Source organism: Halomonas daqiaonensis, assembly GCF_900109725.1.
Classification (GTDB): domain Bacteria; phylum Pseudomonadota; class Gammaproteobacteria; order Pseudomonadales; family Halomonadaceae; genus Halomonas; species Halomonas daqiaonensis.
The window spans coordinates 1-55,808 of record NZ_FOBC01000015.1; the positions used below are offsets into that span (position 1 = coordinate 1).

The 55,808-nt window shown below is 62.4% G+C and carries 59 protein-coding genes (1 of these 59 running past the window's edge); 29 read left to right on the top strand and 30 right to left on the bottom strand.

Going from position 1 to position 55,808, the window contains the following annotated elements; all coding sequences use genetic code 11:
* The 5 genes from BMY30_RS12245 to frdA all read right to left on the bottom strand — a co-directional run.
* The coding region (locus tag BMY30_RS12245; protein ID WP_280140895.1) for a serine dehydratase beta chain at positions 1-248 on the bottom strand (248 nt) is incomplete at its 3' end.
* Positions 249-378: 130 nt separating this feature from the next.
* Positions 379-756, bottom strand: coding sequence for a fumarate reductase subunit FrdD (gene frdD / locus BMY30_RS12250; RefSeq protein ID WP_089714107.1), 378 nt, complete (start codon positions 754-756; stop codon positions 379-381).
* Entirely contained in the window at positions 756-1,151 is a 396-nt protein-coding gene (locus BMY30_RS12255) for a succinate dehydrogenase/fumarate reductase transmembrane subunit (protein ID WP_089714110.1), read from the bottom strand. The genes frdD and BMY30_RS12255 overlap by 1 nt, the downstream gene beginning before the upstream one ends.
* A gap of 11 nt (positions 1,152-1,162) precedes the next feature.
* A complete protein-coding gene (locus BMY30_RS12260; protein WP_089714112.1) occupies positions 1,163-1,900 on the bottom strand; it encodes a succinate dehydrogenase/fumarate reductase iron-sulfur subunit in 738 nt (245 codons plus the stop codon).
* Positions 1,897-3,681: a fumarate reductase (quinol) flavoprotein subunit gene (frdA, locus tag BMY30_RS12265; protein ID WP_089714270.1), complete on the bottom strand. Its 1,785-nt coding sequence runs from the start codon at positions 3,679-3,681 to the stop codon at positions 1,897-1,899. Before frdA ends, BMY30_RS12260 begins: the two co-directional genes overlap by 4 nt.
* A 211-nt stretch (positions 3,682-3,892) precedes the next feature.
* Between frdA and BMY30_RS12270 the strand changes: the two genes are divergently transcribed.
* Positions 3,893-5,332 carry an anion permease gene (locus tag BMY30_RS12270; RefSeq protein WP_280140896.1) on the top strand — a complete coding sequence of 480 codons (1,440 nt, stop codon included), beginning with the start codon at positions 3,893-3,895 and terminating at the stop codon, positions 5,330-5,332.
* Positions 5,333-5,467: 135 nt separating this feature from the next.
* Here the strand turns inward: BMY30_RS12270 and putA are convergent, their stop codons facing one another.
* Positions 5,468-9,133 carry a bifunctional proline dehydrogenase/L-glutamate gamma-semialdehyde dehydrogenase PutA gene (gene putA / locus BMY30_RS12275; protein WP_089714117.1) on the bottom strand — a complete coding sequence of 1,222 codons (3,666 nt, stop codon included), beginning with the start codon at positions 9,131-9,133 and terminating at the stop codon, positions 5,468-5,470.
* Positions 9,134-9,456: 323 nt separating this feature from the next.
* Positions 9,457-10,074 (bottom strand): hypothetical protein, encoded by a 618-nt coding sequence (locus tag BMY30_RS12280; protein ID WP_089714119.1) that lies wholly within the window; start codon positions 10,072-10,074, stop codon positions 9,457-9,459.
* Between the two features lie 348 nt (positions 10,075-10,422).
* On the opposite strand from BMY30_RS12280, the gene BMY30_RS12285 reads away from it, so the two are divergent.
* Entirely contained in the window at positions 10,423-12,156 is a 1,734-nt protein-coding gene (locus tag BMY30_RS12285; protein WP_089714121.1) for a PilZ domain-containing protein, read from the top strand.
* A 26-nt stretch (positions 12,157-12,182) separates the two neighbouring features.
* Here the strand turns inward: BMY30_RS12285 and BMY30_RS12290 are convergent, their stop codons facing one another.
* On the bottom strand, positions 12,183-12,410 hold the full coding sequence (locus BMY30_RS12290) for a DUF2835 domain-containing protein (RefSeq protein WP_089714123.1): 228 nt from the start codon (positions 12,408-12,410) through the stop codon (positions 12,183-12,185).
* An 86-nt stretch (positions 12,411-12,496) separates the two neighbouring features.
* Between BMY30_RS12290 and BMY30_RS12295 the strand changes: the two genes are divergently transcribed.
* Positions 12,497-13,240 (top strand): putative metalloprotease CJM1_0395 family protein, encoded by a 744-nt coding sequence (locus BMY30_RS12295; RefSeq protein ID WP_089714125.1) that lies wholly within the window; start codon positions 12,497-12,499, stop codon positions 13,238-13,240.
* A 129-nt stretch (positions 13,241-13,369) separates the two neighbouring features.
* On the opposite strand, the gene BMY30_RS12300 is transcribed toward BMY30_RS12295, so the two are convergent.
* From BMY30_RS12300 to fliD, 8 genes are all read right to left on the bottom strand, one after another.
* Entirely contained in the window at positions 13,370-14,368 is a 999-nt protein-coding gene (locus tag BMY30_RS12300) for an OmpA/MotB family protein (RefSeq protein WP_089714127.1), read from the bottom strand.
* 15 nt (positions 14,369-14,383) lie between these two features.
* Positions 14,384-14,806: a type II toxin-antitoxin system VapC family toxin gene (locus BMY30_RS12305; RefSeq protein WP_089714129.1), complete on the bottom strand. Its 423-nt coding sequence runs from the start codon at positions 14,804-14,806 to the stop codon at positions 14,384-14,386.
* Positions 14,803-15,045: a FitA-like ribbon-helix-helix domain-containing protein gene (locus tag BMY30_RS12310; RefSeq protein ID WP_089714131.1), complete on the bottom strand. Its 243-nt coding sequence runs from the start codon at positions 15,043-15,045 to the stop codon at positions 14,803-14,805. Before BMY30_RS12310 ends, BMY30_RS12305 begins: the two co-directional genes overlap by 4 nt.
* 262 nt (positions 15,046-15,307) lie before the next feature.
* The gene (locus BMY30_RS12315) at positions 15,308-15,679 is read right to left on the bottom strand and encodes a helix-turn-helix domain-containing protein (RefSeq protein ID WP_089714133.1); all 372 of its coding nucleotides are present in this window, start codon (positions 15,677-15,679) and stop codon (positions 15,308-15,310) included.
* Between the two features lie 372 nt (positions 15,680-16,051).
* A complete protein-coding gene (locus BMY30_RS12325; RefSeq protein ID WP_089714135.1) occupies positions 16,052-17,344 on the bottom strand; it encodes a DUF7840 domain-containing protein in 1,293 nt (430 codons plus the stop codon).
* Positions 17,345-17,950: 606 nt separating this feature from the next.
* Positions 17,951-18,145: a hypothetical protein gene (locus BMY30_RS12330; RefSeq protein WP_089714137.1), complete on the bottom strand. Its 195-nt coding sequence runs from the start codon at positions 18,143-18,145 to the stop codon at positions 17,951-17,953.
* 103 nt (positions 18,146-18,248) lie between these two features.
* A complete protein-coding gene (locus BMY30_RS12335) occupies positions 18,249-19,439 on the bottom strand; it encodes a FliC/FljB family flagellin (protein ID WP_089714139.1) in 1,191 nt (396 codons plus the stop codon).
* Between the two features lie 270 nt (positions 19,440-19,709).
* Positions 19,710-21,068, bottom strand: coding sequence for a flagellar filament capping protein FliD (fliD, locus tag BMY30_RS12340; RefSeq protein ID WP_089714142.1), 1,359 nt, complete (start codon positions 21,066-21,068; stop codon positions 19,710-19,712).
* A gap of 176 nt (positions 21,069-21,244) precedes the next feature.
* On the opposite strand from fliD, the gene BMY30_RS12345 reads away from it, so the two are divergent.
* Entirely contained in the window at positions 21,245-21,586 is a 342-nt protein-coding gene (locus BMY30_RS12345) for a hypothetical protein (RefSeq protein WP_089714145.1), read from the top strand.
* Positions 21,587-21,674: 88 nt separating this feature from the next.
* On the opposite strand, the gene BMY30_RS12350 is transcribed toward BMY30_RS12345, so the two are convergent.
* On the bottom strand, positions 21,675-22,154 hold the full coding sequence (locus BMY30_RS12350) for a hypothetical protein (RefSeq protein WP_089714147.1): 480 nt from the start codon (positions 22,152-22,154) through the stop codon (positions 21,675-21,677).
* 133 nt (positions 22,155-22,287) lie between these two features.
* The gene (fliE, locus tag BMY30_RS12355) at positions 22,288-22,617 is read right to left on the bottom strand and encodes a flagellar hook-basal body complex protein FliE (protein WP_089714149.1); all 330 of its coding nucleotides are present in this window, start codon (positions 22,615-22,617) and stop codon (positions 22,288-22,290) included.
* 252 nt (positions 22,618-22,869) lie between these two features.
* On the opposite strand from fliE, the gene fliF reads away from it, so the two are divergent.
* The 13 genes from fliF to fliR all read left to right on the top strand — a co-directional run bounded on the left by fliF (position 22,870) and on the right by fliR (position 34,139).
* A complete protein-coding gene (gene fliF / locus BMY30_RS12360) occupies positions 22,870-24,612 on the top strand; it encodes a flagellar basal-body MS-ring/collar protein FliF (protein WP_089714151.1) in 1,743 nt (580 codons plus the stop codon).
* Positions 24,605-25,609: a flagellar motor switch protein FliG gene (fliG, locus tag BMY30_RS12365; RefSeq protein WP_089714153.1), complete on the top strand. Its 1,005-nt coding sequence runs from the start codon at positions 24,605-24,607 to the stop codon at positions 25,607-25,609. Before fliF ends, fliG begins: the two co-directional genes overlap by 8 nt.
* Positions 25,610-25,643: 34 nt before the next feature.
* Positions 25,644-26,390, top strand: coding sequence for a flagellar assembly protein FliH (locus BMY30_RS12370; protein ID WP_089714155.1), 747 nt, complete (start codon positions 25,644-25,646; stop codon positions 26,388-26,390).
* Positions 26,390-27,781: a flagellar protein export ATPase FliI gene (gene fliI, locus BMY30_RS12375; RefSeq protein WP_280140897.1), complete on the top strand. Its 1,392-nt coding sequence runs from the start codon at positions 26,390-26,392 to the stop codon at positions 27,779-27,781. The genes BMY30_RS12370 and fliI overlap by 1 nt, the downstream gene beginning before the upstream one ends.
* Positions 27,778-28,239 (top strand): flagellar export protein FliJ, encoded by a 462-nt coding sequence (gene fliJ, locus BMY30_RS12380; protein WP_089714157.1) that lies wholly within the window; start codon positions 27,778-27,780, stop codon positions 28,237-28,239. Before fliI ends, fliJ begins: the two co-directional genes overlap by 4 nt.
* 19 nt (positions 28,240-28,258) lie before the next feature.
* Positions 28,259-29,593 (top strand): flagellar hook-length control protein FliK, encoded by a 1,335-nt coding sequence (locus BMY30_RS12385; RefSeq protein ID WP_170840136.1) that lies wholly within the window; start codon positions 28,259-28,261, stop codon positions 29,591-29,593.
* 132 nt (positions 29,594-29,725) lie between these two features.
* On the top strand, positions 29,726-30,205 hold the full coding sequence (gene fliL, locus BMY30_RS12390; protein ID WP_089714163.1) for a flagellar basal body-associated protein FliL: 480 nt from the start codon (positions 29,726-29,728) through the stop codon (positions 30,203-30,205).
* Between the two features lie 21 nt (positions 30,206-30,226).
* Positions 30,227-31,270: a flagellar motor switch protein FliM gene (gene fliM / locus BMY30_RS12395; protein ID WP_089714165.1), complete on the top strand. Its 1,044-nt coding sequence runs from the start codon at positions 30,227-30,229 to the stop codon at positions 31,268-31,270.
* The gene (fliN, locus tag BMY30_RS12400) at positions 31,263-31,838 is read left to right on the top strand and encodes a flagellar motor switch protein FliN (protein WP_089714167.1); all 576 of its coding nucleotides are present in this window, start codon (positions 31,263-31,265) and stop codon (positions 31,836-31,838) included. Before fliM ends, fliN begins: the two co-directional genes overlap by 8 nt.
* Complete coding sequence (gene fliO, locus BMY30_RS12405; protein ID WP_089714169.1) at positions 31,835-32,275, top strand: flagellar biosynthetic protein FliO; 441 nt, start codon at positions 31,835-31,837, stop codon at positions 32,273-32,275. The genes fliN and fliO overlap by 4 nt, the downstream gene beginning before the upstream one ends.
* A 71-nt stretch (positions 32,276-32,346) precedes the next feature.
* On the top strand, positions 32,347-33,030 hold the full coding sequence (gene fliP / locus BMY30_RS12410; protein WP_089714273.1) for a flagellar type III secretion system pore protein FliP: 684 nt from the start codon (positions 32,347-32,349) through the stop codon (positions 33,028-33,030).
* Positions 33,031-33,052: 22 nt separating this feature from the next.
* Positions 33,053-33,322 carry a flagellar biosynthesis protein FliQ gene (gene fliQ, locus BMY30_RS12415; protein ID WP_089714171.1) on the top strand — a complete coding sequence of 90 codons (270 nt, stop codon included), beginning with the start codon at positions 33,053-33,055 and terminating at the stop codon, positions 33,320-33,322.
* A 16-nt stretch (positions 33,323-33,338) separates the two neighbouring features.
* Positions 33,339-34,139, top strand: coding sequence for a flagellar biosynthetic protein FliR (fliR, locus tag BMY30_RS12420; RefSeq protein ID WP_089714173.1), 801 nt, complete (start codon positions 33,339-33,341; stop codon positions 34,137-34,139).
* Positions 34,140-34,239: 100 nt separating this feature from the next.
* On the opposite strand, the gene flgL is transcribed toward fliR, so the two are convergent.
* From flgL to flgB, 11 genes are all read right to left on the bottom strand, one after another.
* The gene (flgL, locus tag BMY30_RS12425) at positions 34,240-35,466 is read right to left on the bottom strand and encodes a flagellar hook-associated protein FlgL (RefSeq protein WP_089714175.1); all 1,227 of its coding nucleotides are present in this window, start codon (positions 35,464-35,466) and stop codon (positions 34,240-34,242) included.
* Between the two features lie 18 nt (positions 35,467-35,484).
* Positions 35,485-37,389: a flagellar hook-associated protein FlgK gene (gene flgK, locus BMY30_RS12430; protein WP_089714177.1), complete on the bottom strand. Its 1,905-nt coding sequence runs from the start codon at positions 37,387-37,389 to the stop codon at positions 35,485-35,487.
* Positions 37,390-37,467: 78 nt separating this feature from the next.
* Entirely contained in the window at positions 37,468-38,511 is a 1,044-nt protein-coding gene (flgJ, locus tag BMY30_RS12435; RefSeq protein ID WP_089714179.1) for a flagellar assembly peptidoglycan hydrolase FlgJ, read from the bottom strand.
* On the bottom strand, positions 38,511-39,635 hold the full coding sequence (locus BMY30_RS12440; protein ID WP_089714275.1) for a flagellar basal body P-ring protein FlgI: 1,125 nt from the start codon (positions 39,633-39,635) through the stop codon (positions 38,511-38,513). The genes flgJ and BMY30_RS12440 overlap by 1 nt, the downstream gene beginning before the upstream one ends.
* A gap of 11 nt (positions 39,636-39,646) precedes the next feature.
* Positions 39,647-40,345, bottom strand: a complete 699-nt coding sequence (locus BMY30_RS12445; RefSeq protein WP_170840137.1) for a flagellar basal body L-ring protein FlgH — start codon at positions 40,343-40,345, stop codon at positions 39,647-39,649.
* Positions 40,346-40,375: 30 nt separating this feature from the next.
* On the bottom strand, positions 40,376-41,158 hold the full coding sequence (gene flgG, locus BMY30_RS12450) for a flagellar basal-body rod protein FlgG (protein ID WP_089714181.1): 783 nt from the start codon (positions 41,156-41,158) through the stop codon (positions 40,376-40,378).
* A gap of 38 nt (positions 41,159-41,196) precedes the next feature.
* Entirely contained in the window at positions 41,197-41,955 is a 759-nt protein-coding gene (gene flgF, locus BMY30_RS12455; RefSeq protein ID WP_089714183.1) for a flagellar basal-body rod protein FlgF, read from the bottom strand.
* 22 nt (positions 41,956-41,977) lie between these two features.
* Positions 41,978-43,198, bottom strand: a complete 1,221-nt coding sequence (gene flgE, locus BMY30_RS12460) for a flagellar hook protein FlgE (RefSeq protein WP_089714185.1) — start codon at positions 43,196-43,198, stop codon at positions 41,978-41,980.
* A gap of 53 nt (positions 43,199-43,251) precedes the next feature.
* Positions 43,252-43,947 carry a flagellar hook assembly protein FlgD gene (flgD, locus tag BMY30_RS12465; protein ID WP_089714187.1) on the bottom strand — a complete coding sequence of 232 codons (696 nt, stop codon included), beginning with the start codon at positions 43,945-43,947 and terminating at the stop codon, positions 43,252-43,254.
* A 4-nt stretch (positions 43,948-43,951) separates the two neighbouring features.
* Positions 43,952-44,359, bottom strand: coding sequence for a flagellar basal body rod protein FlgC (gene flgC, locus BMY30_RS12470; RefSeq protein WP_089714189.1), 408 nt, complete (start codon positions 44,357-44,359; stop codon positions 43,952-43,954).
* A 15-nt stretch (positions 44,360-44,374) separates the two neighbouring features.
* Positions 44,375-44,785, bottom strand: a complete 411-nt coding sequence (gene flgB / locus BMY30_RS12475) for a flagellar basal body rod protein FlgB (protein WP_089714192.1) — start codon at positions 44,783-44,785, stop codon at positions 44,375-44,377.
* Positions 44,786-45,049: 264 nt separating this feature from the next.
* On the opposite strand from flgB, the gene flgA reads away from it, so the two are divergent.
* From flgA to BMY30_RS12490, 3 genes are all read left to right on the top strand, one after another.
* Entirely contained in the window at positions 45,050-45,655 is a 606-nt protein-coding gene (gene flgA, locus BMY30_RS12480; RefSeq protein ID WP_244516200.1) for a flagellar basal body P-ring formation chaperone FlgA, read from the top strand.
* Positions 45,656-45,759: 104 nt separating this feature from the next.
* On the top strand, positions 45,760-46,053 hold the full coding sequence (flgM, locus tag BMY30_RS12485) for a flagellar biosynthesis anti-sigma factor FlgM (protein WP_089714196.1): 294 nt from the start codon (positions 45,760-45,762) through the stop codon (positions 46,051-46,053).
* A complete protein-coding gene (locus BMY30_RS12490; protein ID WP_089714198.1) occupies positions 46,050-46,499 on the top strand; it encodes a flagella synthesis protein FlgN in 450 nt (149 codons plus the stop codon). Before flgM ends, BMY30_RS12490 begins: the two co-directional genes overlap by 4 nt.
* Positions 46,500-46,598: 99 nt before the next feature.
* Here the strand turns inward: BMY30_RS12490 and BMY30_RS12495 are convergent, their stop codons facing one another.
* The gene (locus tag BMY30_RS12495; protein WP_089714200.1) at positions 46,599-48,359 is read right to left on the bottom strand and encodes an EAL domain-containing protein; all 1,761 of its coding nucleotides are present in this window, start codon (positions 48,357-48,359) and stop codon (positions 46,599-46,601) included.
* A gap of 273 nt (positions 48,360-48,632) precedes the next feature.
* Here BMY30_RS12495 and BMY30_RS12500 point away from each other — a divergent pair, with 273 nt between their 5' ends.
* The 9 genes from BMY30_RS12500 to motB all read left to right on the top strand — a co-directional run.
* Positions 48,633-50,318, top strand: coding sequence for an HD domain-containing phosphohydrolase (locus tag BMY30_RS12500; protein ID WP_089714202.1), 1,686 nt, complete (start codon positions 48,633-48,635; stop codon positions 50,316-50,318).
* 155 nt (positions 50,319-50,473) lie between these two features.
* The gene (gene fliS, locus BMY30_RS12505) at positions 50,474-50,893 is read left to right on the top strand and encodes a flagellar export chaperone FliS (RefSeq protein ID WP_089714204.1); all 420 of its coding nucleotides are present in this window, start codon (positions 50,474-50,476) and stop codon (positions 50,891-50,893) included.
* Between the two features lie 2 nt (positions 50,894-50,895).
* Entirely contained in the window at positions 50,896-51,294 is a 399-nt protein-coding gene (gene fliT / locus BMY30_RS12510) for a flagellar protein FliT (RefSeq protein WP_089714205.1), read from the top strand.
* Positions 51,291-52,502, top strand: a complete 1,212-nt coding sequence (gene fliK / locus BMY30_RS12515) for a flagellar hook-length control protein FliK (protein WP_089714207.1) — start codon at positions 51,291-51,293, stop codon at positions 52,500-52,502. The genes fliT and fliK overlap by 4 nt, the downstream gene beginning before the upstream one ends.
* Positions 52,499-52,792 carry an EscU/YscU/HrcU family type III secretion system export apparatus switch protein gene (locus tag BMY30_RS12520; protein WP_089714209.1) on the top strand — a complete coding sequence of 98 codons (294 nt, stop codon included), beginning with the start codon at positions 52,499-52,501 and terminating at the stop codon, positions 52,790-52,792. The genes fliK and BMY30_RS12520 overlap by 4 nt, the downstream gene beginning before the upstream one ends.
* A 305-nt stretch (positions 52,793-53,097) precedes the next feature.
* On the top strand, positions 53,098-53,424 hold the full coding sequence (flhD, locus tag BMY30_RS12525; RefSeq protein WP_089714278.1) for a flagellar transcriptional regulator FlhD: 327 nt from the start codon (positions 53,098-53,100) through the stop codon (positions 53,422-53,424).
* Positions 53,425-53,426: 2 nt separating this feature from the next.
* Positions 53,427-54,002: a flagellar transcriptional regulator FlhC gene (flhC, locus tag BMY30_RS12530; RefSeq protein ID WP_089714211.1), complete on the top strand. Its 576-nt coding sequence runs from the start codon at positions 53,427-53,429 to the stop codon at positions 54,000-54,002.
* 176 nt (positions 54,003-54,178) lie between these two features.
* Entirely contained in the window at positions 54,179-55,051 is an 873-nt protein-coding gene (motA, locus tag BMY30_RS12535; protein ID WP_089714214.1) for a flagellar motor stator protein MotA, read from the top strand.
* A protein-coding gene (motB, locus tag BMY30_RS12540) for a flagellar motor protein MotB (protein WP_089714217.1) crosses the window boundary here: on the top strand, positions 55,048-55,808 show its 5' portion. The gene runs 196 nt beyond the window's last position; 761 of the gene's 957 nt are visible here — the first part of the coding sequence; it begins with the start codon at positions 55,048-55,050; the stop codon falls past the right edge of the window. Before motA ends, motB begins: the two co-directional genes overlap by 4 nt.

The following is a 55,808-nucleotide window of genomic DNA, read 5'->3' on the forward strand; positions in this document are numbered from 1 at the left end:
ATGTCGGGGTCGATATGGTTGGGCCGCTCGCCCATCAGGCCCATGATCACCGCACGATCGGTGCCGTGGCCGATACCGGTGGCCGAGAGCGAGCCGTAAAGCTGCACCTCGACGCGGGCAACTCGCTGGAGCAGCGAGCGCTCCTGCAACTCGCGGACGAAGTCGAAGGCCGCCTGCATAGGACCTACCGTGTGCGAGCTCGACGGCCCGACGCCGATCTTGAACAGATCAAAGACGCTGATCGGCATACTGTGTCACCTTGTTGTTAGCGATCGAAGTCCACCAATCAGTACCAGCACTCCAAGCTCGTGTCACCGTGATGGTCAACGTGAGCATCTTTACGTTGGCATCGGACTCAAGCCGGGGCGGCGTGCATCGCTACATGATCCCGATAACGAACCCGACGAGTGCCAGGGCACTGAGCAGGGCGGCACTGCCATAAGTGACGATCTTGTTCAGTTGTTCCTTTCCCAGCTTCAGGTCATGCAAGCCATGGCGAATACGATGGGCCGCATGGAACAGCGGTAGGCAGACCACCACACCGATGAAGATCAGCCCTGGCAGGCTGAATATCATAGACTCGGCACGCTCGAAACTCAGTGCTTCAGGCGCCATGATACCGGCCGGGATGAGCAGGGCGATGAACAGGATCGCCGCCGGAACAAACACCGCGAAGCAGACACCGCCGGCGCTGAACAGGCCCCACCAGATAGGCTCATCGCTTCTTTTGATGTTGTCAGATGTGCTCTTTCTCATCACAGCCCCCCCATTAATATCCAGGCCGCAAGGACCATCACGACTAGCACGCCAAGCCATTGGCCCAACACCATGAGGTGGGGTGGCACGGTGCGACCACCGGCACGTAATGGCATGACGCGCGGGAACAGTTGGAAGAACGTCCAGGCGTGGAACAGGCTGGCCATAAAAGCCAGCAAATTCAGCGCGATGACCAGGGGGTTCTGCATGAACTGCAGCCAGCCTTGCCAGCCTTGCGCTCCCTGCAGCAGGCTGAACAACCCGGCGAGCAGGCAGACCAGAAAGAACACCAGTGGCAGCACGGTGGCTTCCCGCGCCATGTATTTCTTGAAGTAGGGGTGTTTCAACCACCAATCACGTTTCAGCTCGGGAAAGTAACTCGTTTGCTTAGCCATGACGCCGCCTCCTAACCTTTGAATATCCCGATCAGCATGTCTTTCGCCGACTCGACCTTGCCCTGGTTCACCGCGGCTGCCGGGTCGACATTCTTCGGGCAGACCTCTGAGCAGAAGCCCACGAAGGTGCAGCTCCAGACGCCTTCCTCGCGGTTCATTTGCGGCATGCGTTGCTTCTTGCCCTGGTCACGGCTATCGAGGTTATAGCGATGGGCAAGTGTCAGCGCGGCGGGCCCCAGGAATTCAGGGTTCAAGCCAAACTGGGGGCAGGCCGAGTAGCACAGGCCGCAATTGATGCAGCCGGCAAACTGCTTGTACTTTTCCATCTGCTCTGGGGTCTGCTTGAAGGTTTCCTCGCTTTCTCCGCTGCCATTGATGAGCCCGCTGTCATTGATGAGATACGGCTGCACCGCGGCGAGGTGATCGAGAAACGGCTCCATATCGATGATCAGATCCTTCTCCACCGGGAAGTGGGCAAGCGGCGCAATCTTCACCGGCCCTTCGTACTCACGAAGAAAGCTCTTGCAGCCCAGCTTGGGCGTATTGTTCACCATCACACCGCAGGAGCCGCAGATCGCCATACGGCAGGACCAGCGGTAGCTCAGGCTGCCGTCCAGCTCTTCCTTGACGTAGTTCAGCGCGTCGAGGATGGAGGTGCTGTCGTCGAAGGGAATGTCGAAATCCTGCCAGTAAGGGGCGCTGCCCTGTTCGGGCAGATAGCGCTGGATACTGAGCTGTTTAGTGGTCATTGCTTGATTCCTTTGCCGGCATCGCCATAGGCGCGTTCAGCGGGGGCAGACAGATGGGTATCCACGTCCTGCCAGCGCAACTCGGCTGGCCCGTCAGCGTTGAAGAAGACCTGGCTGTGCTTCAGGTAATTGATATCGTCACGTTGCTGGAGGCCTTCCTCGAGTCGCTTGTGAGCGCCACGTGATTCCTTGCGTTCTAGCGCCCCCAGGCAAGTTGCCTCGGCAATGTCCAGGCCGTAGCCCAGTTCAAGGCACTGCATCAGCTCAGTGTTATAGGCCCGGCTTTTATCCTGCAGTCGAATGTTCCGATAGCGCGCCTGCAGGTCATGAATCGCCTGCAGGGTGGCCTGCATCCCCTCGGCTTCTCGATAGATCCCGCAGCCGGTCTCCATGCTCAACACCAGCTCGCGCTTGAGCTCGACCCAGTTTTCCTCACCCTCGGCATCATAAAGCTGGGTTATTCGTGTCTTATGGGCTTGCGCCTGTTCCTCCAGGGCAGAGCTATCGGCAAAGGCTACCGTCGCCGCGTGTTGGCTGGCCTGCTCCCCCGCCAGGCGACCGAAGACCAGCAACTCGGAGAGGGAATTCGAGCCCAGGCGGTTAGCGCCGTGAAGCCCCACGGAGGCGCATTCGCCTGCCGCATACAGACCCTTGATGCGAGTCTCGCAATTAGCGTCGGTTTCTATCCCGCCCATGGTGTAATGCACAGCCGGGCGAATCGGGATGAGCTCGTTCACCGGGTCGACATTGATGAATACACCGGCCAGTTCGCAAATGAAGGGAAGGCGCTCGTGCAGGTACTCCTTGCCCAGGTGGCGTAGGTCCAGATAGACCACATCGCTGTCACCGAACTTGCCCGTCCGCCCGATCTGCTTTTCCTGCCAGAAGGCCTGGGATAACTTGTCACGCGGACCCAGCTCCATGTATTTGTTCTGTGGCTTGCCCAACGGAGTTTCCGGGCCGAGACCATAATCCTGTAGATAGCGATAACCGTCCTTGTTCACCAGGATGCCACCCTCGCCACGGCAGGCTTCGGTAATCAATACGCCAGAACCCGGCAACCCGGTCGGATGGTACTGGACGAACTCCATGTCCCGCAGGGCAACGCCATGCCGAAAGGCCATGGCCATGCCATCGCCGGTGACGATGCCGGCATTGGTATTGAAGCGAAACAGCCGTCCAGCCCCACCTGTCGCCAGGATCACCGACTTGGCGCGTAGCAGGGTCAGTTCGCCGGTAGCGATCTCCAGCGCGATGACTCCGACTACCGCGCCGTCGACGACTGCGATATCGAGCACGAAATACTCGTCCAGGCGTTCGATTTCCGGGTACTTCAACGATGTCTGAAACAGGGTGTGGAGCATGTGGAAGCCGGTCTTGTCAGCGGCGAACCAGGTGCGTGCCGTTTTCATGCCGCCGAATCGGCGTACCTGTACCGAGCCATCCGGCTTGCGACTCCAGGGGCAACCCCAACGCTCCATTTGCACCAGTTCCTGATGCGCATGGCGAATGAAGTAGTCGACGACACCCTGTTCCGCCAACCAGTCACCACCGGCAACCGTATCGTCGAAGTGCGCTTGCAGGCTGTCTTCGGCACTGGTCACGGCCGCAGCGCCACCTTCCGCAGAAACGGTGTGCGATCTCATGGGATAGACTTTCGAGAGCAGCACGATCCGCTGCTGAAGGTTCTCTTTCCTGGCACTCTCGGTGGCGGCGATGGCGGCACGCAAACCGGCGCCGCCTCCGCCGACGATAACAATGTCGATATCCTGTTGTTGCATGATCTCCCCCATGAGCGACGCCGGCCAGGCCTGATCAACATAATCCTGGTCACTTAAATAGCAAGCTGTCCTGAATAGGATAAGACTTCATCTGGAACATGAGTTGTAAAGAACAAACAACCTTGACCAGGATCAACTAACGATTCTCATAGCCGACCTAGTATTACAGTTTCCCAAGACTCAAACGGGAAACATCGTTATGACGTTTCAAATGAAACTACTTGCACCGCCCATCGTGGCCATCATTGTGGCGCTACTGCCCGTGCCTGCTGGATTGCCTCCCCACGCCTGGTATTTCTTCGCGATTTTTCTAGGGGTGGTCGTCGGGCTGATCTTCGAACCCTTGCCGGGTGCGGTCATTGGTCTGATCGGCGTTGCCGTCGCGGCGTTGTTGGCACCCTGGGTGCTGTTCTCCCCCGAGCAATTGGCTGAAACCGGCTTCAGTTCGTCCGGGCGCGCTTTCTCATGGGCAGTCTCCGGCTTCACCAACTCGATAGTATGGCTGATTTTCGGCGCTTTCATGTTCGCCCTCGGCTACGAGAAGACCGGGCTGGGACGGCGGATTGCGCTATGGCTGGTCAAGACCATGGGGCGCAGGACACTGACACTGGGATATGCGGTGATGCTTGCCGATGTCGCGCTGGCTCCCTTCACGCCATCCAATACGGCGCGTAGCGCGGGCACCATTTACCCGGTAGTACGCAATCTTCCCGATCTCTACGATTCGCATCCGAGTGATGAGAGCCGGAAGCGCATCGGCACTTTCCTGATGTGGACGGCGATTGCTTCGACCTGTGTAACGAGTTCGCTTTTCTTGACGGCGCTGGCGCCCAATCTGCTGGCCGTGGCACTAACCGAAACCGCCACGGGCATCCGCATCGGTTGGGGGGAGTGGTTCATCGCGGTGGCACCGGTAGGCATCCTGCTGCTGCTGGTGACGCCACTGTTGTGCTACTGGCTGTGCCCGCCGGAGGTCAAGTCGGGGAGCGCGATACCCGACTGGGCGGCAGCTGAGCTCACTAAACTCGGTGGCCTGACCCGTAACGAAATCATCCTGCTCTGTCTGGTGGTCACCGCTCTGGCGCTATGGATCTTCGCCAGCGAGATGATCTCATCGGCGCTGGTGGGGATTCTCGTTATCTGCACCATGCTGATACTGAGTATCCTCAAGTGGGACGACATCCTCGCCAACAAGGCGGCATGGAATACATTCGTCTGGTTTGCCACCCTGGTGGCCCTGGCCGGCGGGCTAAACCAGGTCGGGTTCGTGGAGTGGTTCGGCCTCCTGGTCGGCGGTCGCATCAGCCACTTCGATCCGATGATGGCAATGATCACGCTGGCGGTAATCTTCTATCTGTTGCATTACTTCTTCGCCAGCGTCACCGCCCATACCACCGCCCTGCTTCCCGTAATGCTTGCGGCGGCATCCGGCATACCCGGTATCGACATGCACATGTTCGTGCTCATGTTGCTACCGACACTGGGCATAATGGGTATCCTGACGCCGTACGCCACCGGACCGAGCCCCGTCTACTACGGCAGCGGCTATATACCCGGCCCATTGTATTGGCGTCTCGGTGCGATTTTCGGGCTGGTATTCCTGCTAGCCTGGCTGGCGATCGGAGTGCCATGGCTCGCGCTTATTGCTTGAATTCAGGCACAAAGCGACGTTCGCCTCGGCGAACCAACGATTTCGACCTCCTCTATGAAATGAAGCGCCCCCTACGCGGTAGGGGGCGCTTCACGTTATAGCCCGACGGACTCGAGCCCTAAACAGTCAAAGGGACTATTCGGCCGTCGCCAGCAGGCTGGCGTTGCCACCCGCCGCCGTGGTGTCGATGCACAGATGGCGTTCCACAACGTAGCGCTCCGGCCAGATGGTCTGGGTCTCGAGCGCCACGATGGCCCCGTCGCGCTTGGCGAGCGCGATGCGCAGCTCACGGGTCCAGTCGCTATCGCCTGCCGCGGCCACGGTATCGATACGCTCGACCGTGGTCAGGATGTCGGCCTCGATGCTGCCGTCGAGCCCGGCCACCGGCGCACCGGCTTGCATCAGCGGCTTCACGGCCTCAACCGCGCCCGGGGCGACGATCAGCGCCGGAGAGCCCGCCCCGAGCGCCTGCACCGCCTGGGCGATGGCGATATCCAGGGTCGGCCCCAGGCAGAGTGCCGGGCCCTTGGGATACATTGCCAGGCGGTTGCTTTCCCCCGTCGGCCCCGGCAGCGTCTGCGGCGTCATGTCCAGGGCCGCGGTCTCGGCGAGCGCCTTGCGAACCACGCCGCCCTTGCCGGAGAGCGCCTTGCGCAGCACCTCGACCCGATCGCGACGCGCCGCCCAGTTGCGCGCATCCAGCCCGTCAAGGGTCGACTGGAGGTCCTTTTGCGTCACGGATTTGCCCTTGGGCGCCTCGTGGCTCTCCACGCTTGCGGTACGGCGGAAACGGGAGACATAGAGCGGACCGCCGGCCTTGGGCCCGGTACCCGAGAGGCCCTCGCCGCCGAAGGGCTGGGAGCCGACGATGGCGCCGATCTGGTTGCGGTTGACGTAGACGTTGCCAACATGGATACGCTCGACGATCTGCTGCACGCGGTCGTCGATCCGGGTATGCAGCCCGAAGGTCAACCCGTAGCCCTTGTCATTGATGGCGTCGACCACCTTGTCGATGTCTCGCGCCTTGAAGGTGGCCACGTGCAGGACCGGGCCGAAGATCTCGCGCTCGAGATCATCGATGCCCCCGACCTCGACCACCGCCGGGGTGACGAAGGTGCCGTTCTCCGGCGCGGGCAGCTTCTTGAGCACCTTGCCGGCCTTCTCGTGCGCCGCCACATATTCGCTGATCTCGGCCTGGGCGTCGGCGTCGATCACCGGTGACACATCGGTGTCGGTATTCCAGGGATCGCCGATGGTCAGCGCGTCCATGGCGCCATCGAGCATGTTGAGCAGCCGGTCGCGCGCCTCTTCCTGGACGTACAGCATCCGCAGCGCCGAACACCGCTGGCCGGCCGACTGGAAGGACGAGATCAGGATGTCGCGCACCGCCTGCTCGGTCAGTGCCGTGGAGTCGACGATCATGGAATTCAGGCCGCCGGTCTCGGCGATCAGTATCGCATCCGGGCCGGCGTTCTGTGCCAGAGCCTTGTGGATGATCTGCGCCACTGGCGTGGAGCCGGTGAAACAGACACCGGCGATCCGCGGATCACTGGTCAGCGGTCCACCCACCGTCGGCCCGTCGCCGGGCAGCAGTTGCAGCGCCGCCTCTGGCAGGCCGGCCTCGCGCATCAGCTCGACGGCACGGGCGGCGATCAAGGGTGTCTGCTCGGCGGGCTTGGCGAGCACCGCGTTGCCGGCCACGAGTGCCGCGGCAATCTGGCCGGTGGTGATAGCCAGGGGAAAGTTCCAGGGGCTGATGCAGACGAAGATGCCGCGGGCACTGCCGGGCTCTTCCGCTTCCAGACGCTCGCCTTCGTTGGCGTAGAATCGCAGGAAATCCACCGCCTCACGCACCTCGGCGATACCATCGAACATCATCTTGCCGGCTTCACGCGTGGTGATCACGGTCAGCTCGGCGATGTGCTTTTCATAGAGATCGGCGGTGCGACGCAGCACCTCGGCGCGCTCGGACACCGGACGCGCCGACCACTCGCGGAAGCCATCTTCCGCCGCATCGAGGGCGGCCGCCACCTCCTCCGCGGTCGCCTCATGCACCTTGCCGACCACGCGCGAGTTGTCGGCGGGAGAGACGGCATCGCGGGCCGGCCCCTTGGGTGCCGGGTTGCCGGCGAGCATCGGGCCGGCGGTCCAGGTGGTGTCGGCGAATTCCTCGCGCGCATTCAGCAGTGGCAGGATCGAGGCGGGTTCGTTGATCCGGTAGCCGCGGGAATTCTTGCGATCGGGCTCGAACAGCTCGCCGGGCTGGCGGATCAACGGGCTGGCGATGGCATCGCCGAGTTGCTGGAACCCCTCAACCGGGTCCTTCGAGACCTCGCTCGGGGGAATCGTGTCGTCCACCACCTGGTTCACGAACGAGGAGTTCGCGCCGTTCTCCAGCAGGCGGCGTACGAGGTAGGCCAGCAGATCACGGTGCGCGCCAACCGGGGCGTAGATACGGCAGTGCGTGCCCTCCGATTCCTTGACGATCTGATGCAGCGATTCGCCCATGCCGTGCAGGCGCTGGAACTCGTAGCTGTCCTTGTCGTCGCCCGCCATGGCGACGACGGCGGCACAGGTATGGGCGTTGTGGGTCGCGAACTGCGGATAGATGCGGTCGCGGCGGTCGAGCAGCAGCTGCGCGCATGCCATGTAACTCACATCGGTGTTGACCTTGCGGGTGAAGACCGGGAAGGTCTTGACCCCCATCTCCTGGGACAGCTTGATCTCGGTATCCCAGTAGGCGCCCTTCACCAGCCGCACCATGATCTTGCGGTCGTATTTCTCGGCGAGCTCGTGGAGTGTCTCGATCATCGGCGCGGCGCGGCGCCCGTAGGCCTGCACCACGACCCCGAAGCCGTCCCAGCCATCAAGGCTGGGGTCGGACATCAGCTGCTCGATCACGTCGAGCGAGATATCCAGCCGGTCCTGCTCCTCGGCATCAATGTTGAAACCGATATTGGCCTTGGCTGCCTGCTGCACCAGCTCCTTTGCGCGCGGCACAAGCTCCGCCATCACCGTTTCGCGATGGGTGTACTCGTAACGCGGATGCAATGCCGAGAGCTTCACCGAAATGCCGGGGCTTCCGCGCACGTCGCCCTTGGCCTGCTTGGCAATCGCCGTGATCGCCTTGGCGTAAGCCTTGTGATAACGGACCGCGTCCTCGTCGGTGCGTGCCGCCTCGCCGAGCATGTCGTAGGAATAGGTATAGCCCTGCTTCTCGAGCTCGCGGGCATTCTTCATGCCCTCCTCGATGGTCTGGCCGAGCACGAACTGGCGCCCCAGGATCTTCATCGACTGGCCGACCGCCTTGCGCACCACCGGCTCGCCCATGCGTCGCACCAGGCCGCGCAGCGCCCGCGCAGGGCCCTTGGGATCGTCGTCCAGTACCTTGCCGGTGAGCATCAGCGCCCAGGTCGAGGCGTTGACCATCGACGACGACGACTTGCCCAGGTGCGCGCCCCAGTCGGACGGCTCGATCTTGTCATGGATCAGATCGTCGATGGTTTCCGCATCGGGCACGCGCAGCAGCGCTTCTGCCAGGCACATGAGGCCGACACCCTCGGCGGTCGAGAGCCCGTACTCGGCCAGGAAGGCCTCCATCATCGAGGGCGACTTTTCCTTGCGCACACGATCCACATAGTTAGCGCCGACCTCCGCAACCTTGCGGCGGTCGTCCTCAGACAGCTTGAGTCGTTCGACGAGCCCGCGCATCACCTCTGCCTCGTCGGCGTCATAGTTGTCGCGGATGCGATAGCGCAGATCTTTCACGTCACTCTGAAGATGGAGGTTTGCTTCGTTCATGATCAATACCCTGTTAGCTACTCGAAGCGCATCGTCGATGCCCAGTCTCGGATGCCGTCGTCGTTGTCGTTGTCGTTGTCGTTGTCGTTGTCGAAAGTCACCCTTTATCCTAGGGTGCCCTGGCCGGAATTGCCCTATTGACTGCGGTCACAGTTTAAACGGACAGCCTGTGGGTGGAGCGCTGGGCCGAACGGCAGCCGGCCTGCCATGCCTGCGCGGTCGGTCTCTCATGCCTTACTCGGCCCACGATACCGCGAGAAGCTTGTCACACGGTAGGGAGAAATATCCAGCGCCCGGTTAGCGAAACGCCGAACGTAAGAGGCCTACACCCACTCGAGGCGGCCCGCGGCACTGGCGTGATGTTCCCACTCGGATTCCGGAATAGGCTCGACGATCAGACCGTGGCCGGAACGGTGGAAGGGGCGCTCGTGGTAGGGCAGGTAGGTACTGTGAGGCGGTGGGCTGGGTGCGTAGTGACCCGCCACCCCAGAGAGAATATCCGCCGCGATGTTGCGATCGCCGCCGTTGGCCAGATGGCGCGTGAGCAGGATGAGCTGGTCGATATCGGCGAGCAGCGTGTCGGCTCCCTTCGTCGAGCGCCGATGATGGTATTCCAGATCATGCAGGGTCTCGACGTGGTGCGGCGTGCGCCGGGGCCCTCGTTTTTCGGCTTCCCGACGGCGATGCTCTGCCTGGGCGAGAACCCCCTTGAGGCGCTGCTTCAAGCGCGACAGCCGGTCCTGGGTCTGCCCCAGGTGCTCAGTGAAGAGCGAGGGCGGATCATGCCAGATAGCCGCGAGAAGGGATCCCTGACATTGCAGGAACTCGTGGCGCAGGACCATCACTTGATCGCCCAGCGACGAAATGGCCCGCTGGTACCGAGCACGCTTCTGTCGGGATGTGGTGGCCACGGAGCGAACGGCACGTCTCAGTTTGCTCATGGCGCATCTGTTTTCGGCACATGGAAGTCTCATGCCCCATTGACAGGACCAGATCATGATGGTTCATCACAAGCGGTTCATCGCAGGTAGCTGAGCGCCCACAGGCAGGCCTTCCGCCAGGCATCGGGGAGTTGTTGGCATTTTTCTAGTGCAATATTCGGGGCTAGTCTGCAAGGTACAGGCAGGTCACCATGCTCATTGGCAATGCGGTGTCACCCAGGGCGGACATTTCCCGTCAAAGTGATTGCTCTGCTAAACAAAGGGTATATAGTCCACATTATAAAGAAAATGGCCCATGTCATTGATATCGGTCGACAAAAATCAATGTCACATGCGTAGGTGTCTCGAATGGCCGTCCCCGCCCTCTACGAAAACCCCTCGGCGAACGTGATTCGCTCGCTACTCCAGCACACGCATGAGCTGTCGGTGTATGCCAAGGATATGCCCTTCCCCCTGAAGGCAAAGGTGGCGGAGCTGGACATGAGCACCGGCCGCCTGGTGCTGAACGTGGAATACGCCGGATCGGATATCGAGAAGTATCTGAGCGGCGGGCGCCTGAGCTTCGATCTGGAGGCGCTGAAGGGACCCAAGGCCATCGAGCGTGAGACCTACAGCCTCAGCAATGTCGCCGCCAAGCTGCTCAAGACCGACAGCATGCTGTATCGCCTGGAGTGCCAGCTCCCGGAGTCGGTCTTCGTCCCGGAGAACCGGGGGGCGGTGCGAATTCCCTTCGTCCTCGGCATGCAGGCCCGCGTCAGCCTCGAAATCTACCCGCATGAGCTCAGTGTGCCGGGCCGGCTGCGCAACCTCTCGGTGGGCGGCTGCATGGTCGATATCGACCTGGCGGAGAGCGTCGCGATCGGCGTGGACCAGGACATCCCCGGGGTGACGCTGGAGTTTCCCAATGGCGAGAGCTTCTTCGCCGAAGGCTCGGTCCGTCATATCCGCCCCTTCGGTAACCGTGGCTACGCGGCGGTCGGCGTCCAGTTCATCAACCTCTCGAACTCCCAGACCGAGGTGCTGTTCCGGTATGTCAACGAGTCGGAGCGAGAGGCCGCCTACCGCACCGGGTCCAATGATAAGCTGACCTACCACTCGCCCTTGTTCATTCCCGGCGCCAAGGAGAAGAAGATTCTGCAGCGAGAAGCCCAGGAGCGTGAGAAGCGCGCTCGCCAGTCGCCCATGGAGCGCGGCGTGATGGACTTGGCCCATCAGCTCCAGGTGGGGCTGATGTACATCAAGACCCGCAACCTCTTCCCCGACGAGATCTTCTACGACTGCGTCGACACCCTGCGCTACCTGGTGGAGCAGGACCGCAAGGCCTTCCTGTTTGCCCTGGCGTTCCTGCGCGACGAGCCGGACTGGGTCAGGCATGCCATTCAGGTGGCCGGCCAGCAGGCCGATCTCATGTTGACCCGTGACCCTCATGACCCCCAGGTGCGTGAAGCCGTGCTGGGCGCCTTGCTGCACACCATGGGCAAGCCGCTGCTGATCAGCTCACAGTTGCCGTCGCTCAAGGTGAACATGAACCCGGCGCAGAAGGCGATCCTCAGGGGCCATGTGACGGTGCTGCAAGAGAAGCTGCATGCGCTGGGCTGGAAGCCGAGCCCCACCTGCCGCGATGTGATCGAGAATGCCAACGAGCGCCTGGACGGCTCCGGCTATCCGGCGGGCAAGCGTGGCGAGCAGCTCTCGGAGCTGGTTCGGCTGGTCGCCGTGATCAAGGCGATCGACAAGCTGATGCATGCGCGCAACGGCGTGCCGTCACGCTCACCGCTGGATGCCTACCGCAGGATCCATGAGGCGGACGCGGCCTACGACAAGACGGTGCTGGTGGAATACATCCAGGTGTATGGCCTCTACCCGATCGGCAGTCTGGCCAAGTTCTCGGGGGGCTTCCTGGCCTGGGTCATGGACATCGACGGCAAGGGCATGCCGAGCCGGGTCCACGTCGTCAAGAACCTGCGCTTCCCGGACACCAACATCAGCAGCGTGATCAGCAAGGGCGACTTCTCTCAGATCGGCAAGCTCGAGGACATCGTCGACCCGACGGATTACGGAGTGAAGGTCATCAAGGTATAGAAGGTATTGATAGAATGCGGGGAGCTTCACCGCAGGCCGATCCGCTGGATAGAACGGAAGCGCCCGTCCTCGGTGAACGTCAGCCGGAAGAAGCCATGCACGCCGTCACCGGCCACCACGCGTCTCAACGCCTCGGCGGGAAACACCACGCGACGCCCATCCAGGCTACGGGTCTGGACGTTGGCCACTCGGCCTTCGTAGTGCGCCAGGCAGGCCTCGTAGGAGAGCTCTATCACCACGTCGATGCTGGGCATGAGGCCACTGACTTGTCGTCCACGCTGAGTTGACCAATACTCTAACATTCATTGCCCTCGCTGCCGGGCGCCTCCAGGATCCTGCCATGTTCGCTTCCACCGTCATCGGCCCCGTCCCGCTCCCCTCTCCCCAGGTGGTGGCAGGGGCGTCTCCTGGCCCCCAGGTGAGCGGCCCGCGCGGCGAGCGTAACGAGGCAGCCCGGACCGACGTGGCCTCCCCCAGCCAGCAGAGCCAGCGCGGGGAAGAAGGAAAAAAGACGGATTCGAACCAGCGGGTCACCGAGAGCGACGCACCCACCAAGCCCGGCGCCGAGACGTTGACCGAGGCTGAGCTGCGTCAGGTGGAGCAGATGAAGGTCACCGACCAGGAAATACGCCGGCACGAGCTTGCCCACCAGGTGGCCGGCGGCGCCTATACCGGCGGCGCCAGCTATTCCTACGAACGCGGCCCGGACGGCAAGCGCTACGTGGTGGCGGGTGAAGTGCCCATCGATTACGGCCCGGTGCAGGGTGACCCGCGCGCCACCATCGACAAGATGCAGCAGGTGATCAGCGCTGCCCTCGCGCCTGCCGACCCCTCACCCAAGGATCACCAGGTCGCTGCTCGGGCCCGTCAGTACCTGCTCACCGCACAGCTGGAGCAAGCCCAGCAGCAGGGCGAGATGAACGGCGCTCGCCGCGACGTCCAGGCGCCAGAATCCACGGCCAAGGCCGAGGGCGAGACCCGCAACGGCGCGACAGGCGCTGACAAGGCCGAACTCAGCCAATACGACATCATCGCCCGTGCCGCCAATGTCGGCGCCAGCGAGAGCCTGCGCAGCCTGGCCTGATACCCCCTCGATTTATCCGAACGTCGTCCGGGTTTTACCCGAAAACGGGCGCTTCGCCCGCACTGAGCTGCGCTCGCGCTGAGGCGTTGGGGAATTGGGGAATAGGGGAATTGGGGAAATCAAGAGTACTCAGCGCGTCTGGATCACCACCTCCACCCGCCGGTTACGCGCGCGCCCCTCGGCCGTATCGTTGCTTTCCAGGGGGCGCGTGTCGGCCAGGCCCACGGCACGCAAGCGTGATGGTTCGACGCCGGCCTCCACCAATGCCTCGACGATGGCAATGGCGCGGGCGCTGGAAAGCGCCCAGTTGGAGGGAAAGCGCTCGGTGTTGATCGGCCGGCTGTCGGAATGCCCCTCCACCGCCACCTCGCCGGAGTGGCGCTCGACCAGCTCACGCAATCTTCCCGACACCAGCTGTTGCCCCTCTTCGGTCAGCTCCGCCTCGGCGGTGGGGAACAGCAGGCGATCCTCCACCCGCAACCGCACGCCTTCGGGAATCCGCGACACCTCCATGCCTTCCAGATCCGCCAGGTAAGGGGCATCCTCCAGCGACTCGCTCACCAAACGCGCCCCCTCGATGGCGGCTTCATCGACCTCCTCGACATCTGAAGGCGGTCGATCCGTGAGCACCAGCAGGTAATCGGCAATCGGGCGCGACAGGTCGACATCGGCCGACAGCAACCATTCCGGTCTGGCGGGCGGTTCGTCGTCAAGCGCCTCATCCGGGCTCGGACGGGCCAGCAGTTCGAGAGATTGCGAGGGGCGAGACGTGGGCAATCCGGCAACCCCCAGGGCGACCGAGATGGCCCGGGGCGAGAGGGCCCGTGGCGAAAGGTCAGCGTGCTCGACGGGTATGACATTACGGGCGGTTACGACCCGCCGCAATGGCTCGGGTAGCGGCACGCCGAGATTCTCCGCCACCGCGGGCCAGGCTTGCGGCTCTGCAGCCGCATCCTCGGCTCCGGAGGGAACGCTGAGCTCACCCAGCGTGATGATCAGCACCAGCGAGGCCACCAACAGGGTCATGACGTCCATGTAGCTGATCATCCAGCCACTGGCGTCTTCATCCGGCGGCAGGGGTCGCATCAGGGTGTCGTGGCGGCCCCGCCCGCGGTGCTCATCGATCATGGTTCAGCCGCTTGTTTAGCCCATTTCCCAAGGGTTAATAGCCTCGACGCTCAACGCCTCGAAATCCTTGATGTTACGTGTCGCCAACACCGCGCCATGCTGGATGCAGATAGCCGCAATTTGAGCATCGGCCATGTGAACCTGCCTTCCTGTACTCTCACTGGCAGCGACCTGCTCTGCGTAGTGAACCGCAGCCTCGCTATCGAACGATAGAATGCGGCCAGAGAAATCTTCTTCGAACATTGCCGCTGCCATGGCGGCGAAACCACGTTTGCGTCTGCCCTCGGGCAGGCGCTCGACGCCATAGAGAATTTCCGCGACGGTAATGGCGGAAATTGTCACGGACATCGCATCCTGCCTATCCAGCCAATCGATAACCCGCACGTCTGGCACAGGACGCATCAGCTCAGATAGTACGTTGGTATCGAGGACAATCATGTGCCGAAGCCCGGATCTCGAGCCTTATCAGACCTGGATGGCATTTCCAGCTCGACACCTCCTGCTTCCGCAAAACGCCCCCGTATGCGACTCCCTAACCCTCCTTTTGGCGGCTGGTTCAGGGCGGCGCGCAGAATGATGCGAACCTCCTCCTCCATGGAGTGGCCATGCCTGGCCGCCTCCATGCGAAGCTGAGCCTTTAGCTGCTCGTCCAAATTGCGAATCGTGATCGACGCCATGCCAGCCTCATCCACATGATTACAATGCTATCAATGCTAGCACAAAACCCATTAAGTGCCTTCATGTGCGATAGGTATCATGTTGGCCCGTATAGAGGCTGCGAGGTCAGGGAGAACCCAGTGTCAGGATGAGTGTCGTACAGTCGAAAGACAATCGGCTCGGCAGTGGAAGGTCTCGGTGGGGCTGATCCAGCCATTAGGGGACGTACAACGCAAGCGGAAACCGGCACGCTCTGGAATGGCCGCTTACATGCGGGTCACTCTATGCCAGATCGCTCAGCTCCACGCCCAGAGCGCCGGCAATTCGCTTCAACACACCCAGCGAGCCGCTCTTCTTGCCCGACTCGATCTCCGACAGGTAGCCCTGGCTGATACCCGCTTTCTCGGCCAGCTCGCCGGCTCGCAGTCCCCGGTACTCACGAAATACCCGTACCGGTGCCACACCATTGAGCAATGCCTCGACGACACTGGCCGGAAAGGTCTCCTCGCCCGCGTCGACACGAGCACGCGCCTCATTCGCCGCCTCAATGTCGCGGTGGTCTTCCACCTGTTCGAGCAACCAGGCGTAATCCTGCTCACTGAGCACCACCAGCCGCTCACCGGCAGGGGTCTGGATGAACTGTGGTGTACCCATGATCCGATTCCTCGTGATTCGTTACCGATAAACGTCGCCGCGAGCGGCGATCTTGAGGACCAGTAGCACCGTACCCCGGTCGTCCATGATCACCCGCCAGTCCCCGACACGCAGGCGGATTTAATCACTACCCACCAGCGCCTTGACGTTGTTGCGCTGGGCCGCGGGATCTTCGGCATAGGCCGCAACCTTGCGCTGGATGCGTTGTGCTACTGGGCGCGGCATGCGCCGCAACGCCTTGATGGCATCCTTGCTGTACGAGATTGTCGCCATACTCAACATTATAGCAACTAGCTAAACTTCGACAATAATTTTAGCCAACAGCTAAAAAATAGCAAAGAGCCATGCTCTCATCAGAAGGTGTGCACCACCTCAGTAGTACCACGACACTCCGAGGCTGACCTCGTGGGCCTCATCGTCGCCCTCGAGGCCGGCGCGCAGGTCCAGAGCTTTGCCCAGCGCCAGGCGGTGCTGGAACTGCCAACGGGTACGGCGCCCGGCCTCGCCCTTGAACGCATCGACGTGGGTGACCTGCAGCAGGCTGCGCTGATGGGCGCTCCAGCTGCTGAGGACGCCGAGTTGCGCCATGGGCGCGACGGGGCCGGCCTGGTGGCGCTCGCTGCGCAGCCGGCCACCGATAATGGCGAACGGCAGGTGGCGACCCAGTCGCTGCGACTTGCCGGCCAGCAGGGTAGCGTGCCCCTCCAGGCAGCGCTGGCATTCCAGCCGACCGCGTTCGATGCCGGCGGAGGCGTGCCAGGCCACGTCGGGCAAGGCCGGCAGCGGCACGCTGCGAGCGTGCAGGTTGGTCACATGGAAGAGGGTCAGCCGGCGTAGCTGCGGGCCGTCATCGCCAATATCCACCTCGGTGCGGCCGATCTCCAGGGCCGCGTTGGGCATGCGGGTCGCGTTGCTATCCAGCAGGTCATACTGCAGCGGGCGCAGTGTCACGCGGGCGGCGCCGCCCAGCTCGTCATTGTGAATGCCCGCCACGCTCACCCGCGCTGGCGGCGTGGCCTCGTGCAGTGGCACCTGGTCGCCGGGCTCCAGCGGCTCACTTCCCGTCGGCAGTCGCAAGCGCGCCTGCAACAACTGACGCTCGCGCTCGGCCAGGCCCGGCTCATCGCCGGTCTGCTTGAGGAAAGCCGCATGCCCCAGCAGGGTATCCAGCACCGCAGCGCGGCGCCTGGCAGGCAATTCACGGTAGGCGGCGGCCTCCAGATCGAGCGTATCGACCGCAGGCCATACCGCGCGGGCGGCCTGTTGCTCCTGCGCGGCAAGCGCCTGGTAGCGCCACTCGGTCTGTAGCCGCCGCGAGGGTGCATGTTCGGTGCCCTTCAGCAGCGGCTTTCCATCCACCACGGCCTCGCCGATGGCGCGCACCAGGGTCTCCGGTGCCACCCAAGGCGCATTGCCGGGGGTCAGGTCTTTCTCCACTACCAGCTTCAGGGTGCGGGCGATGCGTGAGGCGCAGTTCTGGGTGAGGAAGCGGTAGTCGAAGTCCTGGCCGATCACCTCGAACAGGTGGGCCACCAGAAGCTCCCGGTCGGCGTCGGAAAGGGAGAGCCGATAGTGCCAGAGATCGCGCATCTCGCGTTCGGAATAGAGCGCAGTGTTGCGATAGAAGGGGGCACGGGAATACTTCGCTTCATAACCTCCAAACACCCCTTGGCCATGTAGGTGGCAAGGCCCTCGTCCTCGGGTACATCGGCACCGAAGTTGAGGCTGGTATCCAGCAGCCGTGAAAGCGAGGCGTCGCCCTCATCACCTTCGCGCTGCAGATGCAGCATCAGGTGGCCGAAGAAGGGGCGGGATTGCCCAGATACCCCGAGGCAAACACAAGTCCCACCTCGGCGCCGGCATGCTGCTGCCACTGGTCCCAGTCCGGGCAATCGGCCTCCGGCCACTGGTGGGTCACTTCTATTGGCCATTGACAAAGCAGGAGGGCCAGCGACTCCCGATAATTTTTCGTTCATTTCCGGAGGGCTCACCGCAAGCATCCAGGCACACAACGCCAGGCGGCGAGTTCAAGCTCCCTTTGAACTGGCAGTAAGTGTACACATTCGGATACACGGAAGAAATAATACGCGACAAGAAACACGACCACAGCCGCAGATAGTGGTGAGCATCAGGCTTCGCCTGAAAAGTAGGCGAGCGAAGGCCAGACAAGGCAAAAATCGCCGAAAAGGCGGAGTTTACGGAGTGTAAATGAGTACTTTGAGATGATTTTTAACGCCGTATGGCCGAGCGCAGCCAGTTTTCGGGCAGAGCCTAGCCGCCCAGCATCGCCAGCGTGTACTCCCGCTGCTGCGTCACGGCATCATCCAGTATGGCCAGCAAGGTGTCGTAGTCTGCGCGCATCTGCTCGTCCATCCCGCTGGACTCGAAACGCTCGAGGGTATGCTGGGTCTCATCGATCACGCCCTGAAGCTGATCGATCACCAGCTGGTGGTCATCAGAGATCATACGGCCTCCTGAAAGAAGAAAACCGGCCCCACGAATGGAGCCGGTTCGGTGTCATTGCCAAGGGGGAAGAGTCTTCCCCGAGGCCTGACTCAAGGGCTTAGCCTTAACCCAGCAGAGACAGAACGTTCTGCGGGATCTGGTTGGCCTGTGCCAGTACGGAGGTGCCGGCCTGCTGCAGAATCTGCCCACGGGTCATATCAGCCACTTCAGAGGCATAGTCGGCATCCTCGATACGCGAGCGAGCGGCTGACAGGTTGGTCTCGTTGGTCTGCAAGTTGGTGATGGCAGACTCGAAACGGTTCTGGATGGCACCAAGGTCGGAACGCAGTGTATCAACTTTGCTAAGGGCATTATCAAGGGTTTCAAGGGGATCTGCGGTTGAGCTTCCGGTAAGCTCCCCTACAGTATAATTATCTAAATCAACAGTAACATCTAAATTTGTACCATTTGGAGTCGCTTCTTGAGGATCAATAGAGGCATAGACTTCAAATTCACCAGCAGTGCCGGTATCTTCAAAGCCCAATGATTCCATTTTGGCAATATCGTCGCCTGTTACTGTAATAGTTTCTTTAGCGAAGAATCTCCCTGAATCATCGGCGACAACTGTTGCGCCACCAAGCGTCGCGGCATTATCCAAGTCAAACTTGTCTTGCCAATCGGCTGCCGTTGGAGCTGTAGTTACTGATGCAGTAGCTAATTCAGTAGTTTCACCAAACTCAGCCTGTAAGGCGGTAGCTGTCGCGGTCCCTCCATCATCCAGATCAGGGCCGCTAACAGTAAAGGAGCTCAAGTTGAGGGAACTTGCATCAATTTTTTCCAAGTTTATACTAATGGCCTCGCCGTCATTGGCACCTACTTGAATATTCAGCTCTTGATTACTAGCAAGAACTTTGGTTCCGTTAAAATCAGTCTGCTCTGAGATACGATCAATCTCGCTAAGACGCTGATCAATTTCAGCTTGGATTGATACAAGGTCGTCTTGAGAATTTGTTCCGTTCTGGGCCTGAACACTCAGTTCGCGAACACGCTGCAGGTTATCGTTAACCTGATTCAGTGCACCCTCGGCAGTCTGAGCAACGGAAATACCGTCGTTGGCGTTACGCTGAGCCTGACCCAGACCGGTGATCTGTGAAGTCATGCGGTTGGCGATGGCCTGACCGGCCGCATCATCCTTGGCGCTGTTGATACGCAGGCCAGAGCTCAAACGCTCCATGCTGGTGGTAAGCGCATTTTTCGATTCACTCAGGTTCTGCTGAGCGATCATGGAGGTGATGTTGGTATTGATCACTGACATGGTGTGATTCCTTCTAACCAGTTGAGGGCTCCAATGGCGGGCCCGCTGCGATTGATGTTCAAGGCCCAGCGGGCCTGCCACAACGGCGCCGTTGGCCGTTACTCTCTATAACGGCCCCCCCAGGGCAAACTTTAGGGGGAAATCACCAATTTTTGCTGGTAGGGGTTTCCGCAACTTGATACGGCACAGTTCGATGGTGAGGCCAGACGCCATCGCCCCGGCCAGAAGGCCGGGGCAATGGCTTGAGGGATACGACGAGCGAGGAAAGGGTCAGTCGCGCCCCAGTTGGGCATCCAGAGAGGCGAACTGCTGGGTGAGGTAGCTGCTGGTCTGGTTCATGTTGGCGATCATGCTATCCAGCTGACTGAACTGAGTCCGATAGCGCTCGATGGTGCGCTCCACGCTCTGCTCCATGCGCGCATAGCGGCGATCGAGGCTTTCCACGCGGCTCTCGGAGCTGCCGATGGCACTGTCGATACGTCCACCATCATCCAGGAAGCGCCCCAGGGTGGCCTCCATGCGGCCAGCCAGGCCGCCCGCTTCATCGGCACCTGCGAAGAAGTCGGATAGCTGCTGGGGATCATCCGCGATGATCTCGTTCAGCTTGGCGTCGTCCAGTTCCAGGCGCCCCTTATCGTTCAGGGAGACGCCGAGCTGAGACATGATCGAGAGCTCGCCTCCCGCCACGCTGCTGGTCAAGTCACGCGCCAGGTCCGATTCGATATTGCGGACGGTACGATCGCCGATCAGCTCGCCAGAGGAGCCCTCTCCGCCGCCGTAGGCGGTCAGGCGGCCGATGGTGGACTGCAGCTCATTGTAGGAGGAGACCAGCTTGCCTACGGCTTCCTTGAGCGCGCCGGTATCCCGCGACACGTCCAGGTTCAGCGTTTCACCCGTCGCGGAAGGGTCCAACTGCAGGGTCACGCCCTGGATGGCACCCTCCACAGTATTGGTGGGGCTGGTGATGGCGATGCCGTTGATATTCAGCTCGGCGTTACGGCCCGGCTGAGCCGTGGCGGCATCCTCGGTGAGGCCTCCCGCCAGGTTAGTGAAGGTCATGCCGGTGATGCCGGCATCGGCACCGCTTTCACGGGAACTGAGCACCAGGCGGTTGCCGGTGCCGTCGTTGATGATGGAGGCATCCACCCGGGCATCAGGGTCGGCATTGATGGTATCGCGGATATCGCCGAGGGTAGCCCCCTCCGCCAGGGCGATGCTTTTCGTACCGCCATCGCCGAAGGTTAGATCCAGGGTGGCATTCGCTCCGGCCAAGGGATCGTCCAGGTTCGTCACTTGAGTGCTGGCCAGGCTGCCGGCACGAGCCGTCTGGGTCACGCTGACCTCATAGCGCCCGGGATTGGCCTCGGCACTGGCGGTGGCACTCATGCCGTCCCCCTGCACCTTGGCGGAGAGCCCCTCGTAGAGCGAGGTGTCGTTGAGCTTGGCCACCGCATCCTGGAACTTGTCCAGGCCGGACTGCAGCCGCCCGAAGGCGGAGATCTTCGACTGCTCCTGGCTCTTCTGGGTTGCCAACGGCGCCAGCTTTTCGCGCTCGGCAGAGCGAAGCTGGTCTAGCAGGCCATTGAGATCCAGGCCGGAACCGATGCCGAGAGATGAAATGCTGGCCATGAGATGCCCCTTTTTGAGCGCCTGAACGGGTAATGCAGAGAGTATCGGCCGCGTGCGGAAGAACTTTAACCGACCGCCATGAAAAATCGCTGCCGCTGACCCCTGGGCTCAAGAATTCCCGTCTCTCGCCGATATCTCCCCAATCACCGCATCACGTTTCACAAGGAGGCAGACCCTTGACCAGCGAGGATACTATCACCGCCCACCAGCTGCTGGATGACCTGGTGCCCAAGCTCAAGTCGGTGGAGACGATGGTCCGCGATACCCTCTCCGCACGCTTGATGATGACCACCGACGCCGAGCTACGTCAGCAGCTGAAGACCTTCAAGACCGAGTTCGAGTTGGAACGCACCATGATCCGCATGAACCTGGAGAGTTTGCTGAACCGGCACGCCGAGACGGTGGAGAAGGTGAAGGCCGGCGGGACCGATAAGGTGCTGGAACTGGATGACCATGAGGCCACCGCGCTGAAGCGGATACGCCAGCTGCACGACCGGGCGATGGAGCTGAAGCGCTGAGGGCCCTCACAGGGTCCAGCGCTTCCTTTACACAATCTTCACGCATCTCACCACGGATCGCGAGCTGGAGAGCGCCTCGAGGCAGGCGTCAGTGCAGCGGCTCGATGCGGTTCTCGCCAATGGCCTCGCCTACCCCCACCTCCAGTTGCAGGGCGTGCTGGCAACCGAGCTTGGCGAGGCAGTGGCGTAGCTTCTTCACATCCTGGTGCTTGCCGTGGGGAAAGCTGCTCTTGCAAAGCTCGATGACCGCCAGGTGTTCTTTACTCTCGCGATGGTGGATCAGGATATCAGGGTAGATAGTACGGGCGTTGGTGGTCTCGCTGGTGGTTGCGACGATCGTGTGACCCTTGCGCTGACCGGTGGCTGCCCAGCAATTATATTCGCAGTCGACGTCCCAGTTGGGCAGTTCGACCTGCAGGTAGAAGGCCAGCCGGCAGGCGATGGTGCGCTCGTTGGCTTCGGCGCCCAGGATCGTGGCGTCGCGTGCCGTCAGTTTTGCCAACGCCCTGTCCAGCGAGGCCAGGACATCGGTATCAGTGGCGGTGGGAAAGGTCTCCATCTTCGTCATGGCGAGGGATCTCCCTGAAGTGAGCCATGGCTGCAAGGCTCGGGATGATGGAAGGTAAAAGGTCTATCGGCGAATCCGTGGAAAGCTTGAGACTTGAGAGATGACGGAACCGCCGATACGGCTCGAAGCACGATCACACCTGCATGTTCATGACGTCCTTGTAGGCCGTGACCAGGCGGTTACGCACCTGGACGCCCATCTCGCTGGCCACGCTCGCCTTCTGCATGTCGACCATCACGTCGTTGAGTTCCACCCCGGGCGTGCCGGCCTGAAAGGCCTCGGCCTTGGCAGCGGCATCGAGCTTGAGGTCGTTGATGCGATGGATGGCCGACTGCAGTTCGCCGCTAAAGCCGCCGGCGCCCACCTGGGTGTCGACCCGCTGGCCGCTGGACGGCTGTGACGCCGCCTGGCTGGCCAATGACTGCATCTGGGAAAGGACTGACTCGATCGCGGGAGCACTCATCACAACCACCTTGGCAAATAGGGGTACGGTAACTGGATAGTCAGGCTACCAGCCCGAGCCCCTTGGCCAAGCGGCCAAATGGCCCATAAAAACTGGGCTTTTCTGACCTTTAGGGTGACAGCGGCCGCGGATAATGGCCTCCATCAGAGTACCGCCCACTCCTGGGCGGCCAACCGCGATGGACGGACAGCAGTCGATGCCTTCTTCCTTGATGACCCTCGCTCACGGCTCCAGCCACGCCTGGAGACCCGCATGAGCAGTGGCGCTTCCGCCACCGATAGCCAGGCCGGCCAGGGCTCGGCGGGGCTTGCGCGCCTGAAGGAAAAGCTGCGTGGCAACCCGCTGGTGGCCCTGCTGATCGCGGGCGCCGCCTCGATCGCCCTGATTGTCGTTCTGCTGATGTGGGCCAGCGGCCCCGATTATCGCGTGCTCTACAGCAACCTCAGCGAGGCGGACGGCGGCAGCATCATCAACGAGCTCGACACTCGCGGCATTCCCTACCGCTTCAGCCAGGGCGGCCAGGCGTTGCTCGTCCCCGGTGACCAGGTGCACACCTTGCGCCTGCAACTGGCCGAACAGGGGCTGCCGCAAGGCGGCAACGTCGGTTTCGAGTTGATGGAGAACCAGGCCTTCGGTATCAGCCAGTTCGCCGAGCAGATCAACTATCAGCGTGGCCTGGAGGGCGAGCTGTCACGCTCCATGGAATCACTGGGGCCGGTCAACCGGGCCCGGGTTCACCTGGCGCTGGCCAAGGACTCGGTCTTCGTGCGCGACCGCGAGCCGGCCAAGGCCTCGGTGGTGTTGACCCTGCATGCCGGACGCACCCTCGGCGAGGGACAAGTCAACGCCATCGTGCACATGGTCTCCAGCAGCGTGCCTGACCTGGCGGCCGATGCGGTCACCGTGGTCGACCAGGATGGCCGAATGCTGACCGCCAGCGAGGCCAACGGCCTGGGGCTGGACGGCACACAGCTGGAGTATATCGCCGAGGTGGAGCGCTCCTACCAGCGTCGCATCGAGTCCATCCTGACGCCGATCCTCGGCATCCAGAACGTCAAGGCCCAGGTAACCGCCCAGGTGGATTTCTCCCGCCGCGAGGAAACCTCGGAGCGCTACGGGCCCAACCAGCCCCCCAACGAGGCCGCCGTGCGCAGCCTCCAGAGCAGCGTCAGCTACAGCGGCAACGATGACCTGGCCGGCGGGATCCCCGGGGCACTGAGCAATACGCCGCCGGGTTTCGCTGCGTCCCCAGTGGCGAACCCGCCCGGCGAGGAAGGTGACGCGGATGCCGAGGGAGAACAGGCGGAAGATGGAGAGCAGGCGGACGAGGGCACCTTCGAGGGGACGAGCAACCTCAATCGCGACAACGTGATCAACTACGAGGTCGATCGCAGCATCACGCATGTCCAGCACCGTCGTGGCCAGATAGAAAGGCTGTCGGCCGCGGTCGTCGTCAACTACCGCCCGACCCCGGACGACGAGGGCAACATGCAGCCATCACCGCTCACTGATGTCGAGCTCGACCAGATCCAACGGCTGGTTCGCCAGGCCATGGGCTTCTCCCAGGCCCGCGGCGACGAGATTGCCGTGGTCAACAGCCCCTTCACGCGGACGGACACGGAGATCGAGCCCCTCGAGTGGTGGCAGGAACCCGGCATGCAGCAGTTGGCCATGACCCTGGGCCGTTACCTGCTGATTGGGCTGGCGGTCCTGCTGCTCTACCTGCTGATCCTGCGTCCGCTGGTCAAGCGCGCCAGTCAGGCTCCCGAGGCATCTACCAGGCCCGCACCGAGCTTCCAGGCCAACGTCGGCGACGAGGAAGAGGAGCGCTCGTCCGGCGAGGGCCAGGAAGACGAATTCACCTACGACAAACCGCGACGCAAGAGCAAGGCCTCTGGCTACGAGGACAACCTCAACGACCTTCGCGAGATGGCCGAGGAAGACCCACGCATGGTGGCCATGATCGTTCGCGGCTGGATGAACAAGAATGGCTAAGCTTCAGGAGATGAGCGGTGCGCGGCGCAGTGCGATCCTGCTGCTGGCACTGGACGAGGACAGTGCGGCCGAGGTGTTCAAGTACCTCTCCCCCGGCGAGATCCAGCAGATCAGCACGGAGATGGCCCGCCTCGACCAGGTCTCCCACGACGACATGCGCCAGGTGCTGCAGGCCTTCCACGACGAGACCGAGGAGTTCATCGCCCTCAACCTGAACTCCAGCGAGCATATCCGCTCGGTGCTGACCAAGGCACTGGGCAACGATCGCGCCTCCAGCCTGATCGAGGACGTGCTGGAAACCAGCGGTACCGGCTCGGGCATCGATGCCTTGAACCTCATGGAAGCCTCGATGGTGGCGGAGCTGATCCGCGACGAGCACCCGCAGATCATCGCTACGGTGCTGATCCACCTGGAACGCCACCAGTCGGCGGACGTGATGGCGCTGTTCGACGAAAAGCTGCGCAACGATGTGGTGCTGCGCATCGCGACCTTCAGTGGCGTGCAACCCGCCGCCCTGCAGGAGCTCACCGAGGTGCTCACCAACATGCTCGATGGCCAGAACCTCAAGCGCAGCAAGATGGGCGGCGCACGTACCGCGGCAGAGATCCTCAACCTGATGAACTCCAGCCAGGAAGAGGCGGCCATCGAGACGGTGCGCTCGCACAGCGAAGACCTGGCCCAGAAGATCATCGACGAGATGTTCCTGTTCGAGAACCTCTTCGACCTGGACGACCGCAGCATCCAGCTCATCCTCAAGGAGATCGATACCAACTCCCTGGTGGTGGCGCTCAAGGGGGCCCCGGAAAACCTCCTGGACAAGTTCATGCGCAACATGTCCCAGCGTGCCGCCGACCTGATGCTCGAGGACATGGAAGCCCGCGGCCCGATCCGCGTTTCCCAGGTGGAGGCCGAACAAAAGGCCATCCTGCAGGTGGTGCGGCGCCTCGCCGACGGTGGCGAGATCGTGCTGAGCGGCGGAGACGAAGCCTATGTTTGAACGTAGCGATTCGTCTGAACGGGGGGAAGGGGGCATGGCCGAGAGCCAGACACCCTGGCGCCGCTGGAAGATGGGCGAGCTGCAGACCCCGCGTCGCGCTGCCCCAAGCGAATCCTGGCGCGACAAGGAAAGTGCCGGCAAGGAGACGAAGCAGGATGACGCACAGCGCGACGCCATGAAACGCCAGGCGGAACTGCAGGCGCTGCGCGAGAAGGTCAAGCGGGAAGCCCATGAGGAAGGCTTGGCAGCGGGGCGCGAAGAGGGCCATGCCGAAGGGCTGGCCAAGGGGCTCGAGGAAGGCCACCAGCAGGCGAAAGACGAGATGGAAGCGCGCCTCGCCGAAGAGCTGGAGCCCCTGGCCTCCTTGGCCACGGCCTTCGGCGCTGCCCTGGAAGAGCTCGACGAGACCGTCGCCGCGGACCTGGTCGACCTGGCCCTGGCCACCGGTCATCAGCTTGCCGGCGAGGCCCTCAAGACGCGGCCCCGCCAGGTACTGGAACTGGTGCGCGCGCTGCTGCATACCGAGCCACCGCTGATCGGCCAGCAGCGTCTCTGGCTGCATCCGCTGGATCACAAGCTGGTAGAGAAGCATTTGGGCGAAGAACTCTCGGCTGCCGGCTGGTCGTTGCAGCCGGATGATCAGCTCAGCCGCGGCGGCTGCCGGGTGACCAGCGCCAATGGCGAGCTCGATGCCACCTGGGAGAGCCGCTGGCAGGCCGTGAAGGACCAGGTCCGCCAACGCAGCCCGACCACGCAAACGCCGCAAGGGGAGGAGCACTAGTGGCCGAGCCGCTGTCCGCCAACCCTCACCAGGCCCACTGGCAGCGCGCCCTGCGGGGCGTGCGCGCGCGTGTGGAACCGCTGCCCCCCTGTCGCAGCAGCGGCCGGGTGGTTCGCGCCACTGGCCTGGTGATCGAGGTGGTGGGACTGCAGGTGGCACTAGGCAATGCCTGTCGCATCGAGCTGCCGGCCGGCCATCAGGAGGCGCGTCGCTACGCCGAGGCCGAGGTCGTGGGCTTCGCCGGCGACAGGCTCTACCTGATGCCGCTGGCCGAGATCACCGGCCTGATGCCGGGGGCCAGGGTCTTTCCCCTGGCCGATGGCACGCACGAGAGCGCCCGCCGTTTTCCGCTCGGTGAGGACCTGCTGGGTCGTGTCGTCGACGGAAACGGCGCCCCCCTGGATGGCCTGGGGCCACTCGGTGACGTGCCGCATGCGCCGCTGGCCACACCGCCGCTGAATCCGCTGAGTCGCGCGCCCATCGAAGAGCAGATCGACGTAGGCATCCGCGCCATCAATGCCCTGCTGAGCGTCGGCCGCGGCCAGCGCATGGGCCTGTTCGCCGGCTCCGGCGTCGGCAAGTCGGTATTGCTCGGCATGATGGCGCGCTACACCCGCGCCGACGTGATCGTGGTGGGGCTGATCGGCGAAAGGGGTCGTGAGGTCCAGGACTTCATCGACAACATCCTCGGCGAAGAGGGCCTGCGCCGTGCCGTCGTGGTGGCCGCGCCGGCCGATACCTCGCCACTCCAGCGCCTCCAGGGGGCCTCCTATGCCACCCGGCTGGCCGAAGGCTTCCGTGACGAGGGGCGCAATGTCCTGTTAATCATGGACTCCTTGACCCGCTTCGCCATGGCCCAGCGCGAGATCGCCCTGGCCGTCGGCGAACCCCCGGCAACCAAGGGCTATCCGCCCTCGGTGTTTGCCAAGTTACCCAATCTGGTCGAGCGTGCCGGCAATGCCCAGCGTGGCGGCGGCTCGATCACGGCCTTCTATACCGTGCTCACCGAAGGCGACGACCAGCAGGATCCCATCGCCGATTCGGCACGTGCCATCCTCGATGGCCATATCGTGCTCTCGCGGACCCTGGCGGAAGCAGGGCACTATCCGGCCATCGATATCGAGGCCTCGATCAGCCGCGCGATGACCGCCATCATCGACTCGCAGCAGCTACAGCAAGCCCAGCGGTTCAAGTCGCTCTTCTCCCGCTATCAGCGCAATCGAGACCTGATCAGCGTCGGGGCCTATCAGTCGGGCCAGGACCCTCAGCTGGATGAGGCAGTACGCCGCTATCCGCAACTCGAGGAGTTCCTGCAGCAGGGCATCGATGAGAACAGCAGCCTGGAAGACGCCCGTCAGGCCCTTGCCAGTACCCTTGGAGGTAACGCATGAGCCGCAACAGCACACCGCTCGACACCCTCGTCGAACTCGCCCGGGATGCCCGGGATCAGGCGGGGCAGAACCTTGCCGGCGAGCAGCGCACCAGCAGCCAGGTCAGCCAGCAGCTGGAGTCGTTGTATTACTATCGGCAGGAGTACGCCGAAAAGCTCAATACGGCCATGCGTGACGGTATCGACCCGGCCACCATGCACAACTACCAGCAATTCCTCGCCTCCCTGGACGACGCCCTGGTGCGTGCTCGGCAGGCACTGGCCGCCCAGCAGGAACGGGTCGAGAAGACCCGCCAGCAGTGGCAGCAACAACAACAGCGCCTGTCGTCCTACGACACCCTGACCGAACGGCGAGATGCCGCCAGGCGCCGCGATGAACAACGCCGGGAACAGAACGTCAGTGACGACCTGGTCAACAACCGGCTGGTCCGCCAGCGCTCGTCCCAGGGCGAGCACTGAGCCAGCAAGGAGACTGTCGATGGATATCCAGTTGCTAGTCAATGCCACCAGTGGTCGTGCTACCGCCGGTGGAGAAAAGGGTAAGGCTCAGGGCGAAGGAGGCGACTTTGCCAGCAACCTGGCCGGTGCGAGCCGGGCCCGGCAGGACAGTGCCAGCGAAGGCTCTCACCCGTCGGCGGGGATGCCCAGCCGGCAAGCCGGGACGCCAGCGCAGCCCTTGGACGCGAGTCTCAAGGAGGCAAGTCTCAAGGAGGCTGGCCGCCCTGCCGGCCCCGGCCTGGGTGTCGTAGGACGCGAGGCGCTGCTGTCTGGCGTGTCCCGCCAGGGAGAGGGCGCCCAGCAAGGCCCGTTACCCGGCCTCGGGCTGGAATCGGCGGGCCACCAGGCAGCCATGGCGAGCCTCTCGGAGGGTGAGGTAGAGGCCGCTATCAAGGCGCTGGAAGGTACTGACCTACAGAGTGGCGAGGGCTGGGAGGCGCTTCAGAAGCGTCTCGATCTGATCGAGCAGGCTGGCCGCCTCGAGACTGGTGAGGACCTCGCGATCTTGCCCTTGGCGGCTCAGGCGGTTCAACCCGGCTCGATCCGGCCTGAGGGCGGCTCCCTTCGAGACGCGGGCAACGAACCACGGGGTAATGCCCTGCTCCAGGCGATCGCGACCGATACGCTAGAGCGCAAGGGCCTGCGTCAGTCGCTGGTGACTCAACTCGACCAGACCGCCGAGCGCGCGGGAACCACCCTGGAGGCCGTTACTCGCCAAGCCGCTGTGCCGAGCGACGAGCTCCCGCAGCGTTTCTCTGTCGCCAACGACACCCTGATGGCTGCGCGCACTGATACGAAAGGCTCCAACGGCGGATTCGAGCTGGTCGGCCAGGGAATGGCTCCGTCAACGGCCAGCGCCGCCTCCCCGAGCGCCCAGGCCAGCATCCAGGCACCGGTGTCGAGCCCCGCCTGGCCCCAGCAGCTCGGTCAGCAGCTGGTGCGCCTGAGCCAGGGCGGCGGTGAGCAGCGCGTCGAACTGCAGCTCCACCCGGCGGAGCTCGGGCCACTGTCGGTATCCCTGAAGATGGGCGACCAGGGCGCACAGGCGCAGTTCCTCTCTGCCAATGCCCAGGTGCGCCAGGCGCTGGAACAGGCCATCCCGCAGCTGCGTGAAGCCCTCGCCGAGCAGGGCATCAGCCTGGGCGAAACCTCGGTAGGCGAGCAGCGAAACGGTAACGGTGATGAGGCCCAAGGACAGCCGGGTGGCATGCTGGCAGCGGCCGAGGTCGACGAGGGCAGCGAAGGAGCACCCGGCGCCAGCGATGGCAAGGTGCGCGACCTGTCTCTGGACGGCCGCGTAGACCTCTATGCCTGATCCTTCAGGCTGGCGGGCGTCAAACAAGCAAGATAGGCGCTATCAGCGAGCCTGTTCGGATCATCATGATCACGGCGCGACACGCATACTGCGTCGATATCGTCGGCAACACACTACAACCTAGGAAAGCACATGGCGAAATCCAGCGGAGGCTCCCGCAAGCTCCTGTGGGCAATGATGGTGCTGCTGATCCTGTCATCATCGGCGGCAGCGGTGGCGCTCTACATGGTCTTCACCCAGCAAGGCAGCGAGGCACAAGCGACGCTCAACGCCCCGGAGACGCCCGAGCAACAGGCACCGATCTTCCTGCCGATCGAGCCCTTCACCGTCAACCTGGCCGACGACGACTACGGCCCGCGACTGCTCTATACCGGCCTGACGCTGAAGCTCGGTGACGAGGGCAGCCAGGAGATCCTGAAGCAGCACATGCCCCAGGTCCGCAGCCGTCTGCTGACGCTGTTCTCCGGCAAGCAGGCAGGTGAACTGACCTCTCCGGGAGGCAAGCAACGCCTGGAAGAACAGGTGATTGCCGCCCTCGAGGCACCGATGTCGGAAAACCAGCCGGACGTCGCCATCAACGAGGTGCTCTTCACCGAGTTCATCGTGCAATAGGCCGGGAGTAGACAAGACGCCATGTCCGAAGACGACCTGTTGTCCCAGGAAGAGATCGACGCCCTGCTCAAGGGGGTGAGCGGTGATGACGAGCCCGAAGCCCAGAACGGCGGCGGGCCGCGCATACGCCCCTATGATCCGGCAACCCAGCACCGGATCATTCGCGAGCGTCTGCATGCCCTGGACATCATCAATGAACGCTTCGCGCGGCACTTCCGCATGGGCCTGTTCAACCTGATTCGCCGCAGCGCCGACATCACCGTGGACTCGGTCCGCTACCAGAGTTACAGCGAGTTCTCCCGCAATGTCCCGGTGCCGACCAATATCAACATCATCGCCATGAAGCCCCTGCGCGGCTCGGCCCTGATCGTGTTCCCCCCCAGCCTGGTGTTCATGGTGGTGGATAACCTGTTCGGCGGTGACGGGCGCTTCGTGACCAAGTCCGAGGGGCGTGAATTCACCAACACCGAACAGCGCATCATCCAGCGGATGCTGCAGCTGGCCATCGACGCCTACAGCGAGTCCTGGAAATCCGTCTACCCCCTCGAGATCAGCTTCCTGCGCTCGGAGTTGCAGTCGAAATTCGCCAACATCACCAATTCACCCAACGAGATCGTGGTGAACACCAACTTCAATCTCGAGGTGGGCAATCTCGCCAGCAACTTCCAGATCTGCATGCCCTACACCATGATCGAGCCGCTACGCGACCTGCTGACCAATCCGCTCAGCGATGGCAGCCAGGACAAGGATGGCACCTGGACGCGGCGGATTGCCGGCGAGATACGCCACTCCGAGGTGGAGCTGGTCGCCAACTTTACCCATATCGAGAGCCGCATCGCCCATGTGATGGCTCTGAAGCGCGGCGATGTGCTGCCCTTGGAGCTACCCGAGAAGGTGACTGCCAGCGTGGATGGCGTGCCCGTGATGGAGTGTGAATACGGCAGCCAGCATGAGCAGCGAGCACTGCGCGTGCTGCGCATCTTCGACCATGCCGCCGACCATGCGCCAGCCGACGCCTTCGTGAAAGGGTCCAGGTCGCAAGCCAAGGAATCGAACCATGACTGATCCCAACAAGCCTGATCCCAAAAAGTCAGACCCTAACAAGCCTGATCCCGACAAGCCGGTTTCCGACAAGTCTGATAAAAGCATCAGCGAAGACGACTGGACAGCTGCCATGTCGGAGCAGCAGGACGACGCCGACACCCCAGCCGATGATGACGATCCCTGGGCCGAGGCGATGGCCGAGCAGTCGGCCGCGGAATCCTCCGAGCAGGAGCAGAAGGCAGAGCAGGCCGAGGCAAGGCCCGCTGCCCAGTCCGCCGGAGGCAGTGTCTTCCGTCCGCTCGAGGCCGGCCAGGGGTCGACGACAGGGCGCGACCTGGAAATGATCATGGATATCCCGGTCAAGCTTACCGTCGAGCTGGGTCGTACCAAGCTGACCATCAAGCAGCTGCTGGAGCTTGCCCAGGGGTCGGTGGTCGAGCTGGATGGCCTGGCGGGCGAGCCCATGGATATCCTGATCAATGGCTATCTGATCGCCCAGGGCGAGGTCGTGGTCGTCGAGGACAAGTACGGCATTCGCATCACCGAGATCATCACACCATCCGAGCGGGTCCAGAAGCTCAACCGATGACCGAGGCAACGCCCCAACAGCCCCAGGCCGGCCTGGATGCCGCCGTAAGCGGCGGCGAGGCCTTGATCGGCATGGCCACGCTTGGCAAGACCGCCGCGGCACTGGCGCTGATCCTGGTCATCATCCTGGTGGCCGCCTTCGTGCTTCGCCGCTGGGGGCTGCCCCACCAGCGCCATGGACGCCACCTTCGCGTCGTAGGCAGCACGGCGGTGGGGACCAAGGAACGCGTCGTGATCGTCGAGGTGGAAGGCACCTGGCTGGTACTCGGCGTAGGGGCTGGCCAGGTCAGCAAACTACATGACATGCCGGCCCCGGAAGAACCACGCAAACCCAGCTCCTCGAACGGCGCGGGCTTCGAGGCAGGCGACTCCTTCGGGACTCGTTTCGCCAAGGCCGTCAGGCATAACGCCAGCCTGGGTCGCGGGGGGAAGCCGTGAGGCTAGCTGCACCCAGGCACCTGCTGATCGCCTTCGCCGTCGGGGTCCTGCTGGCCTCGCCGACGCTGGCGATGGCGCAGGAAATTCCCGGTATCGTCAGCCGCCCCACGGACGATGGCGGACAGCAGTGGTCGCTCTCGCTGCAGACCCTGCTGCTGCTCAGCTCCCTGGCCTTCCTGCCCGCCGTGCTGCTGATGATGACCTGCTTCACGCGCATCATCATCGTATTGAGCCTGCTGCGAACGGCCATGGGCACCCAGGCCACCCCGCCCAACCAAGTGCTGCTGGGGCTGGCCCTTTTCCTCACCCTGTTCATCATGGCGCCGGTGCTCGGGCAGGTGCATGAGCTGGCCTGGGTACCGCTTGCCAATGACGAGATCAACTTCGATGAGTTCCTGCAGCTGGCCCAGGGCCCCTTCAGGGAATTCATGATGGCCCAGACCCGCGAGCCCGACCTGGCGATGTTCGCCCGCCTGGCCGATATCGGCGAGTTTCAGGGGCCCGAGGATGTGCCCATGCGGATCCTGGTGCCTTCCTTCGTTACCAGCGAGCTGAAGACCGCGTTCCAGATCGGTTTCACGATCTTCATCCCCTTCCTGATCATCGACCTGGTCGTCGCCAGCGTGCTGATGGCACTGGGCATGATGATGGTGCCACCGATCACCATTTCGCTGCCGTTCAAGCTGATGCTTTTCGTGCTGGTGGATGGCTGGCAGCTGATCATCGGTTCGCTGGCAGAAAGCTTCTATTTCTGACCGCACGCACGAGGAGGGCAGGATGACACCTGAACAAGTAATGAACATTGCCTACCAGGGCATGCGTGTCACGCTGCTGCTGGGCGGGCCCCTGCTGATCACGGCTCTGGCCACCGGCCTGCTGGTCAGCCTGTTCCAGGCCGCTACCCAGATCAACGAGATGACCCTCTCGTTCATCCCCAAGATCCTCGCGGTGTTCGCGGTCCTGGTGTTGACCGGGCCCTGGCTGCTCAAGTTGATCACCAACTATACCATCGAGCTGTTCAGCAACATCCCCGCGATGATCACGTGAGGAGGGACGCTCGCTGATGGTGGAGGTCACCTTCGCTCAGCTTCATGGTTGGCTGGTCGCCTTCCTGTGGCCCTTTACGAGAGTCACGGCGTTGATGCTCAGCGCCCCGTTATGGGGCCATTCCAGCATACCGCGCCAGGCCAAGCTGGCGCTGGCCGGCGCCGTGGCGGTGGTAATCGCCCCGGTGTTGCCTCCCATGCCCGAGGTACCGGTTTTTTCCTGGGCAGGCTTCGGCATCCTGGTCGAGCAAATGTTGATCGGCGCCGCCATCGGCCTGACGGTAAGGGTGATGCTGGCTGTGGTGCAGGCATCGGGGGATTTCATCGGCCTGCAGATGGGCCTGGCCTTTGCTACCTTCTTCGATCCCGCGAGTGGCACCAATATGGTGGTGCTGTCACGTATTCTCTATATGGTCACGCTGCTGATGTTCCTGGCCTTCAATGGCCATCTGATGGTGCTGGAGGTGCTGGTCTACAGCTTCCAGACACTGCCGATCGGCATCGGCCGCTTCAATCCGGATGCCTTCATCATGCTGGCCCGCTATGGCGGCACCATTTATACGGCGGGCATGCTGCTTGCCTTGCCGCTGGTAGCCGCCTTGCTGATCATCAACCTGTCGCTGGGCATCCTCAACCGTTCGGCTCCCCAGCTCACGGTCTTCAACATCGGCTTCCCAACCTCGCTGACGGTGGGTCTGATCCTGCTGATGGTCCTGATGACGGACCTGGGGAGCTTCCTGGAACGCCTGTTCAGCCAGGGGCTGGCCTTCCTGCAGAACCTGCTGGAGACCATGGCACCGCTGCCGATAGCGAGCTAAAAAAACCGCCCCGGCCATGGAAGGCAGCGAGGCGGAAAAGACCATGGCAGAGGTTGCCAGACACCATGGTCATCAGGGACCGAAAGTCAGAGACCTGATATCAAAGATAATTGAACAGCGACATCCCCTTCATATCGGCAAATGTCTTCTGCGATGCCTGCAGGCCCACCTGCCGCAGGCTGTACTCGGAGATCGCCTCGGCATAGTCGAGGTCGACCAGGTCAGAGAGCGTCTGCTCGTAATTGAGCATCCGGTTACCGCCGACGGAATCGACCACGTCCAGCTCGTTGAGGCGCGCCCCGACGGAGGCTCGGGTGGTCAGGACGTTATCCAGGCTGTTGTCGAACTCGCGCATCACCGTCTTCAGGGTGTTAGTGCGCTCGGCATCGCGCTGCGGCGTGGCAGGGGCGCCAGCCTCGTTCTCCAGCACCGCCAGCGCCTTTTCGAAGGTGCGGAAGAGGTCGGTGTTCATCTCGTCGGCAGGGGCGAACTCGATGGTATCCCCGCTGACAGCCTCGCCCTTCAAGTCGAGACGCAGTCCACCGACAGACACCGTACCGGACTCGCCGTCGTAAGCACTGCCAGAGGTCAGCATGTCCCAGCCACCAGCAGCGTTCTTTTTCTCGACGTCATACTCCGTATCGCTTGTAAAAGTGACACGAAACGCCTCCCCATAGTCGGGATCGTCGTTATCGATAACCTGGGGGCCGGAGAAGGTCAGACTCCCAGCGTTGCCGCCATCCGCCTCGGCCACATAGCCGGCGCCGCTGGGCACGCTCTGGAAGATCGACTCTCCATTCTCGGTGACCTTCATCAGCCGCGAGGAATCGATGCGTTGCTCGCGGGTATTGCTGTCTCCGGCATAGTCGATTCCACCCGCGGTTCGCACAAAGGGCTCCGAACTGTCCTGATAGCCACCGAACAGGTGCCGACCGTTGCCATCGGTGGCGTTGGCCTGGCCGATCACCGTCTCGTAGATGCCACGCAGCTCCGAGGCCACCGACTGGCGGTCCACGTCGCTGAGGGTATCACTAGAAGCCTGTACCATCAGCGTCTTGGCGCTGGTAACGGCATCACTGACGCTGTTGAGTATGCTCTCGGTCTGCGACAGCGAGTTACGCGCGCTGACCCGTGAGTCGGCATACTGCTGGGTGACGGCCTTGGCCTGGTCGACCCCCACGGCCCGAGACGCCGCCTGGGGGTCGTCGGAAGGATTGACCACCCGGCGGCCGCTGGCGATCTGCTGGCTGACATTGAGAAACTCGCCCTGCTGACGATTCATGGACGAGACGCTCTGCTCGAACATGGTGACGCTGCTGATACGCATCTAGGGAGTCTCCTGGAATCAGTTGCGCAGGCCAAGGATGGTGTCGATGACGTTCCTGCCTGTCTCGATAACCTTGGCATTCGCCTGGTAGTACTGCTGGTAGCGGATCAGGTTGGCGGCTTCCTCGTCCAGGTTCACGCCGGACTCGGACTGCTGCACGGCCTTGAGCTGCTCGGTCAGCCCCTGCTGGGCATCCAGGTTGACCTGGACGATATTGGTACGGTTACCCACGTCACTGACCATGGCACCATAGGCGCCGCTGAGGGAGGCACTGCCACCCACCAGCGACTGTTCCTGCAGTTCCTGCATGCGTAACGCATTTTCGTTGTTGCCGCTGCCGACATCAGCTAAGCCCAGGGTCACTTTTTGACCATCCTCTAACTGCCCCAATGTCAGAGTGACGCCATCAAGCACGATCTCATTGCCCGATTGCTTACCTGTGAACGAGGGGCCAGTTGCGCCTGTATCATTCTCGGTGTTGAGCGTAAAAGTTCCGTTTCCAGCATCTACGACGGTCAATGTCCAAGGTGTATCACCCGTCAGGGTATTGCCTGGCACAGGATCTGCCAGTGCCTTTTCGATGGCCCTGCTGTCGCCTCCGACTTTTACCAGGCTGCTAGCGGCGATCTTGTCCAGATCGGAGATGGCGCTCTCCAGGTTACCTGCCGCACGCCTTACCGGCTGGATCTCGAAGCGGTCTCCCTGCTGGGCATTGTTCAGATTCTGGAATTCGACTTGCACGCCGCCAAAGCTCAGCGTGTTGGTATCGAAGGTCGCATCTACCGCTACGCCACTGTCCTTGCGCACCACCTCGAACCCGTTGGCATCGCCGGGACTATCGGCAACGACTCTAATGGTGTAATCGGTCGCGCGAAGCCCTCCGAGATCCGCTTCGTCGAAGCTGGCGGTGGCCGTGGCTCCCGGGTCGGTATTGCCGGCATGGGAATAAACCTGAGGCTCACCGAAGGTGAAGAGCGCCCCACCCTGCTCGCCGTCCAGGTCAACACCGCTGGCATGCTGCTGGTTAACCCCCATGGCCAAGGAGACGGCCAGTTGGCCGATCTGGTTCTGGGTCTTGTCCAGGGTCTCGGCCCGGAAGTCCATCAGGCCACCGAGGGTGCCGCCGGTAACGGTATCCTCGTTGAGGGCCACCAGGTTGCCGCCGGAATCCTGATAGCCCAGCACCGTGCGCTGAGGGTCGGCAGGAGAATCCATCGCCTGAAGCTTGTAATGGTTGGTACCGGCCACCAGTGGCTGGCCATTGGGCAGTTTGATGTTGTAGGTCTTGCCGTCCTGGATGTTGAGACGCACATCCATGCGCTCGCTCAACTCGTTGACCATCTGGTCGCGCTGGTTGAGCAAGCCGTTGGGCGCCTCGCCGGTGCGTGCCCGGGCAAGGATGATTTCCCGGTTGATGCCGGCCAGCTGCTCGGTGGTGTTGTTGATCTGGGTGACTTCGTCGGCAATCTGGCCGTTGATGCCTTGCTGCATGTCCTGCAGGTAGCCATCGAAGGAGCGGAACTGGGCGGTCAGGGTATCGGTGGCACCCAGCACGCCCTGACGGGCAGCGGGATCGGAAGGCGCGCTGGCCAGGTCCTCCATGGAGGAAAAGAAGTTCTGCATCAGGGGAGCCAGGCCGGCGTCCCGATCCGCCAGCAGGCTGTCGATCTGGTCCACCTGGGTGCTGTAGGCCTCCAGGGCACTGGACTTGCTGGTCGCGGCATTGAGCTGCGAGGCCACGTACTGGTTGAACTGGCGCTGGATGTCGTTGACCTCGACGCCGCCATCGGCACGACTCTCCCCGAGAATGGTCACCTCGCGGTTATAACCTGGGGTATAGACGTTGCTGATGTTGTTACTGGTGGTGCTCAGGGCATTCTGTGCCGCGTTGAGGCCACTCAGTCCCGTGGAGAAGATGCTCATGGCGTATTTTCCTTAAGCCGATATGAGTGTATCGGCATTGCGGCGACAATCTTGAGAGTTAAATCCTCGAGCGCTGGATCAGAACGACACGGGGATTCCACCAGGCGTGCCGTTGCTCGCCAGGGTCGTGTTGCCGCCCAGCGGCCCCATGGTGTCCATCACGGCAATCAACTTGTCGGCATAGGCCGGATCGGTCGCATAACCGCCCTGCTGCAGTGCCTTGGCCGCCTGCTCGGCGCTACCCGCGGTAGTCACCGCAGCGTAGCGGGAATTCTCACTGATCAACCGGGCGTAGTCGGTAAAGGCCTCTTCGAAGGAACCATAGACCCGGAAATCATCACGAATGCGCTGGCGCTGGCCGTCGAACACCTCATGCGTGGTGATCTCGGTGGTCTCACCCTGCCAGCGGCTACCGGCCTTGATACCGAAAAGGTTGTAGCTGTTGCCGCCATCACGGGTGGCGATCTCATGCCGGCCCCAGCCGGTTTCCAGGGCCGCCTGGGCGAGGATCAACTCGGCCGGTACCCCGGTGGACCGGCTCGCCGCCTGGGCGGGCGCCTCGAGGCGATCCAGGAAGTTCTGCACATGAGCGGGCAGGTCGTTTCGTGTCGCCTGGCGTGAACCGTCAACGTCGCTGTCGGATGATGCACCAGCGGGGATCGCCATCAGTTCGTCGAGGAACTGCTGCGGCATCGTCGCCTTGTCATCCGCTGCCTCGGGCTGGATGGCATCCGTCAGCACCCTGGGGCTGCCTTGGGGAATACCGGCGATCAATGACTCGATATCCGTCCCCTCGCTAGCCTGTTGAGGAGGAACAAACCCGCGGCCTTCCAGCTCCGCGACCAGCGTATCGGCCAGGCCGATACCGCGATTCGCCAGGGTCTGTGACCATTGCTTGTCGAGCAGCGACTGGTAGAAGTCGGTCTGCTTGCTGTCGAGGAGGCCGGAGGTCGGCATGGCCTCACGCATGCTCTTCATCATCATCTGGATGAACAGCGCCTCGAACTGCTTGGCGGCCTCCCCGGCGCCACCGGAAGGATCCTGCCGGGCCGTATGCTTGAGCCGCTGCAGGCCCTGCATGTCCAGGGCGAACTGGCCGTCGATATTGCTGCCCAGACTCATCAGATGATCTCCAGCTCGGCTCGCAGCGATCCGGCGGCCTTGAGCGCCTCGAGGATCGACATCAGGTCGGCGGGAGAAGCGCCCAGGGTGTTCAGGGCATCCACCACCTCCATCAGGTCGGCGCCTTCCACGACCTTGAGGGTGCCGGGCTGCTGCTCGACGCTGATCTCGGTGTCACGAACCACCACGGTCTCGCCACCGGTGAACGGATTCGGCTGGCTGACGCCCACCTCGGTATCGATCACGATCGAGAGGTTGCCATGGGCCACGGCAGCCTGACGCAGTGTCACGTTGCCATTGAGCACGATGGAGCCGGTACGCGAGTTGAGTACCACCCGGGGGAGGGACTCGGTGGGAGTGACCTGAACGTTCTCGACACGCGCCATGAAGTTGACGCGTGAGTTGGCACTCTGCGGGCCGTCGAGGGCGATGACGCGACCATTGCGGGCCGCCGCTACCGGACGGCCGAACTCGGCATTGATCGCGCTCACCACACGCTGGGCGGTTCCGAAATCCGCCTCGTTGAGCTCGAGATCGAGCACTCCGCCGTTGGCGCCCAGGTCGAGGGGCACCTCACGTTCGACCATGGCCCCTCCGACAATACGACCGCTGGCCTGCTGGTTGATCTGCACGCTGCTGCCGCCGGCCTGGGCCCCGGCCCCGCCGACCAGCAGACTTCCCTGCGCGATGGCATAGGTATCGCCATCGGCGCCCTTGAGTGGAGTCATCAACAGGGTGCCGCCGCGCAGACTTCGGGCGTTGCCCACGGAGGAGACGGTCACGTCGATACGCTGACCGGGGCGCGAGAAGGGGGGCAGGTCGGCCGTGACCATCGCCGCTGCCACGTTGCGCAGCTGCATGTTCGTCCCGGGGGGGACGGTGATGCCGAGCTGCGAGAGCATATTGGACAGGCTCTGGCCGGTGAACGGCGCCTGTGTCGTCTGGTCGCCCGTGTTATCCAGCCCAACCACCAGGCCGTAGCCCACCAACACGTTGTCGCGCACACCACCGAAAGACGCCAACTCACGAATTCGCTCAGCCTGAGCGGGCAGGGCCACCAGCGCGATCATGGCCAACAGCAGGAGTCGGATGAGGGGATTTTTCGCCAAGCCGTCAACACGCATCATGCCACCACCTAGAAGGGCGAGACGTTAAGGAAGAAGCGCTGCAACCAGCCCATGTGCTGCGCCTCGTTGATGTAGCCGTCACCCACATACTCGATTCGCGCATCGGCGACCGAGGTGGAAGGCACGGTGTTCTGGGCCGTGATGGTGCGGGGGTTGACCACACCCGAGAAGCGGATGAATTCGGTACCCTGATTGATGGCGATGTGCTTCTCGCCACGCACCCGCAGGTTGCCGTTGTTCATGACCTCGAGTACCGAGACGGTGATGGTGCCGGTGAAGGAGTTATTGGCCTCGGACCCTCCGCCGCCACTGAAATCGCTGTCGCCACTGAAATCGAAGCCATATTCGGCCAGTGTCTCCAGGGCATCGGGCAACTGGGCCAGGTCGAGGCTGGATGAGCCACTGCGATCGGCGTTGGACTGGCTGTTCTTGCTGGCACTGACCTCTTCGTCCAGCACGATGGTCAGAATGTCGCCCGCCGTCCGCGGTCGGCGATCTTCGAAGAGAGGGTGGTAACCTCGCTCGGCCTGATAGATCGAGCCATTGGCACGCGGTGCCGGGCGATCGGGAATCTCGATACGTTCCTGCTCACCGACCACCGAGGCACGCGGAATCTGCGCACACCCCCCCAGAACCAGCAGCACCAGGGCCAGTACCAGCAACCGGCAGCCGACGACGCCTTCTCGCCTGCCTCGCATGTCATTCATCAGGCCCACCATTGCAGCCACCTCTCTCGGTTACAGCTGGGTCAGGCGCGCCAGCATCTCGTCGCTGGTCTGCACCGCCTTGCTGTTGATCTCGTAGGCCCGCTGGGTCTGGATCATGCTGACCATCTCTTCCACCACGTTGACGTTGGAGGTCTCGACATAGCCCTGAAAGAGACGACCGGCACCGTTCATCCCGGGCATGGACTCGTTACGCGGCCCGGAGGAGGTCGTCTCGGCATAGAGGTTGCCGCCCATGCTCTCGAGCCCGGTCGGGTTGACGAAGGTGGAGAGGGTGATCTGGCCGACCTGGTTGTCCTGAGTACTGCCCGGCTCGGTGACGGTTACCACACCATCCTCGCCAATCGACACCGAGAGGGCGTTGGCGGGAATGATGATCGCCGGCTCCATCGGATACCCGTTGGCCGTGACCATCTGGCCGTTCTCGTTGAGCTGGAAGCTACCGTCCCGGGTGTAGGCGGTGGAGCCGTCCGGCATCAGCACCTGGAAGAAACCGTTGCCGTTGATGGCCAGATCACGAGAATTCCCGGTGTTCTCGAGCCCACCCTGAGTGTGCAGCCGCTCGGTAGCCACGGGGCGAACGCCTGTACCCACCTGCATGCCCGAGGGCAGGCGGTCCTGGATGTTGTTCTGGGCACCGGGCTGTCGAATGTTCTGGTACAGCAGGTCCTCGAATACGGCTCGGGACTGCTTGAAGCCATTGGTACTGACGTTGGCCAGGTTGTTGGAGATGACATCCAGCTTGACCTGCTGGGATTCCAGGCCGGTCTTGGCGGTCCAGAGTGACTTGATCATTCCGGTTTCCTCTGAGTAATCGGGTGTGGTGCGGGCACTTAGCCCTGCACCGACAGCAGGCTGTTGGCACGCTGAGCGTTTTCGTCGGCGGTGCTGATGACCTTGGTCTGCATCTCGTAGCGACGTGCCACGTCGATCATCGACACCATGGCATCCACGGCGCTGACGTTACTGCCTTCCAGCGCTCCGCTGACGAGACGCACATCCTCGTCGGCCGGCAAGGCAGCCGGTGCCTCATCCTCACCGGCAATGGGGCGAAAGAGGCCGTCGTCGCTGCGCGCCAGCTCTCCCTGCGGAGGGTTGACCAGCTTGAGGCGACCGACCGGCACCAGGGCATCGGGATCCTCGCCGGCGCCGATGGTACTGATGGTGCCATCCGCCCCGATGGAGACCTGGGCGCCCAGCGGCACCTGGATGGGTCCGCCCTCGCCCATCACCGGGCGACCGACGCTGGTCAGCAGGCCGTTGCCGTCCACCTGGAGATCACCACGGCGCGTATAGGCCTCATCGCCACCCTGCGCCTGTACGGCGAGCCATCCCTGGCCGTCGATGGCGACATCCAGGGCGCGACCGGTCTGGTTGATGGCACCGGTCGTCAAGTCCGCTCCCGGCGTGGAGGCGGCCACCGAGACGCGGGTTGGCAGTGCGCCATCACCCTGCACCGGCACGGCGCGCATGGCGTGCAGCTGGGCGCGAAAGCCGGCAGTATCCACATTGGAGAGGTTGTGGCTGACCACCGACTGCTGCTCCATGCTCTGTCGGGCGCCGCTCATGGCGGTATAGAGAATGCGATCCATGGGTGAGTCTCCGTCGACGCGATCAGCGCAGGTTGATGGCGGTCTGCAGGACCTCGTCCTGGGTCTGGATAGTCTTGGAGTTGGCCTGGTAGGCACGCTGGGTCACGATCATATTGACCAGCTCACGTGCCATGTCGACGTTGGAAGTCTCGATGGCACCGGACTCGATGGTGCCCAGCAACCCCGTGCCGGGAGGCCCGACCAGTTCCTGGCCCGATGCCTGAGTGGCGGACCAGACATTGTCGCCCTGGGGATTCAAGCCTTCCGGGTTGCGGAAGTTGGCCATGACGATTTGGCCGGCCGCAAGCGACTGTTCATTGCTGTAATTACGCACCACGGTGCCATCGTTTTCGATGTTGATGCCGACCAGTGTCCCAGAGGTGAAGCCGTTCTGGGTCAGGGAACTGGTGGTGGATGTGTTGCCGAACTGGGTGGAGCCGGCCAGATTCAGATCGAATGACAGGGCCGCGGGACCAGTGCCAAGTGGCGTCGTATTATTGTTGGCCACATTAATGGTAGGCGGCGTGCCTGGTGCAGTTAGGCCACCGTTATTATCGAAACTCAATGTAAAGTCGTTGGCTGCGTCATAGTAACCGTCCATGGCTACCTTGGCGTCCCAGGCGTTGGCAGCCGTCTTCTCGTAATAGACGCTGAAGTTTCGCGGGTTGCCCAAAGAGTCGTAGGCCGTAAAGTTATTGGAGAAGTGGTAGGGGACTTGCGTACCATCATCCATTTCCGCGGTATTCAGTCCCTGACCTGCCACTTCACGGGAATCCAGGTTGAAGGTGGTGGCCACCTGGGTGGTGGCGCTGGCCGGCATCTCGTCGGATGCCACTTGCAACACTTCCGGCTGGCCACCACCCAGCACCTCACCTGCCGCGTTGGCACCGTAGCCCATGATGCGCGCGCCCTGGGCATTCTGCAGATAGCCATCCGGCGTCATGGTCAGCTGGCCATTGCGCGAATAAACCACCTGGTCGGCCTGCTCGAACCGGAAGAAGCCCTGGCCGCTGATGCCCAGGTCCAGGTTGCGGCTGGTCGCCTCCAGGTTGCCCTCACTGAAGTCCTGCAGCACGGCGGACACCCGCGTGCCCAGGCCCACCCTGGAATTGGCGAAGACATCGGCAAACTGGGCGCTGCTGCTCTTGAAGCCCACGGTCTGCGAATTGGCGATGTTGTTGCCCTGGACGTCAAGGCTGGAGGCGGCGGCGTTCAACCCACTCAGTGCTTGTGAAAATCCCATGTCGTTATCCCCTGCGGATCATATTGCTGTTGTCTGGAGTGGGGCTGAGGCCCCTAGAGAATCTGCTTGACGTCGGCAATGCCGACCTGGCCGTAGATGGCTCCCAGGTCCAGCGAGAAGCTACCGTTATCGTCGACCGGCGTAATGCCATTGACCATGGCGTAGTTGAGGGTCTCGGCAGCCAGTGGCTTATCTCCTCGGGTGGCCTCGATGCTGACCTGATAGGCACCCTCTGCGGCCTTCTGGCCATCGCTGGTCAATCCATCCCAGCGGAAGGATTCCACGCCGGCAGAGACCGCCCCGATGTCATAGCGGTTGACCACTTCTCCGGCGCCGTTGGTGATGGTGACCTTGGCATTGTCGGCGGGGGCATCCAGCTCGATACCGAAGGGAGTGGTGTTCACTTCACCGCCTTCGCCATGGTTGAGCAGCACCCTGTTGCCAGGCACCAGCACGCCCTGGCCGATCAGCCCACTGGCCTGCAGCGCCTGGCCGGCATTGATCTGGCCGGTGATGTCCTTCAGGGACTGGTTGAGCTCCTCGATGCCGCTGACGGTATTGATCTGGGCCAGCTGCGAGGTGGTCTCGTTGTTGTCCATCGGGTTGAGGGGATCCTGGTTCTTCAGCTGGGTCACCAGGAGGGTCATGAAGTTATCACGCAGATCGCCAGACTGCTTCGCGGCCTGGTTCGCGGAAGGACCGCCGGCATTCAGGCTGTTGATCACGCTGCTGTCGATGGTGGTCGCCATATCGTTATCCCTCACCCAAGGTCAGTGTCTTGAGCATCAGTTGCTTGTTGGTGTTCATGACCTCGACGTTGGCCTGGTAGGAACGCGAGGCCGAGATCATGTTGACCATCTCGCCCACCGGATCGACGTTGGGCATGGTCACGTAGCCCTCCTCGTCCGCCAGAGGGTGACCCGGGCGATACTCCATGCGCATGGGAGAGGGATCCTCGACCACCTCGCGAACGCCAACGCCTCCGATGCCGTCACGTGACTGCGCGCGGGTTTCGAACATCACCTGCTTGGCTCGGTAGGCCTCGCCATCAGGGCCCGCCACACTGTCCGCGTTGGCCAGGTTGCTGGCGGTGACGTTCATGCGCTGTGACTGGGCGCTCATGGCCGAGCCGGAGATATCGAAGATGGAGAACATCGACATAGGGTCACTCCTGGGTTATTCGGGCTGCATGGCCTTCTTGAGGCCCTGGATGCGGCTGTTGAGAATCGTCAGCGCCGACTGGTAGCGCACCGAGTTGTCGGCGAACGCGGTGCGTTCGCGATCCATGTCCACGGTGTTGCCGTCGAGGCTTGGCTGGTCGGGCACCCGATAGAGGAGATCACGAGAGGCTCCTGGCATTGCCTGGCCGTCGATATGACGCTCGGACGTCCGCGACAGGGCCAGCCCGCCACCACTTCCGCCCTGCTTGACGGCTTTCTGCAGCTCGCCGGCAAAGTCCATGTCGCGGGCCTTGTAGCCCGGTGTATCAGCATTGGCGATGTTGCTGGCCAGCACCTTCTGGCGCTCCTGCCGCAGCCCCAGGGCCTGCTGATGGAAGTTCAAAGAGGCTTCGAGCCGATCGATCATTCCGGCGCTCCCCGAAAAGGTATGAGTCGACGATGGAGAATAGCCAAGCCCGTGTCATGACAAAGGGTCGAACAGCCGGCATTCGGGTAGCCAATTCAAGACTTCCACCACAAACGCAGTCGTTAGAATCGTGGTATCAGTCCCGACCCTGGCATCGACATGCTCCGACATTGCCTATCACCGCTCTCTGGCCGACACCTGGCCTCCCTCCTGGCGCTGCCCTTGCTGCTGCTGGCAGGGCCGAGCCATGGCGGGGAAAATGCCATGCTGACGAAGGTTCACGCCTTCCTCTTCGAGCAGGCCGCGACCTCGGGCGATGAAGACATCGTCATCGACGTGCATCCGCCCCGCGCCAGCCTGTCAGCCTGCGAAGACCCCACCCCCTTTCTGCCCAACGCCTCCTCACGTCCGGTCGGGCGCGTTTCGGTGGGCGTGCGCTGTGGCGACCAGGGGCGACAGGTGCGTTATCTTCAGGCCGAGATCCATGTCACCGGCAGTTACGTCGAGGTTTCCCGGAAGATAGAAGCCGGCGAGACTATCCGACCGGAGCACCTGGTCGAACGACAGGGAAGTCTGGGTCGACTGCCCCAACGGACCATCCTCGACCCCGACCAGGCGATCGGCCAGGAAGCCACCCGTCCGCTGGCCGCGGGCGTGACGCTGCAAGATCACCATCTGCGTCCGCGCCAGCTGGTCAAGCGCGGGCAACGCGTGGTCATCGAGGCTCAGGGGGCGGGGTTCCGGATTGCGAGGGAGGCCGAGGCACTGGAGCCGGGGGGCGAGGGAGAGCGTGTCCGCGTGCGACTCCCCGATCGCGAGATCCTCGAGGCAAGGGTCATCGGCGAGGGGCGCATGGCCGTGGACTTTTGAGCTCACCGGCAGCAAACTCGCCGCTGAAGCACACTCAGCGTTAAAGTTATCGAATCGACGGCCGATACCCTTTTCATCATCCCATCGGTCACGAGGCCATCATTGTGATAATCGACAACCACCATCCCCTGCCGCGTCCTGGCCAGGCGGAGCCGCGTGACGATACCCGCAAGATTCAGGGATCGGACCGCCCCCAGCAGCAGGATGCCGGCCCGTCTGCCACGACCCACCTGAGCCAGGGCGCTACGGATGCCAGCCAGGATATCGACACCGTGCGTGTCGAAGAGCTGCGAGACGCTATCCGTGACGGGAAACTGGACATCCGTGCCGACCGCATCGCCGACGGCCTGATCGCAAGCGTTCAGGACCTGCTGGGCAGCAAGGACGCCAACGGATGAGTCTTGACCGCCTGCTCGAGGAACAGCAGTCACGGCTCGGGGCACTGACCCGGCTGCTCGAGAATGAACAGGAGCAGCTACTGGGTGGCACGATCAATGGCGCTCATCTCGAGGAGATCGCACAGGAAAAGTCCCGCCTGCTACTCAGCCTCGAAGAAACCGAGTCGCGTCGTGCTCGGGTACAGAGCAGGCTGGGATATGCCACCGGCGGTGATGGTGCGCGCCAGGCGGCCGACGATGCGGGCTGTCTCGAGCAGTGGCAGGCCACCCTCGAGATGGCGGCACACACCGCCCGCCTGAATGACCGCAACGGTCGCCTGGTAAGCCTGCGCATGTCACACAATCAGCAGATGCTCAACTACATTCACCACATTGCCGAGAAGTCCGTGTATGCGCCTGACGGCCGCACGACATCAGGACAGAGGCGATTGAGCACGTCCGCCTGAACGCGCGACGACAACTGATCGACCCCCACCTGGGTGACCCTGCCTGTATTCCTGGATTAATGGGATAACTCTCGCTACTTACGCCTCAGCTCTGTGACCTCAGGACTCAGAGAGCACCTGCCGACCGGGAAGGTCTTCCAACCACGTTGCCAGTTCGCTGGCTGCCATCGGCGTGCCGAGCAGATTGCCCTGGACCTGATCGAGCCCCTTTTCCCGCGCTGCCGTGAGCTGTTCGACTGTTTCCACCCCTACCACGATGCTTTCCAGTTGCAGCGCTTTCAGGCATTGCGACAACGCGCTGAACGCCTGGCGGGCAAACGGACTGCTATCCGTCAGGCCATGCACCATCTCACGGCCGATCTTTCCCTGAGAGACCGGAAGCACCGCCAGACGAATCAGGTCCACGGGGGCACTGCCCAGGTTATCGACAACCAGACGAACCCCCATTCTGGAAAGACGACGCAACAGCAAGCTGTGGACGTCTGCCTGCTTGGAGAGCACCTGCCCATCGATCTCCAGGCTCAACCAGCTCAGTTCGCCAGACATCTGACGCAGGAAGCGATCGAGTGGACGGTCATCGAAGACCGTCTGCTCCAGCAGGCTTGCATCGAGATTGACCGATATCCTGAGGCCTGCCAGGGGCGCCTCCGCTGACTGCCAGCGCTGGTGCTGAGCCATCACCTGCTCGATGACCCAGCGATCGAGCCTGACCATCTGCGCCATTTCGGCCACCATCGGCAGGAAAGCGTCAGGCTGCAACACCCCCTGCTTCGGGTGTCGCCAGCGCACAAGGGCTTCGACACCGACACAGCAGCCGCTTTCCAGGTCAACCTGCGGCTGGTAGACCACATCGAAATGACGGTCGGGACTCAGCAGCGCTTCCTGCAGGCTGTGTCGAAGGGCCATACGCTTCGAGAGCATCCGCTTGAGCTCCCTGTCGAAGAACGTATGGCTTGCAGGACGCGCCTGGCCCAGCGCATGGTCAGCGTTGCCCATCAACTCCTCGGGGGTGTTGCCATCGTCCGGGTGCATGGCAATGCCGATGGACAGGGTAAGCAGTAGTGGCGGGCGTCCCAACTGGAACGGCGCCTCCATGGCTTCAAGACAGCGAAGTGCGGCCGCTTGCAGATTCTCGGGGGTAACCGGGTGCTCTATCAGCACGCCCCAGCGATCGTCACCGAGATAGGTGATGCTGTCCTCGCCACGCAGGGTACCCGTCAGCCGACGGCTTATCTGCGGCAACAGCGTCTGCATCACCGCCTCACCATAGGCCTGCCGGATATCATCGGCACGATCCAGTCGAATCAACAGCGTGGCCAGGCGCTGATCGTGTCGATCGGCTCGTTCAATGGCGTGATGCAGCCGGTCCTCGAAAACCCACTGGCTCGCGAGGCCCGTCTGTGGATCCGCGAACGGCGGAAATTCTCCGGACTGGCCCGCCCTGAGCTCCACGAAGGCCAGCATCCTGGCGACTCCCGCTGGAGCGGGCTCAGGGGTCATATCGGACATCAACACCATCCTGGACGACTCGATCCCCTCACTGGCCAGCCAGATGCGCTGCCACTGCTGGGTGGCCAGCTCAGAATTGCTTTCATAGGGAACCGGCAGCCATGACACCATGCGCATGATATCGGTCAACGGCTTGCCAACCAGATCCCCCTCTTTCATGCCGAGCAATGCGAAAAAACCCGGGTTAGCCCAGAGCACTCTGCCTTGTACATCGAGCACCACCATGGCCATCGGGGTATGCTCTACCACGAGCCGAGACAGCAAGGCAGGATGGTGCTCGAGGGTCGAGGCATCCGTCTCGGCCTTCCCGGAAGGTGATCGTGGCGGTGATCCAGCACCATCATCAGACATGGATAACTCCCGGGAAGGTCAAAGGCCGCAATGCATCATAGACTATAGAATATTCAGACGATCTTCAGGATATACACAACCCGATGTCGCATTCCCTTGGTCAGGGGCAGGGCCCGAGATCATTTCCGAGCAGAGCACCACCCGGCCCGGCCCGACACCCAAGTTATCGACCGCTGGGCGCCAGACTTGAGGCGCCGGGTAACACCATCTCTCAAGATAGCCGGAGAACGGCCGATAGCTGATTCAGGAGAAACCGGCTAGCAAGAGGGCAGGATGTCGCAGCAAGAGGATGGCTATACCCGCGTGGAGAGTCCCACCGAGATCGAAGCGATGCTGGAGGCCATGATCGAACCCGGCGGGGCATCGCTGCAGATCAGCAACCCAGGCAGCAAGCCACTCCCGGTTCTGGTCATGGAGCAGCACCCTGGTGAAGCCCTGGTGCTGGACATCAGTGCCATTCGTGAGATTGCCAGCGAGCTGAAACGTGGCCAAGAGTTCCAGCTCCTGGGCCAGGCCCAGGGCAAGATGCTGCGAACCCCCAGCCTGACAATGAACGAATGCCATGAGGTGGATGGGCGCCTGGTGTGCACCTGCCAATTCCCCGACAGCCTCGATGTGCTGCAGCGCCGTGAATCCTTCCGTGCCCGGCTCCGCCTGGGCATGGAAGTCGGTGCCATCCTTCGCGGCGAGGAAGGTGGATCGGTACAGGGAGATCTCAAGGACCTCTCACTGGAGGGCTGCCAGCTGGAACTAGCACTCTCTGCCGGTGCCTTGCTGGCTGACAACAACAGCCAGCCCATGGAGGTGGAGCTATGCTTCCCCAATGACACCCGATTCGCTATTCGCGCCTCACCACGGCACCAGAAGATGGATACCGAGCGTCAGGCCATGCTGGCCGGTTTCAGTTTCGACCACAAGACAGGCGAGGAAGAACGACAACTGTGGTTCTTCGTGCGTGAGATCGAACGTGAGTCAGCCCGCTATGCCGAGGGCAGCGAGGCGTCACGCCTGCCGTCACTGCTTTTCCAGACAAGTACCTCCACACCGCCTGCGGTGGGACGACGCAATACCCAGGAATATCCCACGCCCATGGCCAGGCGGTTGGCACGCATCGCCGGCTATCTGGATGCTCAGCTGCTCGAGCTACAGCAAGGCGGGGAAGTGGACTCGGTGCAGTTGTCGCGACATGCCGACCGCCTCTTGCTGCTTCATGACGAGGACCGAGACGGCCTGCTCTTCGCAACACGCTGCCTCCAGCACGAACCGCGACTCATCCGCCACAGCCTTGGAGTAAGTGTCAGCCTGCTGGACCTGGCCGGCCTGTCAGCCATTCCCCGCAAGCTGTGCAAGGCCATGGTGGCCAGTGCCATGGTGCATGATCTGGGCAAGGCACTGCTGCCCATCGAGCTCTCCAGGGCGTCCCATCTCGATGATAACCAGCGCCAGCAGATGCAGGGTCATGTGGACGAATTGATGCGCCGCATGGGGCGCTGCCACTGGCTCTCTGCCAATATCCTCGAGTCGGTGGCACACAACATCAATGAACGCCTGGACGGTAGCGGCTATCCCCGCGGCCTGGCCGCCGACGACTTGCACGAACTGGCACGAGCCGGTGCGGTGGTGGACGTGGTCGATGCCATGCGGCGTGACCGGCCGGATCGCCCCGCCTGGCGAGTCGACGCCATCTACCGCCATCTCCTGAACCACCCTGAGCAATTCGACCAGCGTTGGGTCAAGCGCTACATCAAGCATTTCGGCCTCTATCCGATTGGCTGCCTGGTTCGCTTCGATAGCGGTCAACTGGCATGGATCCAGGCACTCGATACACAAAGCCGACCCAGCCAGGTCCAACTGACCGACTCCCCCGAACCTCCCGGTGAGGGACTGGGCGACATGCGTCAAGGAACTGCCATTCAAAGGCTCGGCAATATTCAGGAAGAAGTCCCCGTTTCAACCTAAAGTCGCCGCCACACTTGCCGATAATTGGAAATAACACATCTGACGGGGGCTGTTCGTTGTTACATCCGTCCCGATCCTTGTCAGACTATGCGTTGTGACGGTACTTCAGACATTGGCATCAGGACGATGCCGCACCAGACAGGAGTAAGATAGCCATGAGTGCCATGCGAGGAGCGGCTGCCTACGGCCGCGGCGCCAGTGCCTATGCCAAGGTCGGAGTAGAGAGCGGCGTGATGTCTGCCAGCCCGCACCAGTTGATCGTGATGCTCTTCGATGGCGCGCTGGCCGCCATACGCACCGCACGCATCCATCTCCAGGATGGCAACTCGGCCGAGAAGGGCAAGACGATCTCCAAGGCTCTGGATATCGTCAATAACGGCCTGTTGGCCGCCCTGGATGGGGAACGTGGTGGCGAGATCGCCGAGCGCCTCGCCTCGCTCTATGAGTATGTGACGCGCCTGCTGCTGGCGGCCAACCTGCATAACGATGTCGAAAGCCTCGATCAGGCAGAGACACTGCTGAACGACATCGCCTCGGCGTGGCGAGACATCGGCGACCAGGTGGCAAGGGGCTGATCATGGGACATGGCGGAGAGCCGAGCAGCCAGCAGGCACTGGTCGAAGGGTATCAGGCACTGCTGTCACGCACACGCACCATGCTGGCCTCGGCGCATGATGCCGATTGGTCGGCACTGGTTGACCAGGAAGGCGAGTATGTCATGCAGGTGGAACGCCTGGCACGACTGGATGCCGAGCTCCACCTGGATGCCGATCACCAACTCCACAAGGCGCAGCTGCTGGAGCAGATCCTGGAAAATGACCTCGAGATACGCGAACGCTTGATCGAGCGACGTGACGAACTCGGCAAGCTGATCGGCACGACCCAGCGCCAACGGAGTGTTAGACGCGCCTATGGCGCCGGAGAGAAAGCATCAACGTCGCCTATTGATATGCGGCTTACCAAGAGATCCCCGTGAGTGGCATAACTCCCCTACTGGATACTCTGCTACACCAGGTGTTGGGCAAACGGGTCGACACCCCGCCCGCCCGAGACCTGAACCAGCCCGTCAAGCCAACCTCTCCGGCAGATGCGCCAAAAGCCCTGCACAGTGACTCGCGGCTCGACGCCCGGACCAACCCGTCTCCTTTGCCGGAGCTCGGGCGAGCTTCACGGGAGCTTCCGGATACCGCATCAAGGCCCGCACAACCGTCGGGCCACCCCTCCACCTCGGCCCAGACCCACTTCAGTAACTCGGCACGAACCATCGCCGACCTGCTCGTCCGCTTTCCCGCACCACCCTCCATCGTGACGACCCCGACGCCGCTGATGGCGTCGGGGCAAACACCGGACCCAGCCATGGTGGCGACCCGCCTGGAGGACAGTATCCGCCATAGCGGGCTCTTCTATGAGTCGCACCTGGCTCGCTGGTACAAGGGAGAACTCCCGCGCCATCAGCTCGAGCGGGAACCTCAGATGTGGCGCACCCTGACTTTGACGCCTTCGGGCACAAGCCAGGGGGCAATACCCTCGGGGAGTCTCGCCGGCGCCCGTGACACGCCCTTCCTGCCAGCACCGCCATTTACCCAGGGTGGCCGCGCCGCCGCCCCCTCACAGATGACCAACCTCCAGGCCACACCCTCGACGGCGTCAGCCACAGCCTCCGCTCAAGCCGCCTCTCCCGCTGTTCCGCAGGCTTCCCCAGACAACCCCAGCGCTGCCATCACCCGCGACCCCCTTCCCGAGGCTACCCAGCGTCATCAGGCAAGCCACCCTGTCCAGGAGAGCCTGCAGGGAATCGTCCGCCATCAGCTCGAGATGCTGGTGACACCGGCACTGCGCTGGGAAGGTGATGTGTGGAGTGGCTTGTTCATGGCCCTGATGATCCAGCTGCCGCCCGGACACCAGGACCGTTCTGGTGCCGAGGATGCCGACCAGCAGCAGAGCAACGCCGAACAACAAGGCTGGCGCTCAGAGATCGATCTGGACGTTGCCGGCCTGGGACGCTTGAAGGCCTCGCTATGGATGAACGCCAATAGCGTGGAAATCGACCTACGCGTTGCACATGACCCGTCTCGTCAAGAACTCGAGAAAGGCCTCGACAGCCTGAGGTCTCGACTGGCCGGACACGGCTTCGAGGAGATCAAGGTCGACCTGAACCGGCTTGACGAGGAACAGACGTCATGACGAGCAAGGACCAGGAGGAGCGACGTCAGGCCGTTGCCCTGGCCTATCACGACAGTGATGGCGCACCGCGGGTCGTCGCGCAAGGCTATGGCGAGCTCGCCGAACGCATCATCTCGGAAGCCAGGCGCCAGGGGATTCACGTCCATGATGCACCAGAGCTGGTCGGCTTGCTGATGCAGCTGGACCTCGACGAGGCGATTCCGCCACGACTCTATCAGGTCATTGCGGAGCTGCTGGTCTGGGTATACGAGCTCGCTCCAGAAGCCTCCTCGGACAAGACACGTACGTGAAAGACTATCCGACAGTTAATATTTTGCCTTTTAATGTAAATATATGTAACTTCCTAAATTTAATTTAACTTCCCGGCTACAGCTCCACTAGCATGATTTTTCTCACCTTTTCTCATCAGGATTTCCACTGACCCTTGTCCGGTTGGACAGGGTACCCCTTGAGGCCGATTGCATCTATTGCTCAACCACTGACAATGGGTTCAATCGAGTAGTGCTCGACTCGACAGCGGAAAGCGAGCACAGGCAACGATAAACCTCTCATGGCGAAGGCCATGCCAAAAGGCTTGCCAGCCGAGCGGGGAACCATGAAAACCAATAGCTTGATCGACGAGATCCACGAGATGAATCTCGCCTACCTCCTGCTTGCCCAGCGACTGATCAGCGAGGATCGATCCACGGCAATGTTTCGTCTCAAGATCGACGAGGAGATGGCGGATCTTATCCAGGAGCTCAATGCTCGCCAGTTGACCCGCCTGTCACGCGTCAATCAGCTGCTCTGCCACTTCGGGCACGACAGCGCTGAACAGTTACGCCAGTTGACCCAGAACCCCCGGGAACAGGGCCTCACACAGTTTCATGCCTCCCTGCTGATGGCATCTCGTCCGGCGGCCTCATCCGCTGCGGAGGGATAGGCATGTCCAACAAGAGCCTGCTACTGGAAATGCAACAGGTGCACCTGGCCATCGATCTGATCGAGCTCGGTGCGCGTCTGCAGGTCCTGGAAACAGAAACCGACCTGAGCCGGGCCCGCCTCATTCGACTGTTCAAGGAAGTGCGCGGCATGTCGCCTCCCAAAGGGATGCTGCCCTTCTCCACGGACTGGTTCATCACCTGGATGCCGAACATCCACTCATCGCTCTTCTACAACACTTTTCTGCGCCTGCAGGAAGATCAGGGTTGCGAGCGAATGGAGGCCTTCATCAAGGCCTATCGGCTATATGCGGAACAGGTGGAGACCGACGGCACCGATGCCGTACTGGGCCTGACCCGCGCCTGGACACTGGTACGCTTCTTCGAGAGCGATCTGCTGCAGCTCTCGGCCTGCACCCGTTGTGCCGGCCACTTCGTGGCGCATGCCCACAGCCCGACCCGAGACTATGTCTGTGGCATCTGCCAGCCTCCCTCTCGTGCTGGCAAGACCCGCAAGCGTCAGCAAACTATGGTCGAAAGCGTTCACGCCGAAGCGCCATCGAAGCACCACCTGGCCTGAACCGCCTCTGGCTTGAGCCATTGTCAGGCCTGGATCACCTTCACGCCTGACACCGCGGGGACAGAGTTTCCCCGCGGCCACGCACCACAAGTTTTCCCACCTCCCTCAAGTCTCGCCCGAGACAGCCGATATCCGATGCAGGACATCATTCATCGCCTTGCTAGGGGATACCGGCCGTGCTGATACCCATCGGATACCTTGTCGTCATCTTCTCCGTGTTCGGGGGCTTCGCCCTGGCGGGCGGACACCTGGGCCCGCTCTTCCAGCCAACGGAGTTCTTGATGATCGGCGGCGCCGGCATTGGAGCCTTCATCGCCGCCAACAACGGCAAGGCCATCAAGGCCACCTTTCGTATCTTTGGCCGGCTTCGGCGCTCCAACAAGTATGACAAGTCGCTCTACATGGAGCTGATGGCACTGCAGTACAAGATACTCTCGAAGATTCGCCGCGACGGCATGCTGGGTATCGAGCGCGACATCGATAACCCCGGGGAAAGCACGCTATTCAACGAACACCCCCGAGTTCTCGCTGACCCCATGATCATGGCCTTCCTCACCGACTACCTGCGCCTGATGGTGAGCGGAAGCATGGAGCCCATGGAACTCGACGAGCTGATGCTCCACGAGATCGAGGTTTTCGAACAGGAAGCCCACATCCCCGCCGATGCCATTGCCAAGGTAGGGGATGCCATGCCGGCCTTCGGTATCGTTGCCGCGGTGATGGGGGTAGTGAAGGCGCTGAGCACTGCCGATGCGGCACCCGATGAGATGGGGCAGATGATTGCCCATGCCCTGGTCGGTACCTTCCTGGGCATCCTCGCCGGCTACGGCTTCGTCAACCCTCTGGCGAGCCGTGTCGAGCGGCAGGCGAAAGAGGTGGAGAAGATCCTCCAGTGCATGCGGGTCACCCTGCTGGCCAGCCTGCATGGGTATGCGCCACAGCTGGCCGTCGAGTTCGGACGCAAGGCCCTGCATACCGAAGAACGCCCAGGCTTCTCCGAGCTGGAAGACTACGTTCGCAATGCCAAGGCAGGTGAAGGCCGCGCATGAGCGAGAATCGCCGACCCATCATCGTACGCCGCAAGAAGATCGTTCATCGGCACCACGGTGGCAGTTGGAAGATTGCCCTGGCGGATTTCATGACGGCCCTGATGGCGCTGTTCCTGGTCATGTGGATCCTGTCTCAAGCCAACCAGGAAGAGCGCGAAGCCGTTTCCGAATACTTTCGCACTCCCCTGGTTACCGCCATCACCGGCGGAAGTGGCTCAGCACAAAGCGCCAACGTGATCCCGGGTGGCGGACCCGACCCGGTGCATTCGGAGGGCGAGCGGGCACGCATCGATCTGCGCACCCAGACACGCCCCAGCGAACAGCAGCGCAGAGCCTTTCGTGATCTTCAGCAACGCATCGAGACGGCCATCGATGCCGACCCGGATCTCCGACAGCTGCGCCAGCAGATGCGCTTCGACATGACGCCGGAGGGCCTGAGAATCCAGCTGCTCGACACCGAGCAGCGCCCGATGTTCGACCTGGGCAGCGACCGGGTCGCCCCCTACATGCGTGACCTGCTGCGCACCATGGCTCCCCTGCTCAACGAGCTGCCCAACGATCTCAGCATCAGCGGCCATACTGACAGCATCGCCTATCTGAACGGCTACCGGGGCTACAGCAACTGGGAGCTCTCCAGCGACCGCGCCAATGCGTCGCGCCGCGAGCTGGTCAGCGGCGGCCTGGAGCCCAGCAAGCTGCTGCGCGTCTCTGGCTTCGCTGACCGGGTCCCCATGCCGGACACCGAGGCCAGCGCCCC

Excerpts from the sequence above, each read along its gene's own strand:
- frdD (WP_089714107.1), bottom strand. The coding sequence starts at position 756 with ATGAGAAAGAGCACATCTGACAACATCAAAAGAAGCGATGAGCCTATC.
- BMY30_RS12255 (WP_089714110.1), bottom strand. The coding sequence starts at position 1,151 with ATGGCTAAGCAAACGAGTTACTTTCCCGAGCTGAAACGTGATTGGTGG.
- BMY30_RS12260 (WP_089714112.1), bottom strand. The coding sequence starts at position 1,900 with ATGACCACTAAACAGCTCAGTATCCAGCGCTATCTGCCCGAACAGGGC.
- frdA (WP_089714270.1), bottom strand. The coding sequence starts at position 3,681 with ATGCAACAACAGGATATCGACATTGTTATCGTCGGCGGAGGCGGCGCC.
- BMY30_RS12270 (WP_280140896.1), top strand. The coding sequence starts at position 3,893 with ATGAAACTACTTGCACCGCCCATCGTGGCCATCATTGTGGCGCTACTG.
- putA (WP_089714117.1), bottom strand. The coding sequence starts at position 9,133 with ATGAACGAAGCAAACCTCCATCTTCAGAGTGACGTGAAAGATCTGCGC.
- BMY30_RS12280 (WP_089714119.1), bottom strand. The coding sequence starts at position 10,074 with ATGAGCAAACTGAGACGTGCCGTTCGCTCCGTGGCCACCACATCCCGA.
- BMY30_RS12285 (WP_089714121.1), top strand. The coding sequence starts at position 10,423 with ATGGCCGTCCCCGCCCTCTACGAAAACCCCTCGGCGAACGTGATTCGC.
- BMY30_RS12290 (WP_089714123.1), bottom strand. The coding sequence starts at position 12,410 with ATGCCCAGCATCGACGTGGTGATAGAGCTCTCCTACGAGGCCTGCCTG.
- BMY30_RS12295 (WP_089714125.1), top strand. The coding sequence starts at position 12,497 with ATGTTCGCTTCCACCGTCATCGGCCCCGTCCCGCTCCCCTCTCCCCAG.
- BMY30_RS12300 (WP_089714127.1), bottom strand. The coding sequence starts at position 14,368 with ATGATCGATGAGCACCGCGGGCGGGGCCGCCACGACACCCTGATGCGA.
- BMY30_RS12305 (WP_089714129.1), bottom strand. The coding sequence starts at position 14,806 with ATGATTGTCCTCGATACCAACGTACTATCTGAGCTGATGCGTCCTGTG.
- BMY30_RS12310 (WP_089714131.1), bottom strand. The coding sequence starts at position 15,045 with ATGGCGTCGATCACGATTCGCAATTTGGACGAGCAGCTAAAGGCTCAG.
- BMY30_RS12315 (WP_089714133.1), bottom strand. The coding sequence starts at position 15,679 with ATGGGTACACCACAGTTCATCCAGACCCCTGCCGGTGAGCGGCTGGTG.
- BMY30_RS12330 (WP_089714137.1), bottom strand. The coding sequence starts at position 18,145 with ATGATCTCTGATGACCACCAGCTGGTGATCGATCAGCTTCAGGGCGTG.
- BMY30_RS12335 (WP_089714139.1), bottom strand. The coding sequence starts at position 19,439 with ATGTCAGTGATCAATACCAACATCACCTCCATGATCGCTCAGCAGAAC.
- fliD (WP_089714142.1), bottom strand. The coding sequence starts at position 21,068 with ATGGCCAGCATTTCATCTCTCGGCATCGGTTCCGGCCTGGATCTCAAT.
- BMY30_RS12350 (WP_089714147.1), bottom strand. The coding sequence starts at position 22,154 with ATGACGAAGATGGAGACCTTTCCCACCGCCACTGATACCGATGTCCTG.
- fliE (WP_089714149.1), bottom strand. The coding sequence starts at position 22,617 with ATGAGTGCTCCCGCGATCGAGTCAGTCCTTTCCCAGATGCAGTCATTG.
- fliF (WP_089714151.1), top strand. The coding sequence starts at position 22,870 with ATGAGCAGTGGCGCTTCCGCCACCGATAGCCAGGCCGGCCAGGGCTCG.
- fliG (WP_089714153.1), top strand. The coding sequence starts at position 24,605 with ATGGCTAAGCTTCAGGAGATGAGCGGTGCGCGGCGCAGTGCGATCCTG.
- BMY30_RS12370 (WP_089714155.1), top strand. The coding sequence starts at position 25,644 with ATGGCCGAGAGCCAGACACCCTGGCGCCGCTGGAAGATGGGCGAGCTG.
- fliJ (WP_089714157.1), top strand. The coding sequence starts at position 27,778 with ATGAGCCGCAACAGCACACCGCTCGACACCCTCGTCGAACTCGCCCGG.
- BMY30_RS12385 (WP_170840136.1), top strand. The coding sequence starts at position 28,259 with ATGGATATCCAGTTGCTAGTCAATGCCACCAGTGGTCGTGCTACCGCC.
- fliL (WP_089714163.1), top strand. The coding sequence starts at position 29,726 with ATGGCGAAATCCAGCGGAGGCTCCCGCAAGCTCCTGTGGGCAATGATG.
- fliM (WP_089714165.1), top strand. The coding sequence starts at position 30,227 with ATGTCCGAAGACGACCTGTTGTCCCAGGAAGAGATCGACGCCCTGCTC.
- fliN (WP_089714167.1), top strand. The coding sequence starts at position 31,263 with ATGACTGATCCCAACAAGCCTGATCCCAAAAAGTCAGACCCTAACAAG.
- fliO (WP_089714169.1), top strand. The coding sequence starts at position 31,835 with ATGACCGAGGCAACGCCCCAACAGCCCCAGGCCGGCCTGGATGCCGCC.
- fliP (WP_089714273.1), top strand. The coding sequence starts at position 32,347 with ATGGCGCAGGAAATTCCCGGTATCGTCAGCCGCCCCACGGACGATGGC.
- fliQ (WP_089714171.1), top strand. The coding sequence starts at position 33,053 with ATGACACCTGAACAAGTAATGAACATTGCCTACCAGGGCATGCGTGTC.
- fliR (WP_089714173.1), top strand. The coding sequence starts at position 33,339 with ATGGTGGAGGTCACCTTCGCTCAGCTTCATGGTTGGCTGGTCGCCTTC.
- flgL (WP_089714175.1), bottom strand. The coding sequence starts at position 35,466 with ATGCGTATCAGCAGCGTCACCATGTTCGAGCAGAGCGTCTCGTCCATG.
- flgK (WP_089714177.1), bottom strand. The coding sequence starts at position 37,389 with ATGAGCATCTTCTCCACGGGACTGAGTGGCCTCAACGCGGCACAGAAT.
- flgJ (WP_089714179.1), bottom strand. The coding sequence starts at position 38,511 with ATGAGTCTGGGCAGCAATATCGACGGCCAGTTCGCCCTGGACATGCAG.
- BMY30_RS12440 (WP_089714275.1), bottom strand. The coding sequence starts at position 39,635 with ATGCGTGTTGACGGCTTGGCGAAAAATCCCCTCATCCGACTCCTGCTG.
- BMY30_RS12445 (WP_170840137.1), bottom strand. The coding sequence starts at position 40,345 with ATGAATGACATGCGAGGCAGGCGAGAAGGCGTCGTCGGCTGCCGGTTG.
- flgG (WP_089714181.1), bottom strand. The coding sequence starts at position 41,158 with ATGATCAAGTCACTCTGGACCGCCAAGACCGGCCTGGAATCCCAGCAG.
- flgF (WP_089714183.1), bottom strand. The coding sequence starts at position 41,955 with ATGGATCGCATTCTCTATACCGCCATGAGCGGCGCCCGACAGAGCATG.
- flgE (WP_089714185.1), bottom strand. The coding sequence starts at position 43,198 with ATGGGATTTTCACAAGCACTGAGTGGGTTGAACGCCGCCGCCTCCAGC.
- flgD (WP_089714187.1), bottom strand. The coding sequence starts at position 43,947 with ATGGCGACCACCATCGACAGCAGCGTGATCAACAGCCTGAATGCCGGC.
- flgC (WP_089714189.1), bottom strand. The coding sequence starts at position 44,359 with ATGTCGATGTTCTCCATCTTCGATATCTCCGGCTCGGCCATGAGCGCC.
- flgB (WP_089714192.1), bottom strand. The coding sequence starts at position 44,785 with ATGATCGATCGGCTCGAAGCCTCTTTGAACTTCCATCAGCAGGCCCTG.
- flgA (WP_244516200.1), top strand. The coding sequence starts at position 45,050 with ATGCTGACGAAGGTTCACGCCTTCCTCTTCGAGCAGGCCGCGACCTCG.
- BMY30_RS12490 (WP_089714198.1), top strand. The coding sequence starts at position 46,050 with ATGAGTCTTGACCGCCTGCTCGAGGAACAGCAGTCACGGCTCGGGGCA.
- BMY30_RS12495 (WP_089714200.1), bottom strand. The coding sequence starts at position 48,359 with ATGTCTGATGATGGTGCTGGATCACCGCCACGATCACCTTCCGGGAAG.
- BMY30_RS12500 (WP_089714202.1), top strand. The coding sequence starts at position 48,633 with ATGTCGCAGCAAGAGGATGGCTATACCCGCGTGGAGAGTCCCACCGAG.
- fliS (WP_089714204.1), top strand. The coding sequence starts at position 50,474 with ATGAGTGCCATGCGAGGAGCGGCTGCCTACGGCCGCGGCGCCAGTGCC.
- fliT (WP_089714205.1), top strand. The coding sequence starts at position 50,896 with ATGGGACATGGCGGAGAGCCGAGCAGCCAGCAGGCACTGGTCGAAGGG.
- BMY30_RS12520 (WP_089714209.1), top strand. The coding sequence starts at position 52,499 with ATGACGAGCAAGGACCAGGAGGAGCGACGTCAGGCCGTTGCCCTGGCC.
- flhD (WP_089714278.1), top strand. The coding sequence starts at position 53,098 with ATGAAAACCAATAGCTTGATCGACGAGATCCACGAGATGAATCTCGCC.
- flhC (WP_089714211.1), top strand. The coding sequence starts at position 53,427 with ATGTCCAACAAGAGCCTGCTACTGGAAATGCAACAGGTGCACCTGGCC.